Below are 42,039 nucleotides of genomic sequence, written 5' to 3' on the forward strand. Positions count from 1 at the left end.
TTTTGCCTGAAGAGCACAGGGGACGCTCTCTTCATTCAATTTAGCCTTACTTCTTCAGATCGTTAAGCGGGAGTTAAGGTCCCTGATGCAAACAATCAGACGGGCAAATTCAGGTATTCTGCGGCAACAGCAGGGGTTGCGGTATCAAGATAAGGGACTTCTCCAAGGCAGGGAGCGCCGAGTTCACCTTCCAGAGTGAGGGTATTTTCCACCAGCCGAGCCATATCCGGCGTTACCGAATTGGCCACCCAACCGGCGATGGTCAGACCATCCCGTCGAATCGCTTCTGCCGTCAGCAGGGCATGGTTCAGACAACCCAGTTTCATGCCAACAACTAGGATAACCGGCAACTGCAGCATACGCGCCAGATCCGCCAGAGTTTCCCGGGGATTCAGCGGTACCCGCCAGCCACCAGCACCTTCCAGCAGAGTGAAATCCGCCCGTTTCATCAATACACCACGACAGATGCCAGCCAATCGATCAGCAGTAATCATACGGCCAGCGTCCTGCGCAGCAATATGTGGTGCTATAGGGGGAAGGAAAGCGACCGGGTTCACCTGTTCATAAGGCATCTCCATGGTCATCACCTGCTGCAGTGCCAGAGCATCACCATTTCGCAGCCCCTCGGGAGTCTCTTCGCAACCGGCGGATACTGGCTTTACTGCAGCTGTCGTCAATCCTTTCTGCCGTGCTTTTTCCAGCAGGCCACAACTCACCAGGGTTTTACCGGCATCCGTATCCGTTCCTGTGACAAAATACGCTTTAGGCATACAGCATCCTGTGTTAATCAACGAGGTTTGCGCAGCACGCCGTACACCACCTGATACGTCAGTGGCAGGCCTGCAGGCACACGTAATGTTTCATAAGCATCGCGGAAGGCCAGTAAACGACGTCGCGTCATCAATCCCTGCCGAGCCCCTTCCGTCACCGTATTCACACCTAGCGCCCGTAACTCTTTCAGCAATACGTTCACATCTGGGTAGTGCAATACTTCCGCCTGCTGTTTCAGGGAACCTGATTCAAAACCACTGGCTGCGACTTGCTGCGTCTGGACATCCAGGGTTTCGTAATGGTTGATGTGGCTGTAGCCGTCGACCTTGCGCCATGCCTGGGCCAGCTCCATCAGGCTGCCGCTTGCCAGTGAAGAAAAAACGAAATAACCACCCGGTTTCAGGATACGCTGCACTTCCTGCAAAACAGAGGTCAACGATTCACACCACTGGATTGCCAGGCTGGAAAACACCAGATCAAAACAATCACTCGCAAATGGCAAAGCTTCAATATCGCCGGCACACCATGAAAACGCGGGTTCCGATAACTGTCGTTGAGCATGCTGGAGCATGCCCATGGCCATATCCATACCGACAACCTGCGCCCCGGGATAGCGCTGCTGCAGTTCCACCGTCTGGCTTCCGGTTCCCGAACCAAGATCAAGAACGCGTTCCAACTCCAACACCGAAGGCAGACCAAGCATGGCCTTGCGAGCCACAATCCGTTGCAACGTTGCAGCACTGTCGTACGTTTTGGCAGCCCGGCTGAAATTCTCCGCTATTCGCTGCCGGTGTCGTGGGTAAAGAGCGCTTTCTTTGTATTGGATCATGCGTTCCCCCGCACCAGTTTATCGATATCGCTGACAATAATGTCAGGTGTTTCCAACCAGAAGGTATGTCCTCCTTCAACGGCTTTAATGATGTGTGTTGGATAACGTTCAGATAGCGCTCGGCTTAACGAGAACGGTACCAGCGCATCCTGCTCAGCAACCCAATGCGTTACCGGACAGGTCAAATCAGCAAGCTGCGAGCGTGTATCTGCCTCTCGGAGTAATGTCAGAAGTGACGACAATTGCTCAGCGTCAGGCTCCCAATCGACCAGAACCTTCCGAATAAATCTCACGGTTTCTCGTTGCTGTTCTCCCCCTTGAGAACAGAGCATTGCGAATTGCTTCAGTGTCTGAGAGCACGACACAGATACTCCATGCTCAAATTCAGCAAAAACAGTTTCAGGCATCCCATCCTGCCAATCGTCGCGTTGTACAAAGCAGGGATTGGATGTCAGTGTCAGTAGTCCCTTAACCTGATGGGGATACATAGCGGCAAACAAGGTGGCCAATTGTCCGCCCATTGACCAACCCACCAGAATTACTGAATCGCCACCCAGATAGTTGGATAATGCATCAATCATGGCTGGCCAACTGACAGTATCAACTATCATTCCCTGCTCGTTAAAACCCGGCAAAGAAACGACATTGACTGTATAACGGCCTGATAGCTTATCCACCAGCGGCTGCATCACCGCGGAAGGCATCCCCCAACCCGCGATCAAAACGATCCGCTGTTTCATACCTCCACCTCTGGTACTTTTCGAACAACCTCTTCCAAGGTCGTCAATAAGCGATCTACTTGTTCCGGAGTATGTGCTGCACTGAAGGTTACCCGTAAACGGGCACTACCCTGTGGTACCGTCGGCGGCCGGATGGCGGTGACCAGAATACCGTTATCCGCAAGCGCACGACTCATTTCTAATGCCCGGTCAGCCGAGCCGACATCAATCGGCTGTATGGGGGTAGACGATGGCATCAACCGAATACCGAGTGTTTCACACCCAGAGCGAAACCGTTGAATCAAAGTTGTCAGATGCTCACGTCGCCAGGATTCCTTACGCACGATATTGAGACTGACACGGGTAGCCTCAGCAATCGCTGGCGGCATGGCGGTGGTATAAATGTAGGTTCTGGCAAACTGTACCAGGGTTTCTATCAACGCCTCACTGCCCGCTACAAAAGCACCGGCTGTGCCAAAAGCTTTGCCCAGTGTGCCCATCAGCACAGGTAGATCATCCTGCGATAAATCAAAATAATCTGCACAACCACGACCTTCATTGCCAAGGCAACCAAAGCCGTGGGCATCATCTACCATCAACCAGGCATCATGGGAGCGAGCCAGTTTTGATAGTTCACGCAATGGCGCAATATCACCATCCATACTGAACACGCCGTCGGTTACCACCAGCTTCCGGTGTGCCGTTGAACGCATCAGGCGCTGCTCGAGATTTTCGCAGTCTGCGTGGAGATAACGCTGGAAACGCGCACCGGACAGTCGTCCAGCATCCAACAGGGAGGCGTGGTTCAGGCGATCCTGAAAAACAGCATCGCTAATACCCAGCAGTGCACTGATGACACCAAGGTTCGCCATATAGCCTGTTGAGAACAGCAGTACGCGCGAGCGCCCGGTGAATTCAGCCAATTCCTCTTCCAGCTGATGGTGCGCACGACTATGGCCGACTATTAAATGAGACGCGCCGCCCCCTACACCGTAGATATCAGTCGCTTTTTTAAACGCGTTGATAACGTCAGGGTGGTTCGCCAAGCCAAGGTAATCATTACTGCAGAAAGCCAGACAACACTGACCGTCTACCATTAACTCCGGCTCCTGTGGCCCGTCCACCAGCAGACGCTGCCGATACAACGACTGCTCACGGCGCTCCGCCAGCGCCGCATCCAGCGCAAAGGCTGTCATGGGCTTACGCCTGCGCTGCGTTGTAGAAGAATTCGCTATCTTGCTGAGCCTGAATCTGTTCCTGCAGTCGGACTTCCTGCTCCGCTTCAGACTGGCACTCTTCCCGTTCTTCTGGCTTGATGCCCAACCGTTTAAACAACTGCATGTCTTTCTGGGCTTCAGGGTTCGGCGTGGTCAGCAGTCTTTCACCATAGAAAATAGAGTTGGCACCGGCGAGGAAGGTCAGCGCCTGCATCTCTTCATTCATGTTCTCGCGGCCGGCAGACAAGCGAACATGGGACTTCGGCATCATGATCCGGGCAACGGCGATACAGCGAACAAAGTCGAATGGATCAATATCTTCCACATGATCCAGCGGCGTTCCCTCTACTTTGACCAGCATATTGATCGGCACACTTTCCGGATGCTCAGGCAGATTGGCCAGCTGAATCAGCAGGTTGGCACGGTCACGAATGGTTTCGCCCATGCCTACAATACCCCCGCTGCAGATTTTCATGCCGGCATCCCGAACATACGACAATGTTTTCAAACGGTCGGAATAGGTACGTGTAGTGATAATGCTGCCGTAGAACTCCGGCGAGGTATCCAGGTTGTGGTTGTAATAATCCAGACCGGCTTCAGCCAGCGCCTGCGTCTGCTCCTGAGTCAACTTACCCAAGGTCATGCAGGTTTCCAGCCCCAGCTGCTTGACGCCTTCCACCATCTTCAACACATAGGGGAAATCTTTCGCTGGCGGATTTTTCCAGGCCGCGCCCATGCAGAAACGGGTTGCACCGGCTTTCTTCGCCAGTTCCGCCTCTTCCAGCACCTTCTGAACCTGCATCAGCTTTTCCTTGTCCAGCCCGGTGTTGTAATGGCCACTTTGGGGACAATACTTGCAGTCTTCCGGACAGGCGCCCGTCTTGATGGATAACAGGGTGCTGACCTGAACCCGGTTCGGATCAAAGTACTGCCGGTGCACCTGCTGGGCGCGGAACATCAGATCACTGAAAGGAAGGGTGAAAAGTTGCTCGACTTCATCAAGGGTCCAGTCGCTGCGGACCAGGCTGTCGGTATTATTCATCGTGGCCTTCGGCTGTCGTCATTATCTGCTTCTGATGCCGTCCCGGTTCGAGCCGAAACCAGCGTTATGGTTCGCATTGTATGACGGCATGCGCCACTGTCAACCGACCCAGTACACCATAGGTTGACAGAAGGCTATTTATTAACCAGCAAAAATGTTCACGCTTTTCTGCAACTAGCCTGACTTTGTACCACACTGCTTGCTCATCATGGACGATATATGACCAACAATCTTAGCAAGAAATAACATGATCCAATCCCTGAAACACAAACTGCAATCATTGATTACATTGTCCTGTCTGTTATGCCGGGGTGCCTGCCAGTGGCCGGAAAGACTTTGCAAAGGCTGCAGGGACAGCCTGCCTCGTATCCAGCATGCCTGCACTCTCTGCAGTAATCCCTTACCTCACCCTGGTGATAGCCATTTATGCGGTATCTGCCAGAAACAAGGGCGATCATTTGACAGCTGTACGGCCGCTTTGCTTTATCAACCACCGGTATCCAACATATTGCAACAGCTGAAATATAACGCCGATCTGGCTTTCAGCCTTCCACTGACCAACTTGATGGCAGAAACTCTTCAGAAACATTATCGCTCTGAACCACTACCCGAAGTGATTCTGCCAGTACCACTGCACCGCGGCCGACTATTGAAACGTGGCTACAATCAATCAACCGTTTTAGCCCGACATATCAGCCGGCACATGAAAATTCCTATGGACCACAAATCACTGACCCGACAGCAGGCAACCCAGCCTCAATTGGATTTAACACCAACGCAACGTCGAAGGAATGTAAGGAATAGTTTTTCGTGTTCAGAAATTCATTATCGTCATATCGCTCTGTTTGATGACATTGTGACCACTGGCGCTACCGTTGATGAGTTAAGCCGCCTGCTGAAACAGCATGATGCCAAAACAGTTGATGTCTGGTGTATCGCCAGAACACCCACCTAAGAACGTACTGACAGATACTTTATGAAACCTTGCGACTCACTTCCTCATATGCATCACCTTGTTATCTGCTGGAAACTGGTAATACTTCTCATACTCTCATTAAACCTGTTTCTTTATAAATCATGTAATGCAACTATACATCCCGCGTTTACATTAATTAATGATCCCAGTGATTACGGCATCACACTTTCAAAACAAGCCATGTTTGGCGTCATCAATAAATATCAGGATCTTCTGAATGACCCATCCGGACTCACCTATATAAATACAACGAATACACTTTCTACTGATCAATTAGCCTATGCAAAAAGTGCTTTCCTGCATGGAAACCTTATTGTTCTCGACGCCTCAGAAAACAAAAAAAATGAGCAAGAAAGGATATGCGCCGATATAACGGGAATTTCGCTTTCAGGTGATATCATTTTCACTCGGAGAAACCGCCATGACATGCCTGAAATTAAATCAATCTCGTTTCCCCCCCCAAACAAAAGCCCTATAAGGCCAAAAGGGAGTAGCGACAATCCAGTAGAAAAAGTCATCCGGGCATCAACTGAAATACTGGATACATGGCTGGATCAAACAAATAAGGACAATCATCAACGATCCATCACCTGGCCTATGGATTGGCGCCCAGAGATTTCTATCCCTGTGGAGCTTCGCTATATTAACTTTCCCTGCTTAGTCGGCAGCGGACTTCAGGACAACATCATCCCAAAAACGTCATCATGGTCTGATAACCTGGCAGACGCCTGTGATAACAACGCCAGTGTTTCCCTCTTTTTCATCATTGACCTGATCCGTTCTATTGATCCCCCCAATAGCGCTACAGATAATTCAAAATACTTTCGTATTACCATGGATCCAGAATCAACAGGGGGTGCTGGCTGGTACCTGACTGATCGCCCTATACATAAGCACACCCGCTTTCTCAGTTGGACTGATCGAGATACCTGGTATGGCCCAATTGCAGATCACTACGCCATAGAGATCGCCTCTGATGATGATCAGGTTCGCCTATACAATACCATTCCACCCAATCGCCCCAGATGGTCAAAGATCCACTCAGTAACAAAACTTGCTATTGGAGTATTTACACATGTCACAGCAACTCAGATTCATGGTGATCAACAACAAACATTTCTTGATGATGACAGCAGCTCATCCGAAGACTCGGATGCCAGTGACTACAGCCATCCATCCTTAGACGCAGATGCCAGTGTGTACAGCAGCTCATCCGAAGACTCAGATGCCAGTGGCTACAGCAGCTCAACATCCATAGACTCAGATGCCAGTTATACACACATCCACGTTCTGGATAATAAAGGCCGTCCTATAGAAAAACTACTTGTAGAGACCACTGACGGTAGAGCCATTACCAGCCACCTCATAAGATTGGTTCTTGATCCTGACTGCAGCTATACCTATGACAGATATGGCAACTTGATGCACAAAGATGATTATTTTCAACGCTATTCGATCAATCCCAACGAATGGCGTGAACCTATCTATGCAGACATCCCATCACACTGGCGCATGCCAAGGAGTGCCATACAAATTGGAAACCACTATATCAGCGAGCGTTCTGTTACCTATAGAAATGAAGAATATGACGTGATTAACCTCTCCAAAAGCACACCAAAAGCCAGGGCATATTGGTTATGGAGTCGGCAATTTGATCAATACAGCCACTTATGGCGGACTCATACAGCAGCCCCTCTATGGAATAATGACTGGTTTTTTGATGATGTACACTTTTCACCTGCCGCCTATGCCCATTTCATTCCTGGATTTTCAGCAACATTTCAGACTTCTGCAGACAAAAACACACCATCTACTTTTACATTAACCGCCTCAGTCAAACCTGTCGCACTTGAGGGGCGTATTCGTTATCAGTTTCTTTTCCAAAACCATGATGATTGGCAACAAACAGGAACCACTCTTCATCTCAGGCAAAAAATCACTATTAACTGGGGCTCCACTATTTTCAGGCCTGAGTCGTATGCATCCCTGGAAACTGACAAGGCTGGTGCGCCATCAGGCCTATGCCTTAGCGCAGTAGACAATCAAAATCATAATGAGCACATGATCGGCCTTACTCCTTGCGTACTTTCCCAACAGCAAATCTGGGGAATGGACAATCAACAACGCTACCACTCTGCAGCACAGCCCGACCATTGCCTGACAAAAGATAATAATACGTTGTCATTACAGCCTTGCTCTCTCAACATCCATCAAAAATGGTTCTGGTCCAACCAACATATCATTCATTACTCAGGTGAATATCTGGCCATCTCTGAGGATAAAATTGTCACTACAAGCAACACTACTATCCCGCCCATATCCTGGCATGCTTTTAAAAGGTTACCCAACTCCCGCGACGTTATTGGCATTACACAGCAGCATTCATTCATGCACTAGCCATCTCTGTGCATCATTTATACAGGTACTACCATTTCATGACACTTGATAATCTGAAAAGACTGCAAGAAGACAGCCCCAAGGTTTAGACTTAGCACACCTTTATACAATCTCAGGATGTCCGAATGAGCAATGCTATGCAGAACCATCCCTACGACCCACTCACTCCCGATACGGTGCTGGATGCGGTCGAGTCTGCGGGCATGCTAACCGATGCACGAATACTGGCGCTGAACAGTTATGAAAACCGGGTGTACCAGGTGGGGTTGGAAGATGATGCGCCGGTTATTGCCAAGTTTTACCGTCCTGGCCGCTGGACCCGGCAGCAGATCGAGGAAGAGCACGACTTCACACTGGAACTGGCAGACAATGAACTGCCGGTTGTCGCCCCGATGAAGCTTGATAATGGTAAAACCCTGCACGAATACAATGGTTTCCTGTTTTCGCTGACGCCACGCCGTGGTGGCCACGCGCCGGAACTGGATAACCCCGACCATCTGTTTCAGCTCGGTCGCCTGATGGGCCGAATCCACAAGATCGGTGAAACCAAACCGTTTGCTCATCGACCCGGTATTACCCTGCAGCGTTTCGTCAAAGACAGCATTGCCTATCTGCTGGATAACCAGTTTATTCCGGAGTTACTGCTACCTGCCTATACCACATTGACCAATGACCTGGTTGATAAGCTTGAACGCATCAAGAATGAATACCACTACAATCTAATTCGCCTGCATGGTGACGCCCACTGCGGAAATATCCTCTGGCGTGATGAGTATTTCCACTTCGTCGATTTTGATGACTGCGTTAATGGCCCGGCGATTCAGGATCTCTGGATGTTTCTGTCCGGCGACCGTAGTAATCAAACGGCACAATTATCAGAACTAATGGACGGTTACGCGGAGTTCAACGATTTCAATCCGGTAGAACTGAATATGATTGAATATTTTCGCACCCTGCGCATCATCAACTACAGCGCCTGGCTCGCCAGACGTTGGGATGACCCTGCATTTCCTATGGCATTCCCTTGGTTCAATACCGAGCGCTACTGGGCCGACCACATCCTGGAACTTCGCGAGCAGCTCGCTGCATTGGATGAACCGGTACTCACACTTTACTAAACCGCTGCTGCCAGCGAGATAGCTCACAGGCATCTATGCTTAGTCACTTTGAACGATTCAGGTGTAACCATAGATGTCTGCTTATCGAACACTCATTCCAGCAACATTGCTCGCTTTTTGCCTCCATAGTCACGCCAGCGCACTCCACTCGGATAATGGTCAGGCGTTTCAAGGTGCCTGGAAAAATCAGCGTGGCTCAACGCTGGAGTTAGGCAACGTGAATTCTATCAGACCGGCCGGACAGGATATCATCGAAGGTGTTTTCCATGCCGCTGTGGTGGTAACCCCAGAGTGCGCTGATTACCCATTGCCGGTGCTGGCAACTTACAACGATAACGCCATTTCCATGATGATTAACTTTAAGCCCTGTGGTTCACCGTCTGTCTTATCTATCTCTGGCTACCTGACGGAAGACGGCACCCTTGAAACCCATTGGGTCGCCAGAAAGAAAGGCCATGACACAATCAGCGCCTGGTTCTTTAACCGGGATGTGTATACCCGCGTAACAAATACTGACTAACAGCATTGTAATAATGGGTCACTGCACCATGGCATTGACCCATGGAAAACCGATCAGCACCAGCGCTGCCAGAAACACAATAGCCATAATAAAGCCAAGCTTCCAGAACATACCTGCAGGAATAAAACCGGAACCATACCAGATGGGTCCCGGGCCCGTGGCATAGGGTGTAATGACGCCCATGAGTCCCAAAGTAAAACAGAGTAGCAGGCTAAGTTTCATTTCAGACAAGCCCGGAACAGCGATGGATAACTGAATAAACACTGGCAACAACGCGGTGACATGAGCCGTGATACTGGCAAAGAAATAGTGCAGGACAAAAAACAGAATAACCATCAGCATCATCACCAACTCCGGTGCATAGCCGGTTAACAAGACACCGGCTTTACTACTGAACCAAGCTAGAAACCCTGTCTGCCCAAGTCCGCCGGCCAGTGTAACCAGGGTGGCAAACCAGATCAGGACGTTCCATGCCTGCTTGTTACCGATAATGTCATCCCAGCTCACAACACCGCTCAACATCATCAGACACAAGACTAACAAACCGACCGTCGTGCTATTCATCAGGCTGCCGCCAAATATCCACAACAACAACGCCAATAGAGCCAGCAACGCCATCTTTTTCTCAGCACCACTGAGTGGACCAAGCGCAGACAGTTCCTTTCCCGCCCAATCCGGAATGCTTTCAGACAGTTTGATGGTTGGCGGACAGATGACATAGCTGATCAATGGAACCAGCAGAAAGAGAATAATGCCGACAGGCAAAAATCCGGTAAACCAGACCATCCAGCCGATCTCAGTACCAAGTAGCTTTTCCACAATCGACATGGCCAGCAGGTTAGGCGCCAACGCGGTCAGGAACATGGAACTGGTGACACACGTCGCGGCAAAACCGGTCCAACACAGGTAGCGCCCGATTTTTTCGGGTTCCTGCTCAGGTGTTGAACCGTAGATCGCAGGAATATTGTTAACGATAGGAAAAATGGTACCGCCACTACGTGCCGTGTTGGAAGGAATAAAAGGTGCCAGAACCAGATCAGCAAGCGCCACGGCATACCCCATCCCAAGACTCCTTCGCCCCAGCTTCTTGATCAGAAACAATGCGATGCGACGCCCAAGGCCGGATTTCTGATACCCCAACGCAAACATGAAGGCTACGAAGATCAGCCAGACCGTACTGTTTTTAAACCCCGACAGTCCCCAGTTAATCGCCGCTTTGGCCGTCACCTCAGCACCCGGCTCCACCGCAACCAACCGAAACACAACGGCGATCACAATACCAATCAGTCCCACCGCCGCTGCAGGCACCGGCTCCAATACCAGCGCCACCACTACACCAAGAAATAACGAAAAATAGGACCACGCATCGGAGGATAAGCCATCCGGCACCGGTATCAGCCACACGACGACGGCCACCAAAAGCGGCATGATTTTTTTTACCAGAGAAGCAGTCACGGTGTTACCTCATCAGCAAGCCTGAACACCTATCCCTGCATAAATACATCCCAGTAGCTTTCCCTATTGAGAATTGACTGCAAGTTTAGCCGTTATCACATAAGTCACCGTGATGAATCGTAGATAGATAGTTTCACTAACTAAAGAGTCAAAATCAGATACGTGCCCCAAAAAACCTCAAAAAAACAATCGAATGAGTTAAGGAAAAATGAACTTTTCAACTACTTCTTCGTCACACGTCTTAGTACAAGCAAATAACAGAAACTGATGGATATTAATCACAATAGTCTCCCAACCAGGTTCACCGTAACCGACTTCCAATCACCGTCTCCCTGGCTTACTGAACAGGTAAGCGAAGTGACTATTAGCCACGATAGCAATAATGCAAGTAATCCTGTGACCTATCATGGTATTCCGTTAACTGTGCTAAATAACCCGGCAAGCACTATTCCTTCAGGACAGACAGTACCGCATCAACCGAAAAAACAACGTCAGGTATCAATAGCAACCGTTTCTCAAAGAGAGGACATGACTCCCGCGAAGAAAAGTGCAAAAGGTATTTCTTTACTAACAGGAAAGCCTGCTGATCTACATAAACCGACAAGGGAAACCATTATCTATTTTATTCCCCGAAACAATGTCATTGAAATACCGTCCCAAGGTAGAACTGAGGTATTGAATGGCGCCACTTACGTGAAACAAGACAGTTCACACCAGATAATTAACCCCGGCGATGATCCAATGTCATGGTGCCATCAATTCAAGGATGGAGCAGGAAATGTTTTGGTCACACCAGAACTCAACAGCTATTTCATAGATCACGACAAAGAAGTGATTAAAATAGTCTATGACTATTTTGCTCAGAACATCACCAATTCACAGCACCAAAAAGACTACCTCAAAACCATGAGGGCGTTACTAAGAAAGTACACAAACAAAATAGCTGCGAACGAAAGTAGAAAAAGAAAAGCTGAAGCCATCCAAAAACAAGAAGATACGCTTGTTCACGCCAGAAATGCTTTAACAGAAGCCAGGACATTAACTGATGCACTTGAGTCTCAACTACTACCAGATTTCCTTCATAAAGATCATCCTATCCACAATACACTGTCACAATTAAAGGCAGTATTAGATAGCGTACCAGCAGACTAAGCCTATCAAGGAGGATGGACACTTAATTCAACACATTTTTAATTCAACTTTCTTTTTTTGATTTCGGCATCTAAACACTGAATTTAAATCATCCGACGACTATTTCCACTAAACAGGGATGAATTGACATCAATTTACAGTATCCAACACAACAACTACAGAATAACCACTACACAAGAACAAAAACAACCGTCTAATCCACTATTTTCATACGATCGTACCGAAGCAGATATGCAAGTTCCCCGAAGGGTTTTTGCCGGTTTCACACTGATAGACTTCCGCCAACCTCCCACACTCCATTTTATAAAGCCTGAGAGGACTGGATGCAGAAACACACAAGACTACCGACAATCACGCAGATTATTATTTGCCTTGCCGGCTTTCTTGGCCTGGCGTTTTCCTTTACCTCCCTGCTGAATCTCCCCATTCAGCTCGCTCTCTACATCGCCTGGTTTATCATCATGGCGCTGGGCATCTGGCTTGGCCATAACTACAAAGATCTCGAAGAGGCCGCCACCCAGGGAATTTCCAAAGGGATGGGCGCCATCCTGATTCTGATTGCCGTCGGCGCACTGGTCGGCACCTGGATTGCCGGCGGTATTGTGCCCGGGATCATTTACTACGGCCTGAAGATCATTCATCCCTCCATCTTCCTGCTGGCCACCCTGATCATCTGTTCCGTAACCGCACTGTCCACAGGGACTTCCTGGGGCGCAGCGGGTACCGCCGGTATTGCCATGATGGGTATCGGTGAAGGTCTGGGCATTCCGCTGCCGCTGGTTGCCGGCGCCGTCCTGTCCGGCGTTTACTTTGGTGACAAGCTGTCTCCGTTGTCTGACAGTGTGATCCTGGCCTCCAGTATGTCCGGCGTGGAAACCTTTGAGCATATCAAGGGCATGCTGCCAATCAGCCTGACCAGCTACATTCTCACCGCCATCATGTTCACCTTTGCCGGCATGCAGTATGGCGGCAACGTCGACATGGCGCAGGTTGAAACCGTCATGCTCGCCCTGGAACAGAGCTTTAACATCAGCCCCATGGCCTTTGTGCCAGTCGTGCTGGTTATCGCCTTGCTGGCGAACAAAAAGCCGTCTTTCCCGGTCATTAGTTTTGGCGCCGTACTGGGTGTGATCTGGGCCATCGCCTTCCAGCACAAAGACCTGATCTCTGCCGTGCAGAGCGCCTGGAGCCCGTTCAGCATCACGTCTGGTGTTGATTTCATTGACAACATCCTGAGCCGTGGCGGTATTGCTTCCATGCTGGGATCTGTTGCCGTGATCATCTTCGGCCTCGGCTTTGGCGGTCTGCTGGATCGTGTGGGCATCCTGCAGGTCATTGCGGACAAGATGAGCGCCTTCATCACCAACGCCAGCAACCTGACGGTGTCCACCCTGTTCACGGCATTCCTGGCCAACATCTTTGGCAGCGCCATGTATGTGTCGCTGATCCTGACCCCGAAGATTATGTCTAAAAACTACGACCGCCTGGGTCTGCATCGCAAAATGCTGTCCCGTAACGCGGAGTTTGGCGGCACGCTGACCAGCGGCATGGTGCCCTGGAGCGACAACGGTATCTTCATGGCCGGCGTACTGGGCGTCCCAACACTCGCCTACCTGCCGTACATGTGGCTGAGCTTTACCTGCATCATCCTGACCATTGTGTTCACCATGCTGGGTAAATTCATCAGCACAGCTTCAGAAGCCCCTGCAACCGTCAGCAATGACAGCTGTGCAGCACCCGCTGCAGCCAGCTAATCCCTCCCGACGGGCGCTCCAATGGAACGCCCGTCAGTTAATCTACGGATTGCACTATCCGTAAAACCCTCTATAAAGAGCGCCCATCCCGATCCAGGCCTGCACCCTGCACCTGGGTACCCGGTACTGTTAATTCAGCCTTACTCTGTAGCGAGGGCGCCATGAACTTTACCCGTCTCTTCAAGTCATGCCTGCTGGCGGTTGCCGTGCCGGTGTTATCGGCTTCCGCCAATACCAGCAATAACCTGTACATCTACAATTGGAGCGAATTCATTTCGCCTAATGCCGTACCTGAGTTCGAAAAGAAAACCGGCATTGATGCCGTTTACGATGTCTATGACAGTAATGAAGTCCTGGAAGCCAAGCTGCTGTCCGGGCACAGTGGCTACGACGTTGTTTTTCCATCCCACGACTTTCTGGCCCACCAGATCAAGGCTGGCGTCTATTCTCCGCTCGACAAATCCAAACTGGCCAACGTCAAGAATATCGATCCACAGACCATGAAACTGCTGGATTCCGTGGATCCGGGCAACCAGTACGCGATTCCCTACCTGGCCCAGACAACGGGTATTGGTTACAACCCTGAAAAGGTGAAGCAGTATCTGGGCAAAGATGCTCCAGTGGACAGCTGGGCGCTGATCTTTGAGCCTGAGAACATGAAAAAGCTCTCCCAGTGCGGCGTGGCGTTTCTGGATGCCCCCACCGAAGTGCTGCCCTCAGTCCTGAAATACATGGGCAAGGATCCCAACTCCCAAAACGCGAAGGACTACAAGCTGGCGGCGGAGAAACTGGCCAAAGTGGCACCTTATATCACTTACTTCCACTCCTCCAAGTACATCTCTGACCTGGCCAATGGCGATATCTGTGTGGCGCTTGGCTGGTCCGGCGACATGTTCATGGCCGATGAGCGCGCTCATGACGCCAAAAACGGCGTAAACGTCGCGTACAGCATTCCGAAGGAAGGTGCTGCCATTTCCTACGATGTCATGGCCATTCCTGCCGATGCCACCAACAAGGAGAACGCCTATCGCTTCATCAACTACATGATGGAGCCCAAGGTTATCGCCGGTGTCACCGACTACGTTTACTTTGCCAACCCGAACAAGGCCGCCACACCGCTGGTTGACGCCAAACTGCGGGATAACAAGGGCGTCTACCCACCCGCTGAAGTCGAACAGAACCTGTTCCTGTTCAAGCCCCTGCCCAACAAGGTCAAGCGCACCATCACCCGGGAATGGACCCGGTTGAAAACCGGTGCCTGAAGACTGGATTTGAATGGCCGATAGCCATTTAGGCGGAGCTGCCAGAGGAAGGCTGCTTCGCCATCTGTAGCCCATGGAAGGGCTGCAGGATCCAACCTGAACCACTGACCCCGTGGTTCACTGGCAGCAGGGATAGCCATGACAATCCAGAGGGATCTTAGGGATTTCAGCATTCTTGTCGTCGCAGAGCGGGAATTACTGCGGCGGATTCTGGTCTGCATGCTCAAGGGTGAGCGCTGTGCCCGTATACTGGCCGTGGAAAGCGCCCAGGGCGCCATTAATGCGCTGCACCGGGACCATTACCACCTCATGCTTTGCGACCAGGCCATACGCCCGGACGCAACAGACCTGCTCTACCTGATTCGTTCGGGAAAGGCTGGCTGTGTTCGTGATATTCCTGCCGTTTTATTGACACACCGGGACAAACCCGGCTTGCCTGATATGGCCAGTGTCCTGCAGGTGCATAGCTGCCTGACCCGCCCGGTCACCTCCGACCAGTTACGTGACGCCATTATTGATGCGGTTGAAGCCCCCGTCGCCCTGCGCGAGCCAGACGCCTATCGCGTGGTTATCGAGCCGCCGTCTTTTCTGGGAGGGGAGCGATGAACAACAACCCCTCCGAACTGATAGTAATGGTCGTTGAAAAGCATGACTTTCAACGGGCCATGGCCGTAAAGGTACTCGAGGATATCGGCTGCCAGCAGGTATTAAGTGCCAACAGTGGACAGGACTGCCTGGAAAAGATCGTCAACTACCCGGAGCCGGTCAATATTGTCTTTAGCCAGCTGGATATGACCCCCATGGACGGCATTGAGTTGCTCCGTCACCTGGGTGAGCAGCAGCTTTCAGAAGCGTTTGCCATTGTCGACTTCATTGACTTCGCCGTCCTTCGTACGCTGGAAGATATGGCAGAGCAACTTGGCCTGAATGTCCTTGGCAACATTGAACAGACGTTTAGCCGGGACTGTGCCGAAATGATCGTTGACCGGTACTTTGACTCTCATCGCAAAAAGCATCCGGACACCTATAGCAATACACTAACACGCCACGATATCATCGAGGGGCTGACAACCAATCAGTTCATGACCTGGTACCAGCCCAAAGTCTGGATCGAAACTGGCGAATGGTTTGCGGCTGAAGCGCTGTCACGCTGGGTACATCCTGACCACGGCATGATCTACCCGGACCAATATATTCCCGTCCTGGAAGAAATGGGCGTTATTGATAAACTGACCTGGCATCAGATCCACGTCATCGCCGAAGACCTGCACCGCTGGCTTAACCTGGGCAAGAAAATAGCCGTTTCCATCAACATCTCGCCCTCCATGCTCGATGATCGTTCACTGGCCGGCAAACTGGCCGAAGTCACGGATCACTACGGTATAGATCATGACCAGCTGATCCTTGAAATCACAGAATCCATGCTGATGGAAAACCTGGCCCACAGCCTGGAAACCATCGCCCGCATGAAACTGAAAGGTTTTACCCTTTCCATGGATGATTTCGGTACCGGTTACTCCAACCTTCACCAGCTGGAGCGAATGCCCTGCTCCGAGTTAAAGCTCGACAAATCCCTGGTGACTGGCGCCTACGAGAACCCAACCCGGAAAGTCATTCTGGAATCCAATATTCAAATGGCTCAAAAGCTCGGCATGAAGACAGTTGGTGAGGGCGTGGAAACCGCCGAAGACTGGTTCCTGCTGGAAGAACTCGGGTGCTCCATCGGTCAGGGTTACCTGATTGGCAAATCCATGCCGGCCAGCGACCTGTTCACCTGGGCCACTGACTGGAGTATCCGTTACAAACAAATGATGGACCAAAAAAGCTAATTCACAGGCTGTCAGGTTCGCCTTTCAGCCTTCATTTCCTTCCGTGTCCGCAAATGCCGAAACACAGCAAAAAACTGGTCAAACTTTAACCTTCCACTATTGCGTGACGCCCTGTCCTTCTCTAGAATGCGCGATTCTTCTATGAAGTCCGGAACTGGCGTTTAGCTGGTTCCAACTCCTTGCCTTACCGGAAGCGGGTTTGTCCTGGTTCCTGGAAGGCTGTTTAACCCGTAAGGAGCTACAATGCGTCATTACGAAATCGTATTTCTGGTACATCCGGACCAGAGTGAACAAGTACCTGCCATGATCGACCGTTACAAGAAGGTCATCGCTGAAGGCAACGGTACCATCCACCGCCTGGAAGACTGGGGCCGCCGTCAACTGGCTTACCCGATCAACAAGATCCACAAGGCTCACTACGTCATGCTGAACATCGAATGCGGCAACGACGTACTGGCTGAACTGGAAAACACCTTCCGTTTCAACGACGCCGTTCTCCGTAACATGGTTATCCGTCGTAACGAAGCGATCACCGAACAGTCCATCATGATGCAGCAGGAAGAGCGTCGTGACGACCGTCGTGAGCGCCGTGAAGACCGTCGTGAGCGTTCTGAAGAAGCTGTTGAAGCACCTGCAGCGTCTGAAGAGTCCGCAGAGTAATCCGTCGCGGATTATCACACCGTTACGAATAACGTTCTGAAAAGAACCATTTGAGGAGACGTCGTTATGGCACGTTACTTCCGCCGCCGGAAATTCTGCCGTTTTACCGCTGAAGGCGTACAGGAAATTGATTACAAGGACCTGAACACCCTGAAGGCGTATGTTACCGAAACCGGCAAGATTGTACCCAGCCGCATCACCGGTACCAAGGCTCGCTACCAGCGCCAGCTGGCCACTGCGATCAAGCGCGCGCGCTACATCGCGCTGCTGCCGTACACTGATCGCCACTAAGCGGGTTCATCGCCCGTTGTTCGGGCGGGTTTAATCCCATGGGGGGACGTATGCGCGCTTTAGCAGAACTGATCATGCGGGGACGGGCCGCTGCCATTGCCGTGGCAGTGATCGCCTGTGCTGTACCGATGATGTTCTGGATGAGTGCAGCAGCAGTAGCATTGGTAACCCTGCGTCGTGGCTGGCATGACGGTCTCCAGGTCTTTATCTGGGCACTGTTACCGGCCGGCGTCTGGGCCTGGATGGGGCAACCTTCCTCGTTGTTCTGCCTGGTAGGCACCATGGCCATGGCCTGCAGCCTGCGTCGTACGGCTTCATGGCCGGTGGCGTTAATGGCGCTGGTACCGGCCGGCGGCCTGATGGCGCTGGTCATCAGTGACTATTACGCACCACAGGTTGCCCATGCCATGGAGATCCTGCGGCAGCTGTATGGTCCGAACCTCGAGACACTGTTTCCCGAGGGTGCCAATCTCAGCCAGGAACAGATCCTGACACTGCTGGAAACCAGCTTTGTCCGGACAGCCAGCTTCATTATTGCCGGTGGCGCCGTACTGGCGTTGATTCTGGCCCGTGGCTGGCAGGCCATGCTCTATAATCCCGGCGGTTTCAGGACAGAGTTTCATCGCCTGCGCCTGACGCCGATGGTGACCGTTGTACTGCTGGGACTGTGGCTTCTGGCCATGTCCAGCACCAGCCTGGTCACCGCCGCGATACAGCCAGTCCTGCTGATGCCATTACTGGTCGCAGGTATTGCGCTGATGCATGGTCTCGCGGGGCTGCGTGGATTTGGCAAGGCCTGGCTGCTGCCATTTTATGTGCTGCTGCTCGCATTTTACCCTGTGGTTGTATTGCTAGCCTGCCTTGACAGCCTGTTGGACTTTCGGGGACGCCTCGAAAACAGGATGCAAGGTTAAATCGATGCACTGTTCAACAGGTTCAAGGTAGATTAAGAGGTAAGCGAGATGGAAGTTATTCTTCTGGAAAAAATCGCCAATCTGGGCGATCTGGGTACTCAGGTTAAGGTCAAGGCCGGTTACGGTCGTAACTACCTGATCCCTTTCGGTAAGGCTGTGCCTGCCACCAAGGCTAACATTGCTGATTTCGACGCACGTCGTGCAGAGCTGGAAAAGGCGGCTGCCGCCAAGCTGGTTGAAGCCGAGAAGCGTGCTGCCTCCCTGGCTGAAATCGAGCTGACCATCACTGCCAAGGCCGGTGATGAAGGCAAGCTGTTCGGTTCCATCGGCACCCGTGACCTGGCTGACGCCATCACTTCTGCCGGCGTTGAAGTGGCCAAGAGCGAAGTTCGTATGCCTACCGGTCCTATCCGTATGGTTGGTGAGTACGACATCGCTGTACAGCTGCACTCCGACGTAGCATCTAGCGTCAAGGTATTCATCGAAGCCGAGTAATCGTTTTCGATCACACCTGTGATGTGAAAAACGCCTGTGCCTGCACAGGCGTTTTTTTTTCGCCCCAGCCAATCTGATAACCTTTGTTGTTTTCCTGCCCTGCAAGGGTAGTATTAAGGTTTCTTTTCTTTTTTTGATCAGTCGACAACGTATCTATGTTGGAAGCAGCCCATCATCCCGAACTGCCCATTGACGAGGCCATGGCCAGCCTGAAGACCCCTCCGCATTCGATCGAGGCGGAACAGTCAGTACTGGGCGGTCTGATGCTGGACAACGATGCCTGGGATCATGTCGCAGAAAAAATCGGCGCAGTAGATTTTTATAATCCCGCACACAGAAAAATCTTCGAATGCATCGAGGAACTGGCCAAGCAGTCCAACCCGTTTGATCCGGTGACACTGGCCGGCGAACTGGAGCGCCGCAGCCTGCTAAGCGACTGTGGCGGAATACCCTACCTGACAGAACTGGTGGAAAGCATCCCCAGTGTTGCGAACATCCGTGCTTATGCCGGCATTGTCTACGAACGGGCTGTTTTGCGGCGTCTGATCAGCGCCTCACAGGAAATTGCCGATAACGCCTATAACCCGGAAGGACGCAACAGTGACGACCTGCTGGAGATGGCAGAACGGGCTATTTTCCAGATCGCTGAAGATCGCGCAAAAGAAGGTGGCCCGATCGACATGCGGGAGCTGTTGAAAAAAGCCATCGACAAGATTGATGAACTGTTCAACACCGGTGACGCCATTACCGGTATCACAACCGGCTTCACGGATCTCGATGAAATGACCTCGGGCCTACAACCGTCCGACATGATCGTTGTGGCGGCGCGTCCCTCCATGGGTAAAACCACCTTTGCCATGAACCTGGTAGAGAACGCCTTGATGGCAACGGACAAAGGTGTCGTTGTTTTCAGCCTGGAGATGCCTGCTGAACAGTTGATGATGCGTAGCCTTTCATCACTGGGACGCATCAACCAGGGAAAGGTGAGAACCGGGAAACTGGAAGAAGACGACTGGCCCCGTCTGTCGTCAGCCGTCGAGAGACTGAAAGATAAAAAACTGTTCATTGACGATACCGCCGGTATCAGCCCCCAGGAAATGCGTTCCCGGCTCCGACGTATTGTGCGCGAACACGGTGACCTGGCACTGATCATGGTGGATTACCTGCAGCTGATGCAGATCCCCGGATTCAGCGAAGGGCGAACCAACGAGATTTCTGAAATCTCCCGTTCCCTCAAGGCCATGGCCAAAGAGTTCAAGGTGCCGGTGATTGCCCTGTCCCAGCTTAACCGTTCATTGGAGCAGCGCCCCAACAAACGTCCGGTAAACTCCGACCTGCGGGAATCCGGTGCTATCGAGCAGGACGCCGACGTCATCATGTTTATCTATCGGGACGAAGTCTATAACCCGGATACGGAATACAAAGGTGTCGGCGAAATCATTATCGGTAAGCAGCGTAACGGCCCCATCGGCAGCGTACGACTGGCCTTTATCGGCCAGTACACCCGGTTTGAGAACCTCGCCCCGGGTGCTTACAGCGACTTCGATGAATAACAGCCTGCGCCACTGAACCGTGGCGCAGGTCAGTTCACAGTATCAGACTGATTCCGCCAGCGCCTGTTCCAGGTCCGCGAGAATATCATCAATATGTTCAATGCCGATGGACAGGCGCACCATGTCACGACTGACCCCAGCAGCAACCAGCTCATCGTCGTCCAGCTGACGATGCGTTGTAGAAGCCGGATGACAGGCCAGCGACTTGGCATCGCCGATATTGACCAGGCGTGTGACCAGCTGCAATGCATCAATAAATCGTGCTCCGGCAACCTGGCCACCCTTGATCCCGAAACTCAGAATGCCCGAAGGCTGCCCCTTCAGGTATTTCTGGCAGAGTTGATAGTCTGGGCTATCCGGAAGCCCCGCATAATTCACCCATTCCACCTGATTATGATCACGCAGGAATTCGGCGACTTTCAGTGCATTGTCACAATGACGCTCCATACGTAACGCCAGCGTTTCCAAACCCTGAAGAATCATGAAGGCATTCATGGGGGATATGGCAGCACCGGTATTACGCAACGGCACAACACGCGCACGTCCAATAAACGCGGCCGGGCCAAGCGCCTCAGTATAAACGACACCGTGATAAGAAGGATCAGGTTTGTTTAGCGCAGGAAAGCGATCCTTGTGATCAACCCACGGGAATTTACCGGAATCCACAATGACACCACCAATGGTTGTACCATGCCCGCCCATATACTTAGTGAGAGAATGGACGACAATATCCGCACCATGTTCGATGGGCCGCCATAACGCGGGTGATGCGACGGTGTTATCCACAATCAGTGGAACACCCTGCGCGTGAACCGCATTTGCCAGTGCTTCAATATCAACAATATTCCCCAGCGGATTACCGATACTTTCACAAAACACCGCCTTGGTGTTTGCATCAATTAAATCCACCAGCGCATCAATGTCATCATGCGGTGCGAAGCGCACTTCAATCCCTTGTTTGGGCAGTGTATGTGCAAACAGGTTGTAGGTACCACCATACAATTTGTTAATGCTGACAATGTTGTCGCCTGCTTCTGCGATCGTCTGGATGGCATAGGTAATCGCGGCCATGCCCGATGAAAGCACCAGCCCGGCTATACCGCCCTCCATCGCCGCCACACGCTGTTCCAGTACCGCTGTCGTCGGGTTAGTGATGCGGGTATAGATGTTGCCTTCAACCTTCAGATCAAACAGGTCAGCGCCATGCTGGGTATTGTCGAAGGCGTAAGAGGTTGTTTGATAAATGGGAACGGCAACAGCCTTGGTCGTAGGATCTGGTGAATATCCGGCGTGAATGGCTTGGGTTTCCAGCTTCATCGTTATTCTGCCCTGGTTTATTGTTGGGGGTTGTTGACCGGGAACGGGCAGCATACCCAAAAAAAACGCGGTAATGAATCAATGAAAGCGTCAGGAAGAACAGCTTACTTCCAGTGAAGCGCCCCAATCTGGCGGTAACCCCGCATACGCCTCCTGTTCAGGCCATTCTGCATAGGGATCACTGAGCAATGCCAACAGATTATCAACTTCACCATAGTCACCCGCTTCTGTCTGATCAATGGCGATCTGTGCCATGTAATTGCGCAATACATATTTAGGGTTCACCTGTTGCATTGCGCGTCGACGTTCAGAGACTGAGCCGCTCTCAGCAGATAAACGGACTCCATAGTCCTTACACCATCGATCAAAGGCATCACGATCAACAAACAGATCTCTCAGTAATGCGTTGTCACCATCCGGTTCATAATCACAGAGTCGCCGGAAGAACAGTGTGTAATCTGTTTTGCTTTTCTGCATCAGTGTGAACAGTTTATCAAAGAGACGACTGTCGTTTTTCTGCGATACAGCAAGCCCCGCCTTTTGACGAATCAGTAACGAATAGGTTTTAGCAAAAGCATCAGGATACTGCGCAAGAACCCCTTTAATGACATTCACATTATTGTTGAATAACGGCGACAATGCCTGACCAAGACAGGCGCAGTTCCAGTAACCGATATCGGGTTGCTGATTAAATGCATAACGCCCCTGGAAATCCGAATGGTTGCAGATGTGCCCTGCATCAAACGCTTCCATAAAGCCAAAGGGACCATAATCCAGTGTCAGTCCCAAAATGGACATATTGTCAGTATTCATAACACCGTGACAGAACCCGACGGCCTGCCATTGCGCAATCATCTCAGCAGTGCGCTTAACGACTTCATGGTAAAAACGTTCGTAACAATCAGCCTCATTGACAAATGCCGGAAAATGCTCGGCAATTACAAAATCAGCCAGCTGTTTCAGTTCTGCATGTTTGTTGCGGTAATAGAAGTATTCAAAGCTACCGAAGCGCACATGACTCTGGGCAACCCGGAGAATGGCCGCACCACGCTCCATCTTTTCCCGTTGAACCGGTGTGTCGCTGTCTACCAGACACAGGGCACGGGTCGTCGGAATACCCAGTCCATACATGGCTTCACTGCATAAGTACTCACGAATGGAAGAACGCAATACCGCCCGACCGTCACCTTGCCGGGAATACGGCGTATGACCAGAACCTTTCAGATGCAGATCCCACTTCTTACCCTGGTGATTTCTGACTTCACCGAGCAACAGCGTCCGACCATCTCCCAACCGTGGAACATAAACACCAAACTGATGGCCGGCATACACCATGGCCAGAGGATCGGCATCGGCTGGCACGTGCTGTCCTGCCGTTACAGCCTGAATGCCCGCTTGATCGTCCGGGTCAAGATCCAGCAAATCAGCAACCCGGGCATTCACGCTGACCAGACGCGGGTTCTCCAGCGCCTGTGGCGTCACTTTTGAATAGAAACAGTCCGGCAGTTGTGAGTAATGGTTTTCAAAGGTCAGGTGATCAAAGCAGGGCATGCCACATCCTGTACGTCGGCTTTTCCGAGCATAATACTTGGTTATTCTGCGTCCTGCATCCCGTCTTGCGCGACACGCCAGAGAATCTGCTCATAGTCACCGCCAAAATCCACCCTGCTGATATCAGCAATGCGGTAACTATCAACATCCTGCTCAAAGCGGGCATCCGGCGTGATACATTTCAGATAGAGTGAACCCTGGCTGGTGCTGACCACACGTCCAATCCAGCAGATATCAGGCTCCTGGGATTCCTGATGAATTGTCACCAGTGGGGAACTCTGGCTAATGGATTGCAATGCGCTTTCCATGGACGACATATTTACAATGCCCGGATGAACAGGCTGTTGCTCACGCAACTCAAGCGCTTTTTCAATAAACGCGTGGTGTGGCATGGGTTGTTCAATATCGGTGATATCCGACTGACGCAACAGCTGGTAGCCATCCAGGCTGATACGGTCGTTGATCAACTGTAGCAGTAACAGTTCCTGACTTTGTTCAATCACAAACCCATTGGACCAGGCGCCTTCGCCCTCAATGGACTCACGAAACACCCGTACCAACACATTCAAAGGCAATGGCTTGACTGACACAGCACTCTCCGGGAACACGTCCGTGAAGGCACGACCCTCTTTCAACGTCGCTCAGTATGAAAGAAGATATCCTGCTTGGGCCAGGCGACAGTGATTTGGTGCTCTCTGAACAGGGTCTGAATCCGCGTATTGAGTGCATCGCGCACTCTCAGACGCTCATCCACATGGGTGACATAGACCCGCAACTCATATTGCAACGCACTGTCGCCATACTCCATAAACAATGCCAGAGGTTCCGGTTTCTCGACAACCCCGGGATGCTCCCGGGCTGCCTGCAACAGCAGTTTCTGTACCTCTACAGGGTCTTCATCGTGGGCGACATAAAAGGGCATGATAATACGAACCACAGAGCTGCTGAGGGACCAGTTGATCAGCTTTTCATTCACCAGCATTTTATTGGGGATGATGATTTCCTTGTTATCCCAATCAGTCACCGTCGTGGAACGGATTCGGATACGCGTCACTTCGCCGGTAATTTCCCCCAGAGTAATGGTGTCGCCTATCCGGACAGGGCGCTCAAACAAAATGATCAAGCCCGAGAAAAAGTTGGCGACAATTTCCTGCAAACCGATACCAATCCCCAGACCCAGTGCAGCAACCAGCCATTGCAGCTTATCCCAGCCGATGCCCAGTGTTGCCAGTGACAGGACAACGCCCAACCCGGTAATGGTATAGCTGAGCAATGTGGTCGCTGCATAACTGTTACCCGGACGCAGGTTAAGCCGTGAGAGAATCGTGACTTCCAGCAACCCCGGCAGGTTTCGCGCCAAGATAAACATGGTCACCAATACCAGGATACTGAGCAGCAGGTCACTGAGGTAAACCGGTACATCGCCCTTCGCATCCCCGACTTCCCAGAGCGTAATGTTGTTCATGAAATGCAGCAGCCCGAAAAGGTCCTGCCACAGCCAGTACAAGACAATCAGCAGCCCCACCACCATCAGCGCATTGATCAGCCGCAGTGACTGTTGCTCAACGGTCGCCAGATCAAGGGTCGGTTCTTCAAACGAGACGCTGTCCCCCTCCTCACTGCTTGCGGCTCGCCTGGAAATGGCACGGGAATACGCCAGCCGCCGCTCTGCCACATGCAGATTGCGCTTGATCAGTGCCTGGATCATGACTGTGACACCAACCAACAACAACGTGCCAACCAGCTGGTGTTGCATCTGCAATGCGGTGTAATAGTAACCGGATGCGGTGAGCGCCATCTGTCCGAGCGAAACCACCACCAGACCAGACAAAATCAGAAAATTCAGCATTTTTGAGCCCAGCAGCTCATCCGACGTTTTGACCATGCTGATGATGATCCAGGCTTGTAGCAATGAACCTGTCATCAGCAACAGCATGCCGATTAGGTCATGCTCAAGCTCCGTCGATTGCCCTTTCGCCAAGCTGACCACAAAAAACAGGGGGACCATGACCATGGCGAGGCGCCGCATTTGTCCCATCAACGCCCGGCAATCCCGTGCCAACCAGCCAAAATGTTCCATGCCGATATCATGCGGGGCATACACATGAATCCCCAACAGCATCAGCAGCCAAACAGGCGCAGTTTGAATCATGGCACGCCCGAGGTTTTCTACCCCGGGCCACGGAGGCGTCCCACTGGTCAGCGCCAGCCCAACCAGCATGAGCAATAATGGCACAGGTAACACCTGCAGGAGGCTTAAGGCTAACGCCTTGGGAGTATGCTTCAGGTTGTCATAGCGGATATGTCCAATATGTCGGGTCAGTGCCCGCTGCATGGCATGCAGGTAACGTCTACGCGAATGCAGCCAGGTGCAAAATGCCAAACAGAGGATGGTAATCAGCCAGTTGGCCCGCAATGTTGAGTAAACGTGCATCGCAATGCCTTTCCACGGAATCATTTCGATCTGCTGAAACAGCCGATCCGGTGCCGCCATCAGCCAGTCCATGCCCAGCTCATTATTACTGGCAATCCAATAAAGGCGTTCTTTCAGGGTTCGCGACAGATCACGCCCCTGGCTCAACAATTGTTGTTGGTCCAGCTCCAGACTGATCGCCGCCGTCAGCAGGTTACCCTGCTCTGTTGACAGGTCTTCCAGCAGTTTTTGGCGGGTACGCAGCAATCGCAGCAGCTCTTGACGATCGGAATCGCTCAAGGCGGTCTGGTTGCCGGCAGATTCCAGCAGTTTATCCACATAGCGTTCAGGCGGGCTGAGACGCTGTCTTTCCTGATCGTGATTGAATTTCTGTAATCGTGCCTGGGTGATGATGTGTGGGATCTCCTTGTTAACGGAGATCTTGGGCAGTTTCATGCGGCTTTCACGCAATAACGCCGCCAACCGGGGATTCTCTCCCAGCAACACTGATTTCTGCTGTACGCTCTGGCTGATCGCACTGACGCTCTTCAGCTGCTCCCTAACCTGGGTATTCTGCTCACTGATTTCACTGATCCGGTCGGTGATCGCCAGCAGTTCCTGGCTCAGCTCCATATTGATCACCGCTTCATTGCGCAGCAGCTCGCCCTTGCCGGCGCTGGAACGGGTAATATGCGAAGCAATGGCTACCGCCGCCTCACTGGCCGCGCGACGCTTGTAGTTGATGACGGTTTGCAGCGAAAGGACATCCAGTTCCAGCACCCGAACCTGTCGGGACAGCAATACCTGTCGGGCCGCGATCAACTCCAGCCGGATACTGCTGTTACGGATTTCCAGGTTAAGGCGGTTGTCCTGCTGCTGCAGTGCCGCCATCTCTGCTAAAAACAGGGACTTCTTTGCTTCTGCCATCGCACCCGGCGACGCTTCTGCCATCAGCAGATTCAGCTGCGAAGACAAGACTTTCAGGCGTTCCTGATTCTTGCTGATAATCGCCTGGTTATTTTCCGGGCGAGCCCGCTCAATGGTGACCAGGTTATTGGTATTCGCCAGCTGGGTTTGGCGCTCAGAGAGTTCCGCCTGCCGATCAATCAGGGCTTTCTTGAGATATTCCGGGGTTTGATGACGCAGTTTTTCCAGTAAATCCGTTTCGGTCGGAATCTCTGTGGATTTGATCTGTTCCTGAAGCCGTGTTGTCTCCTCCGGCGCATCTTCCAGTTGGAGCAACAGTTCATTCAACTGCTGCTGTTCACTGTCAGCCTGCTTGAGGAATTGCAGCGTCTGCTGGTAAATATCAGCCAGTGACTGTTTTTGCTCCGGCAACGGCTTATCCGCCGGCTTAAGCGTATCCAGCGCCTGGGTGATTGCCTCAATACTGGGGGGGCGGATGTCTGTGGGTAACGGCGCCGGATTTCCGACGGCCTGCGGGATACTGAGAAAAAAAGCACAGCCAAACGCCAACGCCCAATGCACTCTGTACATGACTTCCCTGTCATTCTGTGAAGATTTGATGCCTATACAGAAAGTCTAGAAGTTGGCTGTCTGACTACCTACTTATCCTGTGAATAATTTTTTAAGCGTGGGACTGATCAAACGCTCCCCAAAAACCACTCATACTCAACGCTTGAAATCACCTTCTCAAAGGTTTCCAGCTCCTGGTTCCGAATGGCCAGATAAACCTCAACAAATTCATCACCAAAATAGCGACGCAAAACCTCTGAGTTTTCCATGCGACGCATCGCATCCCGCAGATTATCTGGCAGAGAACGGGGATGGGTTTTACTGGCGTTTCCTGTGGAGACCGGCGGTGGGGTGATTTTTTCTGTCAAACCGTAGTGCATGCCTGCCAGAATCGCTGCAACCACCAGGTAGGGGTTGGCATCGGCACCGGGTACACGGTACTCAATGCGGGTATTGGCCGGATCACAGGCCGGAATCCGAACCGCCGTCGAGCGATTATCAAAACCCCAGGTCGGCGCGCAGGGTGTAAAGAACTCCGGTGCAAACCGACGGTAGGAATTCACATTGGGCGCCAGCAGTGCCATGGAATCGGCCATCAGCGCGAGCAATCCCCCAATAGCGTGTTCCAGTACCAGGCTGACCTGACCCTCAGTACCGGCAAATGCATTGTTGCCCTGTGCATCCAACAGGCTCATATGCACATGCATCCCGCACCCCGCCTGGTCAGGGTAAGGCTTGGCCATGAACGTGGCCTCAACGCCATGACGCAACGCCACGTTACGAATCACCCGCTTGAGCAGGATGGCATGGTCACAGGCCAGCACGGGATCACCCACATGATGCAGGTTCACTTCAAACTGGCCGGGCGCATATTCCGCGATAATGGAATCGGCCGGCAGCCCCTGTTCACGGGCGGCAGCGATCACATCCGCGAGGAAATCCGCGTAAGCATCCAGGTTATCGATGGAGTAAACCTGCGTTTCCGACTCCCGCTTGCCGGTGGCCGGTGAAAGGGGCGGCTGTGGCTTTTCACCGTCACGCTCGCGGTCTACAAGATAAAACTCCATTTCAACCGCGGTGACCGGCGTCAGCCCCAGCGCGCTGAATTGCTCATAAATCGCCAGCAAGCGATGCCGGGGGTCTGCAAAGAACGGTGCACCATTCAGCTCATGCATGGTCATCAACAACTGACCGGTCGGCTGGCTCTGCCAGGGCACAATGCAAAGGCTCTCATCGACCGGAAAACAGAGTCGGTCCGGATCGCCCTGCTTCAGGCCAAGCCCGGTTGCCTCAACGGTTTCACCCTGGATATTCAAACCAAACACAGACCCGGGAAGATAGACGCCCTTGCTGAACACTTTGGCCAGCACCGACCGATCCACCCGTTTACCACGGATCACACCATTGATATCAGGAATCAGGAGGTCGATGCGAGATACTGACGCGTGCGTCTCCAGAAAGGAGGAAAAACCGGTTTCAGACTTTACTGCATCCATAACGGTATCCGTTTTTGTTGTCATTATTCTTTGCCTTGGCACGGCTTCATGCTCGTTGCCTTTTGAGGTAACGCTGAACGCGTTTGTAAAATATTTCAACCATTATTTTGGGTTCACCAGTGAATATCAGCCCAAAGGGGAAGTCAATACAGCCAGCAACGGTCAAATTGGTGCACCGAACCCAAAAAACGCCCTGATAGAGGGCTTAAATCACCTGCTATTTTTGTATTTTTTTGTAATTGCCACAGGAAGAAGCTGGCGCTACGCGCGATGCTACGGTTTTGGCACATTGGCAGAGGTCTTGCTTTTACGCAGCAACAAGTGTTAAAAAAAACGAACAGTGCAGAACAGAAAATAACAAGATCAGAATTCCAATAAGCAAAGGTGATGCATGAGTACCGCATTCCGGCCGCAGTCAGGCCCGGTTCCCCTGGTCGGGGTCGTTGCAGACAGCAAGATGGTCGACCCGCACCGCTTCCATATGGCGGGGGAGAAGTATCTTACAGGTGTCGTTAATGGCGCAGATGCCCTTCCCGTGATTATTCCCTCATTGCCCGATCCCCTGGCCGCTGCCCCGCTACTCGACAGACTCGACGGCCTGCTCTTCACCGGTGGCTACTCTAATGTTGAGCCCCATCACTATGAGGGGGAACCCAGCAAGCCGGGCACACTGCACGACACACTCCGCGACCACACAACCCTGCCGCTGCTCCGTGCCGCTGTTGACGCGGGCGTGCCCTTACTGGGCATCTGCCGTGGATTCCAGGAAATGAACGTTGCCTGGGGCGGCACCCTGCATCAGGAACTGCATGAAACCGGCCTGTTCATGGAACACCGGGAAAACAAGGATGACCCGCTGGAGCAACAGTACAGCCCTGCGCACGACGTCACCATTGAACCCGGTGGCCTGCTGGCCGAACTGGTGGGTGAAGGCAAACAGCAGGTGAACTCGTTACACACCCAGGGCATTGATCGACTGGGTATCGGGCTGCAGGTCGAGGCAAGAGCGCCAGACGGTCTCATCGAAGCGATTTCCGTCCCCGACAGCAAGGCCTTTGCCTTGGCTGTTCAATGGCACCCGGAATGGAAAGTGAACGAATCCCCTTTCTATCTGTCTATATTTCAGGCCTTTGGCAAGGCATGCGCCGCACGGGCCGCCCGCCGGTAATCCTGATACTGGACAGCATCACAACGGATTTAGACACGTTAAAAACACAGGCTACAAACCAATGAAAAAATTAAGCGCCTGGCTTAAAGAGAACAAGATCACAGAAGTCGAATGCGTCATTACCGATTTCACCGGAATCGCCCGGGGCAAAATCATGCCCTGCAACAAATTCATTGATGAAAAAGGTATCCGCCTGCCGGAAAGCATACTGATACAAAGTGTCACCGGCGACTATGTCGATGATGACGTCTATGATGTTCTGATTGATCCAGCCGAGATCGACATGATTCTCAAGCCCGATGAAAATGCCGTGTTTATGGTGCCCTTCGCCCTTGAACCCACCGCCATGATCATCCACGACTGCTACGATAAACAGGGTAATCCCATCAGCATGTCCCCCCGCAATGTGCTGAAGAAAGTGCTCTCACTCTACGAAGCCAAAGGCTGGAAACCCGTCATCGCCCCGGAGCTGGAGTTTTACCTCACCAAGCGTAATGCCGATCCTGATTTTCCGCTTGAGCCTCCGATTGGGCGTTCCGGTCGACAGGAGTCCGGTCGACAGTCTTACAGTATTGATGCCGCTAACGAATATGATCCCATGTTCGAGGACGTCTACGATTGGTGTGAACAGCAGAACCTGGACATCGATACCCTGATCCATGAAGAAGGCACCGCTCAGATGGAGATCAACTTTCGTCATGGCGATGCACTGTCCCTGGCTGATCAGGTCTTCGTGTTCAAACGCACCGTGCGCGAAGCAGCCCTCAAGCACAACATGACCGCCACCTTTATGGCCAAGCCCATTGGTGATGAACCTGGCAGCTCCATGCATGTCCACCAGAGTATTCTGGACAGCAAAACCGGAATAAACATCTTCAGCAATGAAGATGGCACACAGACAGAGAGTTTCCTGCACTTTATTGGTGGCCAGCAGAAATACATTGCCGCCTGCATGCCGTTGTTTGCACCCAATGTAAACTCATACCGTCGTTTTCTTCCGGGCACATCCGCCCCCGTCAATGTCGCCTGGGGGATAGATAACCGGACCGTCAGTTTGCGGGTACCCGACTCTACACCTGCCGCACGCCGCGTAGAAAACCGTCTTGCCGGTGCAGACGCTAACCCCTACCTGGCATTTGCCGCCACTCTGTTGTGTGGTTATCTGGGCATGTTAGAGCGCGTCGCACCGGGAAAACCGGTTCAGGGTAGTGGCTACGAAGAGTCCAGTGCAGAGAGCCTGCCATTGAATCTGGAAGCAGCGCTGGAATGCATGGAAAACAGTGATGAACTCAAAGAAATCCTTAGCCCGATATTTGTTCAGGCCTACGTTGAGGTCAAGCGCGCCGAGTACCAGAATTTCAAGCGCGTTATCAGCTCATGGGAACGCAAATACCTGCAAATGACCGTCTAAATAAATCCATTTGTTGTGATCTGCCGGTCTCAGGCCGGCAGCTGCTTTCGGAGAATAATAATGAACGACATGACTTTGCCCCTTGATACAGCACAGCTACAGGCACTGGATCGCAAACACCACTTCCATCCGTTCAGTGATAACAAGGCATTGGGACAGGAAGGCGCCCGAGTAATTACTCGCGCGGAAGGTGTTTACCTTGAAGACAGTGATGGCAACCGCATTCTCGACGGCATGGCAGGCCTCTGGTGTGTGAATATCGGTTATGGTCGCAAGGAACTGGCAGACGTCGCTTATCGCCAGATGCAGGAATTGCCTTACTACAACAGTTTCTTCAAGACATCCCATCCACCCGCCATTGCCCTGGCTGAAAAGCTGGTAGAAGTCACACCTGCTCACTTGAACCATGTGTTTTTTACCGGTTCAGGTTCTGAATCAAACGACACTGTGCTTCGGATGGTGCGCCGCTACTGGGACCTGCAAGGTAAGCCGGGTAAGAAAACCATTATCAGTCGCCAAAATGCCTATCACGGCTCTACGGTTGCAGGCGCCAGCCTGGGTGGTATGAAGCCTATGCACGCCCACGGTGATCTGCCGATTCCGGGCATTGTGCATATCCAGCAGCCTTACTGGTTTGGTGAAGGTGGCGATCAGTCTCCGGAAGAGTTCGGTCTTCAGGCAGCCAAAGCCCTTGAAGATAAAATTCTGGAGCTGGGTGAAGACAAGGTTGCAGCGTTTATTGCCGAGCCAATACAAGGCGCTGGTGGTGTGATTGTACCGCCCTCCACCTACTGGCCTGCAGTGAAAGAAATTCTTGCCCGTTACGATATTCTGTTGATCGCCGATGAGGTCATCTGTGGTTTTGGCCGTACCGGTGAATGGTTCGGTAGCCAGTACTATGATCTGAAGCCAGACCTGATGCCCATCGCCAAAGGACTCTCTTCCGGTTACCTGCCCATTGGTGGTGTGATGGTTGGTGACAGAGTCGCGGATGTGTTGCTGGAGAAAGGGGGTGATTTCAATCACGGCTACACCTATTCCGGCCATCCCGTTGCGGCCGCCGTTGCCCTGGAAAACATTCGTATTTTACAGGATGAAAACATTGTCGAAACCGTCAAGGCTGAAACTGCCCCCTACCTGCAGAAGCGTTGGAAAGAACTCGCAGATCATCCCTTGGTCGGTGAAGCTCGTGGGGTTGGCATGGTTGGTGCTATTGAACTGGTCGCAGATAAGGCAGCAAGAACGCGCTTTGATGATCAGGGGACAACTGGCACACTGTGTCGCGATTTCTGTTTCAAGAACGGTCTGGTGATGCGTGCCGTAGGCGACACCATGATTATTTCACCACCACTGGTGATCAACCACGCAGAAATCGATGAACTGATCGAAAAAGCAGTACGCTGCCTTGACCTGACCTTCGAAGCAGTCAGGAAAGGTTAAGGTGGTTACGGGGCACCAGCCCCGTGTGCCCCGGCATAATAAAACAAGCCATAACAACAACGAGAAAACAGGGGAAAGGAATGTTCAAGAAAACAGGCAAGTTACTGGCATCTACCGCCGCGATCTGCGCGTTGGCGTCACCGCTGACCATGGCCGCGGAAAAGGTGCTGAACGTCTACAACTGGTCTGACTATATCGCTGAAGACACCATTGCCAAGTTTGAAGAAAAAACCGGCATCAAGGTGGTGTATGACGTGTTTGACAGCAACGAAGTACTGGAAGCCAAACTGCTGTCTGGTAAAACCGGTTTCGATATCGTCGTACCTTCAGCGTCATTTATGGCCCGTCAGATTGAAGCCGGTGTTTTTGCGCCGCTGGATAAGGAAAAACTGTCCAACTGGAAAAACCTGGACGGCAACCTGATGGCCCTTCTGGAAACCTACGACAAGGGCAATGCGCATTCTTTCCCTTATCTCTGGGGCACAACAGGTATCGGTTACAACCCTGAGTTGGTTGCCAAATACCTGGGGGAAGATGCACCGGTCAACAGCTGGGATCTGATCTTCAAGGAAGAAAATATCAGCAAGCTGAACCAGTGTGGCGTCGCACTGCTGGATGCGCCGACCGAAGTCATTCCTGCCGCGCTGAAATACCTCGGTCTTAATCCAAACTCCACAGACAAGGGTGACTACAAGCAGGCGGAAGCACTGCTGCAGAAAATCCGTCCACATATCACTTACTTCCATTCTTCCAAGTTCATTACTGACCTGGCCAATGGCGATATCTGTGTTGCGGTCGGCTGGTCCGGCGACATCCTGCAGGCGGCTGATCGTGCCGATGAAGCGGAAAATGGTGTTGCTGTTGAATACGTGATTCCCAAGGAAGGCGCAGGCATGTGGTTCGATATGCTGGCTATTCCAAAGGATGCTGAAAACATCGATGAAGCCTATGCCTTCCTGAACTACCTGCTTGAGCCTGAGGTCATGGCCGAAATTCAGAACTACGTCTCCTACGCAAGCGGTAACAAGGCTGCACTGACAATGGTCGATGAGGAAATCACCTCAAACCCCGGCATCTATCCGACCGAGGAAGCCGAGAAGAACCTGTATGTGTTCGAGGTGCTGCCTCCCAAGATTGATCGTCTGGTTACCCGGACCTTCACCAAACTGAAGACCAACAAGTAAGCGATTGAAACCGTGACAGCCTGCAATGCTCCCCGTCATTGCAGGCTGCAAGGCGCAAGAGAATTCATACAACATCCTGCACGTAATTAACGACTAACAATAAGAAGGGCGGGCTATGGCTGTCACCAGAAGTGCGGAACGGCAAATGACCGACGCAGGCTCCGGCAACGCACCAGAGAAAAAAGACGTCATTCTGCGTATCGATAATGTGTCCAAGCGGTTTGACGCAACCCTGGCCGTCGATAGTGTCTCTCTGGATATCTATAAAGGTGAAATCTTTGCATTGCTGGGAGGTTCCGGCTCAGGCAAATCGACCCTGTTGCGTATGCTGGCCGGCTTTGAAAAGCCCACCTCCGGACGCATCATTCTGGAAGGCCAGGACATCACCTCTCTGCCTCCCTACGAACGCCCGATCAATATGATGTTTCAGTCGTATGCACTTTTCCCCCATATGAGTGTGGAGAAAAACATCGCATTCGGCCTGAAACAGGACGGATTGCCCAGGGCGGAAATCGCCGATCGTGTTGCAGAAATGCTGCGACTGGTCCACATGAGCCAATATGCACGACGCAAGCCGCATCAACTCTCCGGTGGCCAAAGGCAGCGCGTCGCCCTCGCCCGCAGTCTCGCCAAACGTCCGAAGATGTTGCTGCTTGATGAACCCATGGGCGCGCTGGATAAAAAGCTACGGACAGAAATGCAGCTGGAAGTGGTCGACATTCTGGAAAATGTTGGTGTGACCTGCATGCTCGTCACCCACGACCAAGAAGAAGCCATGACCATGGCGAACCGTATCGGGATCATGGACAGCGGTTGGATTGTACAGACTGGCGCCCCCAAAGATATCTACGAAACCCCCAACAGCCGCATGACCGCCGAATTCATCGGTTCTGTGAACATGTTTGAAGGTCAGATTGTTGAGGATGAAGCGGACCATGTAGTCATCCAATCCCATTTGCTGGATACACCGGTCTTCGTGAATCACGGCATTACCTCGGCGGCTGAAGACCCGAATGTCTGGGTCGCGATCCGTCCGGAGAAAACCACGATCTCCACAGAGAAACCGAGTCGTGATCATAACTGGTCATCCGGCGTCGTTTATGACATTGCCTACCTGGGCGGCCACTCGGTGTATTACATCAAGCTACCGTCCGGCAAGGTGGTGCAATCCACCCATGTGAACACGCATCGGCATTCCGAACAGCCCACCTGGGATGACCCGGTGTTTGTCAGCTGGGAACCAGCCAGCGCCGTTGTCCTGAATTCCTAGGGAGGTAAGCATGAAAGCATTACAAACGCTTGCCGCGCCGTTACAGGGCGCCTTCGGTCGACGACTGGTTATCAGTATTCCCTATTTCTGGCTATTACTGTTCTTTCTGATTCCGTTCGCCATTGTCCTGAAAATCAGTTTTGCATCAGCCCAGATCGCCATTCCACCTTATTCGGATATTGTCGACTATGCCGATGAAACGCTGACGTTTGTCCTGAATATTGGCAACTACCTGTTACTGCTGGATGACGAACTCTATGTCGCCGCGTATCTGGATTCCATCGTCATCGCGTTTAATTCCACGATACTCTGCCTGCTGATTGGCTACCCCATGGCCTATGCGATGGCGCGGGCTCCCCAGCATATGCAGGCGACGTTGCTGCTATTGATCCTGCTGCCTTCCTGGACATCCTTCCTGATTCGGATCTATGCCTGGATTGGCCTGCTCAAGAATAATGGTCTGATCAACAATGCACTTATAAGCCTGGGTCTGATCAATGACCCTTTGCCCATGCTAAACACGAACTTTGCCGTTTATATCGGCATCGTGTACGCCTATTTGCCGTTCATGATCCTGCCGCTGTACGCCAACCTGATCAAACATGATCCATCACTGCTTGAAGCCGCCACCGATCTGGGCGCCAAGCCCTGGAAGGCGTTTCTCAAAGTGACTTTACCGCTATCAAAAGCCGGTATTATCGCAGGTTCGATGCTGGTATTTATTCCTGCGGTCGGTGAGTTTGTGATTCCTGAGTTACTCGGTGGCCCGGATACGCTAATGATTGGCCGTGTCCTGTGGCAGGAATTCTTCAACAACCGCGACTGGCCTGTGGCCGCAGCCCTTGCCATGGTCATGCTGGCACTGCTGCTGATACCGATCGCGTTGTTCAATCATTATCAGTCCCGGGAGTTGGAGGCTGAACATGAAAAATAATAAAAAACTGTCGTTCACATCCCTGATGTTCATCGCCGGTCTGATCTTTCTCTATGTGCCGATGATCATCCTGGTGATCTACTCTTTCAATGAATCCCGACTGGTGACTGTCTGGGCCGGGTTCTCCACCAAGTGGTACGGCGTTCTGCTGGAAAATGACCAGATGCTCGGCGCCATCTGGATGAGTCTGAAGGTCGCCTTTTACACGTCGTGCATGGCGGTAGTATTGGGGACAATGGCGGCTTTTGTCATGCTGCGATACCGCCGCTTCCCGGGTAAAACCGCGTTTTCCAGCATGATCACCGCACCGCTGGTCATGCCGGATGTCATTACCGGTTTGTCGTTGCTGCTGTTGTTTGTCGCACTGGCACAGCTGGTTGGCTGGCCAGCAGAGCGTGGTCTACTCACTATCTGGATAGCCCATGTCACCTTTTGTACTGCATACGCGGCGGTTGTCGTTTCTTCGAGACTTAAGGAGACGGATATATCCGTGGAAGAAGCGGCCATGGACCTTGGTGCACGCCCCGTGAAAACGTTTTTCCTGATCACCCTGCCGGGTATCGCGCCAGCGCTGGCGGCAGCATGGTTACTGTCGTTTACCCTGTCACTGGATGATCTGGTCATTGCCAGCTTTGTCTCAGGGCCTGGCTCGACCACACTGCCCATGGTTGTATTCTCATCGGTCAGAATGGGGGTAAGTCCTCAGATTAATGCGTTGGCTTCGCTTATCATACTGGCAGTTTCTTTAGCGGCCTTTATTGCCTGGTGGTTGATGCGCCGTGCAGAGAAACGTCGTTTACAGCAACTCGCGGCTGATATGGAAGATCTGGCACAACACAAAAAATCTGGTTCAGATATTGCATTGCGAAGAACCGTTCGCTCTGTAGTGGTTCCTGTCAACAAGGAGACTGTGACAGAGTCCGCCTGACCATTCAGAAAAGGGAGTCGTATGAAAAGAGCAATCATTACATGCCTTGGGATGGTGCTGTCAGCGATGATGACACTGGCGCACCCCGGCGAGGTAAAAGTCTCGTCGGCCACGTTCGCAGCCCCTGAGTGGGAAGGTTATACCAACAAGGATGGTACCGGGCTTTACTGGGAAGTTCTCAAGGCCGTGTATGAACCGGAAGGCATACGACTCCGTTTGAAGAACATGCCCTGGTCACGTGCCATGAAACTGGTCACCAAGTACCGCGTACTGGATGGCATTGTCGGTGAGTACCGTGATACCGAAGAGAACCTGCTCTTTCCTGAAGCTCCCATTGATGTCGAGTATCTGGCCGTCATCCATCGCAAAGATACTGGCATCGACTGGCAGGGACGCGAAACACTGACGGGTAAAACCGTCAGCTGGCGCCGTGATTACGATTTGATCACCGAGAGTGACATCGATTTCACACTGAAAGAAGTCGTCCGTCCGGCAAAAGCAATGGCATTGCTAGAGATCGGTGATATTGACTTCTTCATTGATGAATACGATGAAATTGAAAATATGCTCGCCGCCGAAGGCCTGGATGAAAGTGAATACGTCATCGAAGATCTGCCGCCAGGCAAAGACGTTTTCACCGGTTTTGTGAACCATACCAAGTCACAGCAGTTAATTGATATTTACAACCGCCGTATTAAAGAGATGGCAGGTAACGGTGAACTGGAAAAGATTTACCTGAAATGGGAAGTGGATATGCCGTCCAACCTGCTGGCACTCATCGCTGAATAAAGCTGACGTCAGACCCGGGTAAAACAAAAACGTCCGGGTCACGGTTAGAAGTTAGCCGGCGTCGTAGAACTGATCAGACGACAATTGACATCAAAAGGATTGTGGAAGCGGTGAGGCTGGGTACTGTCGAAATAGTAGCCATCACCGGTTTCCAGAATATACACCTGATCCGCAACCGTTAGCTCCAGACGACCCTCTACCACGATGCCGGCTTCCTCACCTTCATGCTTAAGCATTTCCATGCCGGTATCCGCACCCGGTGGATAGACTTCATCCATAAAGGCCATATCCCGCTTTGCCCGTGATTTTCCCACGACCTTCATGGAAATCTCACCCATACCAATGTCCAGCATTTCATTGGCACGGTATACCACCTGTTCAATGGCAGATTCATCGATATCCATGGAGAAAAACTCCACCAGCGACATGGGGATACCGCTCAGGACTTTCTTCAGTGAACTGACGGAAGGACTGACACTGTTCTTCTCGATCATGGAGATCGTACTGTTCGTCACTCCGGACCGCTTGGCCAGCTCTCGCTGGGAAAGATTGTGCAGCTTGCGTACTGCTTTCAGGCGTAATCCAACATCCAATGCGTACGTCTCCCTGGAACCAATCTGTAAAACATTCATCAACAAAGTGTTCAGTATATCTGACATTGTTAAGTTCTGTCTTGGCTGAAATGCAGACAAAAAACCGCTCATTCAGCCAGTGAAAGGGAACAAGGCGCCGATTCACAGGTCAATCCTACAGGGTCTGACTATAACCAGTAACACCTGACGCAACACTGGATAACGGATGTGTTAAATAAAACCAATGCACGAACACGGGATTTACTGGCGACGCTGGGTGGCAATTTTGTCGAACTCTATGATTTCACCGTTTATGGCTATTTCGCGCCCGTGATTGCCCGACAGTTTTTTCCGGACGATAACGCGACAGCCGGTCTTGTTGCCACCTTCATCACCTTTGCTCTCGGTTTCCTGATACGCCCTCTTGGCGCCATTCTGCTGGGACATATTGGCGACCAGCATGGACGACGCCATGCGTTACTTTTTAGCCTGTGGATAATGGCGGCAGCCACACTGTGCATGGCTCTTCTGCCGACTTACTCACAGGTCGGCTGGTATGCGCCTGCCGGATTGATTCTTTTACGTATGCTGCAAGGGCTGTCCATGAGTGGTGAGGTCAGCGGCACACTGGTCATGCTGGGGGAAAGTGCCAAACAGAACCGTGAAGGGCTTTACGCCAGTCTTGTCCATGTCAGCGGGCTGACCGGTATTATGGCAGGATCCGTCCTGGCCATGGTTATTCACATCGCATTACCCGAGGCGATAATTGAGGTCTACGGTTGGCGACTGGCATTCCTGGTCGGTGCGGCAGGCTGCATGATCGTTGCGATATTGCGTTATTACCTTCCCTCCGATACACACAACAAACCCGAAAGGCTTCCGATTCATCTGGTCATGGCACAGTACAAGATGCCCATGGTACGCGTGATGGCGATCAATCTGCTGAATGGTGTCTGCTTCTTTCTGATATTTATTTATATCAATGTGCACTGGTCAGAACACCTGGCACTTGATCGCTCCTTATCGTTAACCATTAACTCAGCCAATATGCTGCTTATGATTCTCTTGATCCCCTTGTTTGGACACCTTGCGGATCAATACTCGGCAATACATCTTCTATGGCGATGCGCAACGGCGGGACTTCTCCTGTACATCCCCCTTTACTGGCTCATTAACAGCCCGATACTCTGGCAGGTGATGCTGGCTCAAACGGCGTTTTCCATTCTGTTGGCGGGTTTTTATGGTACCAGTGCGGTTGTGTGCTTCCGGCTGTTACCCGAACCGGTCCGCATGACAGGGTTGGCACTGGGTTACAACCTGGCTCAGGGAGTATTTGGCAGCCTGACACCAGTCATCGCCCTGTGGCTGACTACGATTACGCAGGTACCTGAAACACCAGTTGTCTGGCTCATGGCCACGACCATCCTCGCACTGCTACTCATCAAGGATCTGGCTGATCATGAACCTTCCGGCGCAGTTTCGTGACAAAAACACCCGTGTTGTCATCGGATATACCTGTGCACAGTGGTTGGTTCTCAACTATACCTTCACTTGCGATTAAATCGGACACTCTCCGGTGAAAACTGTGTCGCACTTTTAAACCGTTAACAGACTATGATTCCGATGAACAGAAAGCACAGGCATTGCTTGTGAACAGTATGAGTTGCCCATGCAGTTAACCATTGATCGAATAGACAGGCGTACAATCAACTACCAAACATTTTTCGATAACTACTTAAAACCGGAAAAGCCTGTCATTCTGTCTGGAGAAGATCAATATAATCCCTCACTGCTGGAGCCTGATTTTATTAAAGCCCATTACCAGGTGGAAGAATACCGTCGGGAAGGCTGGTTTGATTCTCCGTTAAATAAAGAGGATCCCCATATCACCATCCCCCCCTTTATTCAGAAAACATTGTATCGACAGGATATTTCACTCAGACCCTATCCGATGCGCGTGTTCATGCAACCTAAGGGACACAAGACACTGGCACACTTTGATGGCAACAGTCTATCCGGCTTTAACTGGCAGATTGCCGGAGAAAAGCGCTGGATACTGGTGTCACCCAACACGCCTTTACCCTGCGCACCTTTTGCTTTTTTTGCGCTGGTTTCTCTCGCATTCAAAGTGAATCCTGCTCGCCATGATTTTTACGACTTCATCACGCGCCCCGGTGACGTCCTCTATTTACCACGTTACTGGTTTCATGAAGTTTATAGCCTTCAAGACAAGAATATTAATATTAACTGGGTTTATACCCCTTTAATGCCAAATAGAAATACCATCATTGGCCGCAGAGAATGCGAATTATTGAAATTGCGAAAAGTATTCAAACCCATCAATCGCATCATGCTGGATGATTTTGACGAATATGGCGGTAATGGTGTCACGATTGTGAATAATTATACCAAGGGTGTTCATACACGAACGGGCATATCCCGTTTCTTCAAGGAAATCGTCAAATTGCCAAAGTTTATCCTTCTCGGTAATGACCTGAAGCTCAGTGCACGACTGTTTTCACAGAATAACTTTAATATTCACTAGTCTCGCTCATTGCTCTAAATGGCCATCCTCATAAGTGTTCCGGTTAGCGACTGATGAAGCCACGCTATACAGAAAAACGACATGTTGCCATTATCGGTGCAGGGTATGCCGGACTGATCACGGCACATGCGCTGAAAGAAAAAGGCATTCAGGTATCCGTTTTTGAAAAACAATCGGGCCCGGGTGGTTTATGGCGTTATGCAGAGCGACATCGAAAGCCACCCGATATCCGACACAATACTGATCCATTAAGCAGTGCGATTTATCCAGGCCTGCGGACGAACCTTCCCATCGAATTAATGACACTGCCTAATCTGCCTGATTTCTTTACAGATCAAACTCTGTACACAATTTCCGAGTCATCAGGCAGTGCTCCAGTACCTGGAGCGATATGCCAGTTACAAGTCACTCAAAACCTGTACTTACTACGGCCAGGAAATTCTGCATATAAAACCCGAGACACTCTATTCATTACCTATAAAGCACAACCGATTTACACTCGTTATTCGTGACCTTAAATCCCGCTTAACCTTGGGAATGTGAGCAAGCTGGCCGTACTTTTGGCAACAGAGTACAGTTTTTGCACAAAAC

At 51.6% G+C, this 42,039-nt stretch carries 37 protein-coding genes; 25 read left to right on the forward strand and 12 right to left on the reverse strand.

Features of this window, described 5'->3' with window-relative positions; all coding sequences use genetic code 11:
- Positions 1 to 95: 95 nt before the first annotated feature.
- Genes bioD through bioB form a run of 5 tightly spaced genes read right to left on the reverse strand, consistent with a single transcriptional unit; the run spans position 96 to position 4,578 of the window.
- Positions 96 to 770: a dethiobiotin synthase gene (gene bioD / locus ABD892_RS21255; protein WP_345198153.1), complete on the reverse strand. Its 675-nt coding sequence runs from the start codon at positions 768 to 770 to the stop codon at positions 96 to 98.
- A 17-nt stretch (positions 771 to 787) separates the two neighbouring features.
- The gene (gene bioC / locus ABD892_RS21260) at positions 788 to 1,600 is read right to left on the reverse strand and encodes a malonyl-ACP O-methyltransferase BioC (protein WP_345198154.1); all 813 of its coding nucleotides are present in this window, start codon (positions 1,598 to 1,600) and stop codon (positions 788 to 790) included.
- Positions 1,597 to 2,340, reverse strand: a complete 744-nt coding sequence (locus ABD892_RS21265) for an alpha/beta fold hydrolase (protein WP_345198156.1) — start codon at positions 2,338 to 2,340, stop codon at positions 1,597 to 1,599. Before ABD892_RS21265 ends, bioC begins: the two co-directional genes overlap by 4 nt.
- On the reverse strand, positions 2,337 to 3,515 hold the full coding sequence (gene bioF, locus ABD892_RS21270) for an 8-amino-7-oxononanoate synthase (RefSeq protein WP_345198157.1): 1,179 nt from the start codon (positions 3,513 to 3,515) through the stop codon (positions 2,337 to 2,339). The genes ABD892_RS21265 and bioF overlap by 4 nt, the downstream gene beginning before the upstream one ends.
- 4 nt (positions 3,516 to 3,519) lie before the next feature.
- Positions 3,520 to 4,578 (reverse strand): biotin synthase BioB, encoded by a 1,059-nt coding sequence (gene bioB / locus ABD892_RS21275; protein ID WP_345198158.1) that lies wholly within the window; start codon positions 4,576 to 4,578, stop codon positions 3,520 to 3,522.
- A 508-nt stretch (positions 4,579 to 5,086) separates the two neighbouring features.
- Between bioB and ABD892_RS21280 the strand changes: the two genes are divergently transcribed.
- The 4 genes from ABD892_RS21280 to ABD892_RS21295 all read left to right on the forward strand — a co-directional run bounded on the left by ABD892_RS21280 (position 5,087) and on the right by ABD892_RS21295 (position 9,589).
- The gene (locus ABD892_RS21280; protein ID WP_345198160.1) at positions 5,087 to 5,533 is read left to right on the forward strand and encodes a ComF family protein; all 447 of its coding nucleotides are present in this window, start codon (positions 5,087 to 5,089) and stop codon (positions 5,531 to 5,533) included.
- Between the two features lie 21 nt (positions 5,534 to 5,554).
- Positions 5,555 to 7,951 carry a ricin-type beta-trefoil lectin domain protein gene (locus ABD892_RS21285; RefSeq protein ID WP_345198161.1) on the forward strand — a complete coding sequence of 799 codons (2,397 nt, stop codon included), beginning with the start codon at positions 5,555 to 5,557 and terminating at the stop codon, positions 7,949 to 7,951.
- Positions 7,952 to 8,076: 125 nt separating this feature from the next.
- A complete protein-coding gene (locus ABD892_RS21290; protein WP_345198162.1) occupies positions 8,077 to 9,069 on the forward strand; it encodes a serine/threonine protein kinase in 993 nt (330 codons plus the stop codon).
- 73 nt (positions 9,070 to 9,142) lie between these two features.
- Positions 9,143 to 9,589: an avidin/streptavidin family protein gene (locus ABD892_RS21295; RefSeq protein ID WP_345198163.1), complete on the forward strand. Its 447-nt coding sequence runs from the start codon at positions 9,143 to 9,145 to the stop codon at positions 9,587 to 9,589.
- An 18-nt stretch (positions 9,590 to 9,607) separates the two neighbouring features.
- On the opposite strand, the gene ABD892_RS21300 is transcribed toward ABD892_RS21295, so the two are convergent.
- Positions 9,608 to 11,044 carry an anion permease gene (locus tag ABD892_RS21300; RefSeq protein WP_345198164.1) on the reverse strand — a complete coding sequence of 479 codons (1,437 nt, stop codon included), beginning with the start codon at positions 11,042 to 11,044 and terminating at the stop codon, positions 9,608 to 9,610.
- Positions 11,045 to 11,401: 357 nt separating this feature from the next.
- Here ABD892_RS21300 and ABD892_RS21305 point away from each other — a divergent pair, with 357 nt between their 5' ends.
- The 10 genes from ABD892_RS21305 (at position 11,402) to dnaB (ending at position 20,954) form a co-directional block, all read left to right on the forward strand.
- Positions 11,402 to 12,196, forward strand: a complete 795-nt coding sequence (locus ABD892_RS21305; protein ID WP_345198165.1) for a hypothetical protein — start codon at positions 11,402 to 11,404, stop codon at positions 12,194 to 12,196.
- 323 nt (positions 12,197 to 12,519) lie between these two features.
- A complete protein-coding gene (gene nhaC / locus ABD892_RS21310; RefSeq protein ID WP_345198166.1) occupies positions 12,520 to 13,950 on the forward strand; it encodes a Na+/H+ antiporter NhaC in 1,431 nt (476 codons plus the stop codon).
- Positions 13,951 to 14,111: 161 nt separating this feature from the next.
- A complete protein-coding gene (locus ABD892_RS21315; protein ID WP_345198168.1) occupies positions 14,112 to 15,212 on the forward strand; it encodes an extracellular solute-binding protein in 1,101 nt (366 codons plus the stop codon).
- A gap of 138 nt (positions 15,213 to 15,350) precedes the next feature.
- A complete protein-coding gene (locus ABD892_RS21320; protein ID WP_345198169.1) occupies positions 15,351 to 15,818 on the forward strand; it encodes a hypothetical protein in 468 nt (155 codons plus the stop codon).
- Complete coding sequence (locus ABD892_RS21325; RefSeq protein ID WP_345198170.1) at positions 15,815 to 17,041, forward strand: EAL domain-containing response regulator; 1,227 nt, start codon at positions 15,815 to 15,817, stop codon at positions 17,039 to 17,041. Before ABD892_RS21320 ends, ABD892_RS21325 begins: the two co-directional genes overlap by 4 nt.
- Positions 17,042 to 17,284: 243 nt before the next feature.
- Entirely contained in the window at positions 17,285 to 17,701 is a 417-nt protein-coding gene (rpsF, locus tag ABD892_RS21330) for a 30S ribosomal protein S6 (RefSeq protein ID WP_345198171.1), read from the forward strand.
- 66 nt (positions 17,702 to 17,767) lie between these two features.
- Complete coding sequence (gene rpsR / locus ABD892_RS21335) at positions 17,768 to 17,992, forward strand: 30S ribosomal protein S18 (RefSeq protein ID WP_211825383.1); 225 nt, start codon at positions 17,768 to 17,770, stop codon at positions 17,990 to 17,992.
- Between the two features lie 50 nt (positions 17,993 to 18,042).
- Positions 18,043 to 18,906 (forward strand): hypothetical protein, encoded by an 864-nt coding sequence (locus ABD892_RS21340; RefSeq protein WP_345198172.1) that lies wholly within the window; start codon positions 18,043 to 18,045, stop codon positions 18,904 to 18,906.
- 48 nt (positions 18,907 to 18,954) lie between these two features.
- Positions 18,955 to 19,401: a 50S ribosomal protein L9 gene (gene rplI / locus ABD892_RS21345; RefSeq protein WP_345198173.1), complete on the forward strand. Its 447-nt coding sequence runs from the start codon at positions 18,955 to 18,957 to the stop codon at positions 19,399 to 19,401.
- A gap of 155 nt (positions 19,402 to 19,556) precedes the next feature.
- Positions 19,557 to 20,954, forward strand: a complete 1,398-nt coding sequence (gene dnaB, locus ABD892_RS21350; RefSeq protein WP_345198174.1) for a replicative DNA helicase — start codon at positions 19,557 to 19,559, stop codon at positions 20,952 to 20,954.
- A gap of 42 nt (positions 20,955 to 20,996) precedes the next feature.
- Here dnaB and ABD892_RS21355 read toward each other — a convergent pair whose 3' ends face one another.
- From ABD892_RS21355 to ABD892_RS21375, 5 genes are all read right to left on the reverse strand, one after another.
- Positions 20,997 to 22,271, reverse strand: a complete 1,275-nt coding sequence (locus ABD892_RS21355) for a bifunctional O-acetylhomoserine aminocarboxypropyltransferase/cysteine synthase (RefSeq protein WP_345198175.1) — start codon at positions 22,269 to 22,271, stop codon at positions 20,997 to 20,999.
- Positions 22,272 to 22,361: 90 nt separating this feature from the next.
- Positions 22,362 to 23,822 (reverse strand): protein adenylyltransferase SelO, encoded by a 1,461-nt coding sequence (locus ABD892_RS21360; RefSeq protein WP_345198176.1) that lies wholly within the window; start codon positions 23,820 to 23,822, stop codon positions 22,362 to 22,364.
- Between the two features lie 41 nt (positions 23,823 to 23,863).
- Complete coding sequence (locus ABD892_RS21365) at positions 23,864 to 24,412, reverse strand: hypothetical protein (RefSeq protein WP_345198177.1); 549 nt, start codon at positions 24,410 to 24,412, stop codon at positions 23,864 to 23,866.
- A gap of 41 nt (positions 24,413 to 24,453) precedes the next feature.
- A complete protein-coding gene (locus ABD892_RS21370) occupies positions 24,454 to 27,732 on the reverse strand; it encodes a mechanosensitive ion channel domain-containing protein (protein ID WP_345198178.1) in 3,279 nt (1,092 codons plus the stop codon).
- 107 nt (positions 27,733 to 27,839) lie between these two features.
- Positions 27,840 to 29,231, reverse strand: coding sequence for a glutamine synthetase family protein (locus ABD892_RS21375; protein WP_345198180.1), 1,392 nt, complete (start codon positions 29,229 to 29,231; stop codon positions 27,840 to 27,842).
- 367 nt (positions 29,232 to 29,598) lie between these two features.
- Here ABD892_RS21375 and ABD892_RS21380 point away from each other — a divergent pair, with 367 nt between their 5' ends.
- The 8 genes from ABD892_RS21380 (at position 29,599) to ABD892_RS21415 (ending at position 38,331) form a co-directional block, all read left to right on the forward strand.
- Complete coding sequence (locus ABD892_RS21380; RefSeq protein WP_345198181.1) at positions 29,599 to 30,375, forward strand: gamma-glutamyl-gamma-aminobutyrate hydrolase family protein; 777 nt, start codon at positions 29,599 to 29,601, stop codon at positions 30,373 to 30,375.
- Between the two features lie 61 nt (positions 30,376 to 30,436).
- Complete coding sequence (locus tag ABD892_RS21385) at positions 30,437 to 31,786, forward strand: glutamine synthetase family protein (RefSeq protein WP_345198182.1); 1,350 nt, start codon at positions 30,437 to 30,439, stop codon at positions 31,784 to 31,786.
- 60 nt (positions 31,787 to 31,846) lie between these two features.
- Complete coding sequence (locus ABD892_RS21390; protein ID WP_345198183.1) at positions 31,847 to 33,226, forward strand: aspartate aminotransferase family protein; 1,380 nt, start codon at positions 31,847 to 31,849, stop codon at positions 33,224 to 33,226.
- Positions 33,227 to 33,306: 80 nt separating this feature from the next.
- A complete protein-coding gene (locus ABD892_RS21395) occupies positions 33,307 to 34,410 on the forward strand; it encodes an extracellular solute-binding protein (RefSeq protein WP_345198185.1) in 1,104 nt (367 codons plus the stop codon).
- A 145-nt stretch (positions 34,411 to 34,555) separates the two neighbouring features.
- On the forward strand, positions 34,556 to 35,680 hold the full coding sequence (gene potA, locus ABD892_RS21400) for a polyamine ABC transporter ATP-binding protein (RefSeq protein WP_345198194.1): 1,125 nt from the start codon (positions 34,556 to 34,558) through the stop codon (positions 35,678 to 35,680).
- 10 nt (positions 35,681 to 35,690) lie between these two features.
- Complete coding sequence (locus ABD892_RS21405) at positions 35,691 to 36,614, forward strand: ABC transporter permease subunit (protein ID WP_345198186.1); 924 nt, start codon at positions 35,691 to 35,693, stop codon at positions 36,612 to 36,614.
- Positions 36,604 to 37,542, forward strand: coding sequence for an ABC transporter permease subunit (locus tag ABD892_RS21410; RefSeq protein ID WP_345198187.1), 939 nt, complete (start codon positions 36,604 to 36,606; stop codon positions 37,540 to 37,542). Before ABD892_RS21405 ends, ABD892_RS21410 begins: the two co-directional genes overlap by 11 nt.
- Positions 37,543 to 37,563: 21 nt before the next feature.
- A complete protein-coding gene (locus ABD892_RS21415) occupies positions 37,564 to 38,331 on the forward strand; it encodes a substrate-binding periplasmic protein (protein ID WP_345198189.1) in 768 nt (255 codons plus the stop codon).
- 44 nt (positions 38,332 to 38,375) lie between these two features.
- Here the strand turns inward: ABD892_RS21415 and ABD892_RS21420 are convergent, their stop codons facing one another.
- Positions 38,376 to 38,990: a cupin domain-containing protein gene (locus ABD892_RS21420; RefSeq protein ID WP_425559328.1), complete on the reverse strand. Its 615-nt coding sequence runs from the start codon at positions 38,988 to 38,990 to the stop codon at positions 38,376 to 38,378.
- Between the two features lie 141 nt (positions 38,991 to 39,131).
- On the opposite strand from ABD892_RS21420, the gene ABD892_RS21425 reads away from it, so the two are divergent.
- The 3 genes from ABD892_RS21425 to ABD892_RS21435 all read left to right on the forward strand — a co-directional run bounded on the left by ABD892_RS21425 (position 39,132) and on the right by ABD892_RS21435 (position 41,960).
- Complete coding sequence (locus tag ABD892_RS21425; RefSeq protein ID WP_345198190.1) at positions 39,132 to 40,388, forward strand: MFS transporter; 1,257 nt, start codon at positions 39,132 to 39,134, stop codon at positions 40,386 to 40,388.
- A 184-nt stretch (positions 40,389 to 40,572) separates the two neighbouring features.
- A complete protein-coding gene (locus ABD892_RS21430; protein WP_345198191.1) occupies positions 40,573 to 41,448 on the forward strand; it encodes a cupin-like domain-containing protein in 876 nt (291 codons plus the stop codon).
- A gap of 53 nt (positions 41,449 to 41,501) precedes the next feature.
- Positions 41,502 to 41,960 carry an FAD-dependent oxidoreductase gene (locus ABD892_RS21435; protein ID WP_345198192.1) on the forward strand — a complete coding sequence of 153 codons (459 nt, stop codon included), beginning with the start codon at positions 41,502 to 41,504 and terminating at the stop codon, positions 41,958 to 41,960.
- Positions 41,961 to 42,039 lie beyond the last annotated feature (79 nt).

It is taken from the genome of Kistimonas scapharcae, from assembly GCF_039540975.1.
In the GTDB taxonomy this organism is placed as follows: Bacteria; Pseudomonadota; Gammaproteobacteria; order Pseudomonadales; family Endozoicomonadaceae; genus Kistimonas; species Kistimonas scapharcae.

Coding starts and splice junctions, on each gene's coding strand:
- ABD892_RS21410 (WP_345198187.1), top strand. CDS start 36,604: ATGAAAAATAATAAAAAACTGTCGTTCACATCCCTGATGTTCATCGCC.
- ABD892_RS21295 (WP_345198163.1), top strand. CDS start 9,143: ATGTCTGCTTATCGAACACTCATTCCAGCAACATTGCTCGCTTTTTGC.
- ABD892_RS21415 (WP_345198189.1), top strand. CDS start 37,564: ATGAAAAGAGCAATCATTACATGCCTTGGGATGGTGCTGTCAGCGATG.
- ABD892_RS21265 (WP_345198156.1), bottom strand. CDS start 2,340: ATGAAACAGCGGATCGTTTTGATCGCGGGTTGGGGGATGCCTTCCGCG.
- ABD892_RS21320 (WP_345198169.1), top strand. CDS start 15,351: ATGACAATCCAGAGGGATCTTAGGGATTTCAGCATTCTTGTCGTCGCA.
- bioC (WP_345198154.1), bottom strand. CDS start 1,600: ATGATCCAATACAAAGAAAGCGCTCTTTACCCACGACACCGGCAGCGA.
- ABD892_RS21370 (WP_345198178.1), bottom strand. CDS start 27,732: ATGTACAGAGTGCATTGGGCGTTGGCGTTTGGCTGTGCTTTTTTTCTC.
- nhaC (WP_345198166.1), top strand. CDS start 12,520: ATGCAGAAACACACAAGACTACCGACAATCACGCAGATTATTATTTGC.
- ABD892_RS21375 (WP_345198180.1), bottom strand. CDS start 29,231: ATGACAACAAAAACGGATACCGTTATGGATGCAGTAAAGTCTGAAACC.
- ABD892_RS21395 (WP_345198185.1), top strand. CDS start 33,307: ATGTTCAAGAAAACAGGCAAGTTACTGGCATCTACCGCCGCGATCTGC.
- ABD892_RS21290 (WP_345198162.1), top strand. CDS start 8,077: ATGAGCAATGCTATGCAGAACCATCCCTACGACCCACTCACTCCCGAT.
- potA (WP_345198194.1), top strand. CDS start 34,556: ATGACCGACGCAGGCTCCGGCAACGCACCAGAGAAAAAAGACGTCATT.
- ABD892_RS21435 (WP_345198192.1), top strand. CDS start 41,502: ATGAAGCCACGCTATACAGAAAAACGACATGTTGCCATTATCGGTGCA.
- rpsR (WP_211825383.1), top strand. CDS start 17,768: ATGGCACGTTACTTCCGCCGCCGGAAATTCTGCCGTTTTACCGCTGAA.
- ABD892_RS21420 (WP_425559328.1), bottom strand. CDS start 38,990: ATGTCAGATATACTGAACACTTTGTTGATGAATGTTTTACAGATTGGT.
- ABD892_RS21430 (WP_345198191.1), top strand. CDS start 40,573: ATGCAGTTAACCATTGATCGAATAGACAGGCGTACAATCAACTACCAA.
- ABD892_RS21390 (WP_345198183.1), top strand. CDS start 31,847: ATGAACGACATGACTTTGCCCCTTGATACAGCACAGCTACAGGCACTG.
- ABD892_RS21385 (WP_345198182.1), top strand. CDS start 30,437: ATGAAAAAATTAAGCGCCTGGCTTAAAGAGAACAAGATCACAGAAGTC.
- bioF (WP_345198157.1), bottom strand. CDS start 3,515: ATGACAGCCTTTGCGCTGGATGCGGCGCTGGCGGAGCGCCGTGAGCAG.
- bioD (WP_345198153.1), bottom strand. CDS start 770: ATGCCTAAAGCGTATTTTGTCACAGGAACGGATACGGATGCCGGTAAA.
- ABD892_RS21380 (WP_345198181.1), top strand. CDS start 29,599: ATGAGTACCGCATTCCGGCCGCAGTCAGGCCCGGTTCCCCTGGTCGGG.
- ABD892_RS21340 (WP_345198172.1), top strand. CDS start 18,043: ATGCGCGCTTTAGCAGAACTGATCATGCGGGGACGGGCCGCTGCCATT.
- ABD892_RS21355 (WP_345198175.1), bottom strand. CDS start 22,271: ATGAAGCTGGAAACCCAAGCCATTCACGCCGGATATTCACCAGATCCT.
- dnaB (WP_345198174.1), top strand. CDS start 19,557: ATGTTGGAAGCAGCCCATCATCCCGAACTGCCCATTGACGAGGCCATG.
- rplI (WP_345198173.1), top strand. CDS start 18,955: ATGGAAGTTATTCTTCTGGAAAAAATCGCCAATCTGGGCGATCTGGGT.
- bioB (WP_345198158.1), bottom strand. CDS start 4,578: ATGAATAATACCGACAGCCTGGTCCGCAGCGACTGGACCCTTGATGAA.
- ABD892_RS21325 (WP_345198170.1), top strand. CDS start 15,815: ATGAACAACAACCCCTCCGAACTGATAGTAATGGTCGTTGAAAAGCAT.
- ABD892_RS21360 (WP_345198176.1), bottom strand. CDS start 23,822: ATGCCCTGCTTTGATCACCTGACCTTTGAAAACCATTACTCACAACTG.
- ABD892_RS21315 (WP_345198168.1), top strand. CDS start 14,112: ATGAACTTTACCCGTCTCTTCAAGTCATGCCTGCTGGCGGTTGCCGTG.
- ABD892_RS21285 (WP_345198161.1), top strand. CDS start 5,555: ATGAAACCTTGCGACTCACTTCCTCATATGCATCACCTTGTTATCTGC.
- rpsF (WP_345198171.1), top strand. CDS start 17,285: ATGCGTCATTACGAAATCGTATTTCTGGTACATCCGGACCAGAGTGAA.
- ABD892_RS21405 (WP_345198186.1), top strand. CDS start 35,691: ATGAAAGCATTACAAACGCTTGCCGCGCCGTTACAGGGCGCCTTCGGT.